General features: G+C 74.7%; 50 protein-coding genes, 3 pseudogenes and 1 riboswitch (1 of these 54 only partly in view). Of the genes and pseudogenes, 46 read left to right on the top strand and 7 right to left on the bottom strand.

The features are described from left to right. From aroC to aroQ, 4 genes and pseudogenes are all read left to right on the top strand, one after another. Window positions 1–33: the 3' end of a chorismate synthase gene (gene aroC / locus ACFFHU_RS21915; protein WP_377341735.1), read on the top strand. 1,146 nt of this gene lie to the left of the window's left edge; only the last 33 of its 1,179 coding nucleotides appear in the window; its start codon lies off the left edge, out of view; the stop codon is at window positions 31–33. Beyond that, on the top strand, window positions 33–575 hold the full coding sequence (locus tag ACFFHU_RS21920) for a shikimate kinase (protein ID WP_377341737.1): 543 nt from the start codon (window positions 33–35) through the stop codon (window positions 573–575). The genes aroC and ACFFHU_RS21920 overlap by 1 nt, the downstream gene beginning before the upstream one ends. 156 nt (window positions 576–731) lie before the next feature. Next, window positions 732–1,817, top strand: coding sequence for a 3-dehydroquinate synthase (gene aroB / locus ACFFHU_RS21925; protein ID WP_377341739.1), 1,086 nt, complete (start codon window positions 732–734; stop codon window positions 1,815–1,817). 178 nt (window positions 1,818–1,995) lie between these two features. Next, a pseudogene (gene aroQ / locus ACFFHU_RS21930) lies at window positions 1,996–2,439 on the top strand (type II 3-dehydroquinate dehydratase); the annotation flags it as partial. On the opposite strand, the gene ACFFHU_RS21935 reads toward aroQ, so the two are convergent. Next, on the bottom strand, window positions 2,368–3,675 hold the full coding sequence (locus ACFFHU_RS21935; protein WP_377341741.1) for a glycosyltransferase 87 family protein: 1,308 nt from the start codon (window positions 3,673–3,675) through the stop codon (window positions 2,368–2,370). The pseudogene aroQ and the gene ACFFHU_RS21935 overlap by 72 nt on opposite strands. Continuing rightward, entirely contained in the window at window positions 3,672–5,150 is a 1,479-nt protein-coding gene (gene mptB / locus ACFFHU_RS21940) for a polyprenol phosphomannose-dependent alpha 1,6 mannosyltransferase MptB (protein ID WP_377341743.1), read from the bottom strand. Before mptB ends, ACFFHU_RS21935 begins: the two co-directional genes overlap by 4 nt. 221 nt (window positions 5,151–5,371) lie before the next feature. On the opposite strand from mptB, the gene efp reads away from it, so the two are divergent. Further along, on the top strand, window positions 5,372–5,929 hold the full coding sequence (gene efp, locus ACFFHU_RS21945; protein WP_377341745.1) for an elongation factor P: 558 nt from the start codon (window positions 5,372–5,374) through the stop codon (window positions 5,927–5,929). 23 nt (window positions 5,930–5,952) lie between these two features. Next, window positions 5,953–6,363 carry a transcription antitermination factor NusB gene (nusB, locus tag ACFFHU_RS21950; protein WP_377341873.1) on the top strand — a complete coding sequence of 137 codons (411 nt, stop codon included), beginning with the start codon at window positions 5,953–5,955 and terminating at the stop codon, window positions 6,361–6,363. A 191-nt stretch (window positions 6,364–6,554) separates the two neighbouring features. Here the strand turns inward: nusB and bldD are convergent, their stop codons facing one another. Continuing rightward, a complete protein-coding gene (bldD, locus tag ACFFHU_RS21955; protein ID WP_095564825.1) occupies window positions 6,555–7,043 on the bottom strand; it encodes a transcriptional regulator BldD in 489 nt (162 codons plus the stop codon). A 303-nt stretch (window positions 7,044–7,346) separates the two neighbouring features. Here bldD and pyrR point away from each other — a divergent pair. From pyrR to ACFFHU_RS22055, 20 genes and pseudogenes are all read left to right on the top strand, one after another. Continuing rightward, window positions 7,347–7,910, top strand: a pseudogene (pyrR, locus tag ACFFHU_RS21960) (bifunctional pyr operon transcriptional regulator/uracil phosphoribosyltransferase PyrR); the annotation flags it as partial. A 149-nt stretch (window positions 7,911–8,059) separates the two neighbouring features. Beyond that, complete coding sequence (locus tag ACFFHU_RS21965; RefSeq protein ID WP_377341747.1) at window positions 8,060–9,031, top strand: aspartate carbamoyltransferase catalytic subunit; 972 nt, start codon at window positions 8,060–8,062, stop codon at window positions 9,029–9,031. Window positions 9,032–9,147: 116 nt separating this feature from the next. Beyond that, on the top strand, window positions 9,148–10,446 hold the full coding sequence (locus ACFFHU_RS21970) for a dihydroorotase (RefSeq protein WP_377341749.1): 1,299 nt from the start codon (window positions 9,148–9,150) through the stop codon (window positions 10,444–10,446). Window positions 10,447–10,564: 118 nt separating this feature from the next. Next, a complete protein-coding gene (carA, locus tag ACFFHU_RS21975) occupies window positions 10,565–11,743 on the top strand; it encodes a glutamine-hydrolyzing carbamoyl-phosphate synthase small subunit (protein WP_377341750.1) in 1,179 nt (392 codons plus the stop codon). Further along, the gene (carB, locus tag ACFFHU_RS21980; RefSeq protein ID WP_377341752.1) at window positions 11,730–15,101 is read left to right on the top strand and encodes a carbamoyl-phosphate synthase large subunit; all 3,372 of its coding nucleotides are present in this window, start codon (window positions 11,730–11,732) and stop codon (window positions 15,099–15,101) included. The genes carA and carB overlap by 14 nt, the downstream gene beginning before the upstream one ends. Then, window positions 15,098–16,156: a quinone-dependent dihydroorotate dehydrogenase gene (locus ACFFHU_RS21985; protein WP_377341754.1), complete on the top strand. Its 1,059-nt coding sequence runs from the start codon at window positions 15,098–15,100 to the stop codon at window positions 16,154–16,156. Before carB ends, ACFFHU_RS21985 begins: the two co-directional genes overlap by 4 nt. A 157-nt stretch (window positions 16,157–16,313) precedes the next feature. Further along, window positions 16,314–17,588, top strand: a complete 1,275-nt coding sequence (locus ACFFHU_RS21990; protein ID WP_377341755.1) for an adenosylmethionine--8-amino-7-oxononanoate transaminase — start codon at window positions 16,314–16,316, stop codon at window positions 17,586–17,588. Window positions 17,589–17,606: 18 nt separating this feature from the next. Further along, the gene (pyrF, locus tag ACFFHU_RS21995) at window positions 17,607–18,449 is read left to right on the top strand and encodes an orotidine-5'-phosphate decarboxylase (protein ID WP_377341756.1); all 843 of its coding nucleotides are present in this window, start codon (window positions 17,607–17,609) and stop codon (window positions 18,447–18,449) included. Between the two features lie 170 nt (window positions 18,450–18,619). Continuing rightward, a complete protein-coding gene (gene mihF, locus ACFFHU_RS22000) occupies window positions 18,620–18,937 on the top strand; it encodes an integration host factor, actinobacterial type (protein ID WP_377341757.1) in 318 nt (105 codons plus the stop codon). A 26-nt stretch (window positions 18,938–18,963) separates the two neighbouring features. Further along, window positions 18,964–19,572: a guanylate kinase gene (gene gmk, locus ACFFHU_RS22005; RefSeq protein WP_446686795.1), complete on the top strand. Its 609-nt coding sequence runs from the start codon at window positions 18,964–18,966 to the stop codon at window positions 19,570–19,572. A gap of 65 nt (window positions 19,573–19,637) precedes the next feature. Then, window positions 19,638–19,901 (top strand): DNA-directed RNA polymerase subunit omega, encoded by a 264-nt coding sequence (gene rpoZ, locus ACFFHU_RS22010; RefSeq protein ID WP_377341761.1) that lies wholly within the window; start codon window positions 19,638–19,640, stop codon window positions 19,899–19,901. Between the two features lie 5 nt (window positions 19,902–19,906). Beyond that, window positions 19,907–21,109 (top strand): bifunctional phosphopantothenoylcysteine decarboxylase/phosphopantothenate--cysteine ligase CoaBC, encoded by a 1,203-nt coding sequence (gene coaBC / locus ACFFHU_RS22015; protein ID WP_377341763.1) that lies wholly within the window; start codon window positions 19,907–19,909, stop codon window positions 21,107–21,109. Between the two features lie 111 nt (window positions 21,110–21,220). Then, window positions 21,221–22,414 (top strand): methionine adenosyltransferase, encoded by a 1,194-nt coding sequence (metK, locus tag ACFFHU_RS22020; protein ID WP_377341765.1) that lies wholly within the window; start codon window positions 21,221–21,223, stop codon window positions 22,412–22,414. Window positions 22,415–22,479: 65 nt separating this feature from the next. Next, window positions 22,480–24,738 (top strand): primosomal protein N', encoded by a 2,259-nt coding sequence (locus ACFFHU_RS22025; protein ID WP_377341768.1) that lies wholly within the window; start codon window positions 22,480–22,482, stop codon window positions 24,736–24,738. Window positions 24,739–25,581: 843 nt separating this feature from the next. Beyond that, window positions 25,582–28,998, top strand: coding sequence for a glycosyltransferase (locus ACFFHU_RS22030; RefSeq protein WP_377341770.1), 3,417 nt, complete (start codon window positions 25,582–25,584; stop codon window positions 28,996–28,998). 186 nt (window positions 28,999–29,184) lie between these two features. Beyond that, window positions 29,185–30,399 carry a cytochrome P450 gene (locus ACFFHU_RS22035; protein WP_377341773.1) on the top strand — a complete coding sequence of 405 codons (1,215 nt, stop codon included), beginning with the start codon at window positions 29,185–29,187 and terminating at the stop codon, window positions 30,397–30,399. 78 nt (window positions 30,400–30,477) lie between these two features. Further along, window positions 30,478–31,038 (top strand): peptide deformylase, encoded by a 561-nt coding sequence (def, locus tag ACFFHU_RS22040; RefSeq protein ID WP_377341775.1) that lies wholly within the window; start codon window positions 30,478–30,480, stop codon window positions 31,036–31,038. A gap of 4 nt (window positions 31,039–31,042) precedes the next feature. Further along, window positions 31,043–31,969: a methionyl-tRNA formyltransferase gene (gene fmt / locus ACFFHU_RS22045; protein WP_377341777.1), complete on the top strand. Its 927-nt coding sequence runs from the start codon at window positions 31,043–31,045 to the stop codon at window positions 31,967–31,969. Continuing rightward, window positions 31,924–33,432, top strand: coding sequence for an RsmB/NOP family class I SAM-dependent RNA methyltransferase (locus ACFFHU_RS22050; protein ID WP_377341875.1), 1,509 nt, complete (start codon window positions 31,924–31,926; stop codon window positions 33,430–33,432). The genes fmt and ACFFHU_RS22050 overlap by 46 nt, the downstream gene beginning before the upstream one ends. Before the next feature lie 79 nt (window positions 33,433–33,511). Then, entirely contained in the window at window positions 33,512–34,225 is a 714-nt protein-coding gene (locus tag ACFFHU_RS22055; RefSeq protein WP_377341779.1) for a hypothetical protein, read from the top strand. Window positions 34,226–34,244: 19 nt separating this feature from the next. Here the strand turns inward: ACFFHU_RS22055 and ACFFHU_RS22060 are convergent, their stop codons facing one another. Further along, the gene (locus ACFFHU_RS22060; protein WP_377341781.1) at window positions 34,245–35,129 is read right to left on the bottom strand and encodes a septum formation family protein; all 885 of its coding nucleotides are present in this window, start codon (window positions 35,127–35,129) and stop codon (window positions 34,245–34,247) included. A gap of 385 nt (window positions 35,130–35,514) precedes the next feature. Next, window positions 35,515–36,417: a septum formation family protein gene (locus tag ACFFHU_RS22065; RefSeq protein WP_377341783.1), complete on the bottom strand. Its 903-nt coding sequence runs from the start codon at window positions 36,415–36,417 to the stop codon at window positions 35,515–35,517. A 115-nt stretch (window positions 36,418–36,532) separates the two neighbouring features. Here ACFFHU_RS22065 and rpe point away from each other — a divergent pair, with 115 nt between their 5' ends. From rpe to ACFFHU_RS22150, 17 genes and pseudogenes are all read left to right on the top strand, one after another. Beyond that, entirely contained in the window at window positions 36,533–37,207 is a 675-nt protein-coding gene (gene rpe, locus ACFFHU_RS22070; RefSeq protein WP_377341785.1) for a ribulose-phosphate 3-epimerase, read from the top strand. 13 nt (window positions 37,208–37,220) lie between these two features. Beyond that, window positions 37,221–38,180: a GGDEF domain-containing response regulator gene (locus ACFFHU_RS22075; protein ID WP_377341787.1), complete on the top strand. Its 960-nt coding sequence runs from the start codon at window positions 37,221–37,223 to the stop codon at window positions 38,178–38,180. A 102-nt stretch (window positions 38,181–38,282) separates the two neighbouring features. Then, a riboswitch (FMN riboswitch) is annotated at window positions 38,283–38,458 on the top strand. Window positions 38,459–38,642: 184 nt separating this feature from the next. After that, window positions 38,643–39,704 carry a bifunctional diaminohydroxyphosphoribosylaminopyrimidine deaminase/5-amino-6-(5-phosphoribosylamino)uracil reductase RibD gene (gene ribD / locus ACFFHU_RS22080; protein ID WP_377341789.1) on the top strand — a complete coding sequence of 354 codons (1,062 nt, stop codon included), beginning with the start codon at window positions 38,643–38,645 and terminating at the stop codon, window positions 39,702–39,704. After that, window positions 39,704–40,315 carry a riboflavin synthase gene (locus ACFFHU_RS22085; RefSeq protein ID WP_377341790.1) on the top strand — a complete coding sequence of 204 codons (612 nt, stop codon included), beginning with the start codon at window positions 39,704–39,706 and terminating at the stop codon, window positions 40,313–40,315. Before ribD ends, ACFFHU_RS22085 begins: the two co-directional genes overlap by 1 nt. Next, on the top strand, window positions 40,315–41,013 hold the full coding sequence (gene pnuC, locus ACFFHU_RS22090) for a nicotinamide riboside transporter PnuC (RefSeq protein ID WP_377341876.1): 699 nt from the start codon (window positions 40,315–40,317) through the stop codon (window positions 41,011–41,013). The genes ACFFHU_RS22085 and pnuC overlap by 1 nt, the downstream gene beginning before the upstream one ends. A gap of 80 nt (window positions 41,014–41,093) precedes the next feature. Then, window positions 41,094–41,726 (top strand): annotated as a pseudogene (gene ribB, locus ACFFHU_RS22095) (3,4-dihydroxy-2-butanone-4-phosphate synthase); the annotation flags it as partial. Between the two features lie 62 nt (window positions 41,727–41,788). After that, a complete protein-coding gene (gene ribH / locus ACFFHU_RS22100) occupies window positions 41,789–42,289 on the top strand; it encodes a 6,7-dimethyl-8-ribityllumazine synthase (protein WP_377341792.1) in 501 nt (166 codons plus the stop codon). Window positions 42,290–42,315: 26 nt separating this feature from the next. Continuing rightward, window positions 42,316–42,579, top strand: coding sequence for a phosphoribosyl-ATP diphosphatase (locus ACFFHU_RS22105; protein WP_377341794.1), 264 nt, complete (start codon window positions 42,316–42,318; stop codon window positions 42,577–42,579). Window positions 42,580–42,625: 46 nt separating this feature from the next. Next, window positions 42,626–43,471 carry an ATP phosphoribosyltransferase gene (gene hisG, locus ACFFHU_RS22110; RefSeq protein ID WP_377341795.1) on the top strand — a complete coding sequence of 282 codons (846 nt, stop codon included), beginning with the start codon at window positions 42,626–42,628 and terminating at the stop codon, window positions 43,469–43,471. Between the two features lie 168 nt (window positions 43,472–43,639). After that, window positions 43,640–44,173 (top strand): PH domain-containing protein, encoded by a 534-nt coding sequence (locus ACFFHU_RS22115; RefSeq protein ID WP_377341797.1) that lies wholly within the window; start codon window positions 43,640–43,642, stop codon window positions 44,171–44,173. 318 nt (window positions 44,174–44,491) lie between these two features. Further along, a complete protein-coding gene (gene infC, locus ACFFHU_RS22120; RefSeq protein WP_377341877.1) occupies window positions 44,492–45,118 on the top strand; it encodes a translation initiation factor IF-3 in 627 nt (208 codons plus the stop codon). 19 nt (window positions 45,119–45,137) lie between these two features. Continuing rightward, complete coding sequence (rpmI, locus tag ACFFHU_RS22125) at window positions 45,138–45,332, top strand: 50S ribosomal protein L35 (RefSeq protein WP_377341799.1); 195 nt, start codon at window positions 45,138–45,140, stop codon at window positions 45,330–45,332. 33 nt (window positions 45,333–45,365) lie between these two features. After that, complete coding sequence (gene rplT, locus ACFFHU_RS22130) at window positions 45,366–45,758, top strand: 50S ribosomal protein L20 (protein ID WP_377341801.1); 393 nt, start codon at window positions 45,366–45,368, stop codon at window positions 45,756–45,758. 107 nt (window positions 45,759–45,865) lie between these two features. Then, a complete protein-coding gene (locus tag ACFFHU_RS22135; protein ID WP_377341803.1) occupies window positions 45,866–46,660 on the top strand; it encodes a TrmH family RNA methyltransferase in 795 nt (264 codons plus the stop codon). 266 nt (window positions 46,661–46,926) lie between these two features. Then, window positions 46,927–48,069: a phenylalanine--tRNA ligase subunit alpha gene (gene pheS, locus ACFFHU_RS22140; RefSeq protein WP_377341805.1), complete on the top strand. Its 1,143-nt coding sequence runs from the start codon at window positions 46,927–46,929 to the stop codon at window positions 48,067–48,069. Between the two features lie 25 nt (window positions 48,070–48,094). After that, window positions 48,095–50,674, top strand: a complete 2,580-nt coding sequence (gene pheT, locus ACFFHU_RS22145) for a phenylalanine--tRNA ligase subunit beta (protein WP_377341806.1) — start codon at window positions 48,095–48,097, stop codon at window positions 50,672–50,674. Between the two features lie 7 nt (window positions 50,675–50,681). After that, window positions 50,682–51,227, top strand: a complete 546-nt coding sequence (locus ACFFHU_RS22150; protein ID WP_377341808.1) for a S26 family signal peptidase — start codon at window positions 50,682–50,684, stop codon at window positions 51,225–51,227. A 151-nt stretch (window positions 51,228–51,378) separates the two neighbouring features. Here ACFFHU_RS22150 and ACFFHU_RS22155 read toward each other — a convergent pair whose 3' ends face one another. Beyond that, window positions 51,379–51,594: a hypothetical protein gene (locus ACFFHU_RS22155; RefSeq protein ID WP_377341810.1), complete on the bottom strand. Its 216-nt coding sequence runs from the start codon at window positions 51,592–51,594 to the stop codon at window positions 51,379–51,381. Window positions 51,595–51,748: 154 nt separating this feature from the next. Between ACFFHU_RS22155 and ACFFHU_RS22160 the strand changes: the two genes are divergently transcribed. From ACFFHU_RS22160 to ACFFHU_RS22170, 3 genes are read left to right on the top strand one after another with little or no spacing between them, the layout of a single operon-like run. Next, complete coding sequence (locus tag ACFFHU_RS22160) at window positions 51,749–52,306, top strand: MauE/DoxX family redox-associated membrane protein (RefSeq protein WP_377341812.1); 558 nt, start codon at window positions 51,749–51,751, stop codon at window positions 52,304–52,306. A 31-nt stretch (window positions 52,307–52,337) separates the two neighbouring features. Then, entirely contained in the window at window positions 52,338–52,874 is a 537-nt protein-coding gene (locus ACFFHU_RS22165) for a TlpA family protein disulfide reductase (protein WP_377341814.1), read from the top strand. After that, entirely contained in the window at window positions 52,871–54,751 is a 1,881-nt protein-coding gene (locus tag ACFFHU_RS22170) for an ABC transporter ATP-binding protein (protein ID WP_377341816.1), read from the top strand. Before ACFFHU_RS22165 ends, ACFFHU_RS22170 begins: the two co-directional genes overlap by 4 nt. Before the next feature lie 28 nt (window positions 54,752–54,779). Here ACFFHU_RS22170 and ACFFHU_RS22175 read toward each other — a convergent pair whose 3' ends face one another. After that, on the bottom strand, window positions 54,780–57,221 hold the full coding sequence (locus ACFFHU_RS22175) for an AfsR/SARP family transcriptional regulator (RefSeq protein WP_377341818.1): 2,442 nt from the start codon (window positions 57,219–57,221) through the stop codon (window positions 54,780–54,782). Window positions 57,222–57,318 lie beyond the last annotated feature (97 nt).

Here is a 57,318-nt window from a genome sequence, read left to right on the forward strand (position 1 = left end):
GCCGGCTACCTGGACAACCTGGTGATCCGCTGATGGCGCCGGTCTGCGTGCTGGTGGGCGCGCCGGGCGCCGGCAAGACCACCGTCGGGGAGCTGCTGGCCGCCGCGCTCGGCGTCGGGTTCCGGGACACCGACGCCGACATCGAGGGGCTGGCCGGCAAGCCGATCCCGGACATCTTCATCGACGAGGGCGAGGCGCACTTCCGCGACCTGGAACGCGCCGCGGTGGCCGCGGCGCTGGTCTCCTTCGACGGGGTGCTCGCGCTGGGCGGCGGGGCGGTGCTGGCCGACGAGACCCGCGGGCTGCTGGCCCGGCACACCGTGGTGCACCTGTCGGTGGGGCTGCCCGACGCGATCCGCCGGGTCGGCCTGGGCGTGGGCCGGCCGCTGCTGGCCATCAACCCCCGGGCCACCCTCAAATACCTGATGGACCAGCGCCGGCCGCTGTACGCCGAGGTGGCCGCGCACACCGTGGAGACCGACGGTCGTACGCCCGAGGAGGTGGCCGGGGACGTGCTGGCCGCGCTCGGCCGCCCGGTGGCCGGGGTCGACGGGACCGGAGGGTCGACGACATGAGCGAGCGGAGCGAGCGAATCATCGGGCTCTGTGCGGTGGAGCCTCGTGGCGGGTTCGAGCGCAGCGAGGAGCCGACATGAGCGAGCGGAGCGAGCGAATCATCGGGCTCTGTGCGGTGGAGCCTCGTGGCGGGTTCGAGCGCAGCGAGGAGCCGACATGAGCGTTGCCGGAGCGCTCACCCGGATCCCGGTCGGCGGAGAGCGGCCGTACCAGGTGCTGGTGGGCCGCGACCTGCTGGCGGCGGTGCCCGAGCTGCTGCCCGACGCCGGCCGGGTGGCGGTGCTGTACGCGCCGCCGCTGGCCGGAGTGGCGGCGCAGCTGGTCGAGCTGCTGGCCGCGGCCGGCCGTCGGCCGCTGCCGCTGGAGGTGCCGGACGCCGAGGCCGGCAAGTCGCTGGCGGTGGCCGCCGACTGCTGGGAGCGGCTCGGCTCGGCCGGTTTCACCCGCGGCGACGCGGTGCTGGGCCTCGGCGGCGGCGCCGTCACCGACCTGGCCGGCTTCGTGGCGGCCTGCTGGCTGCGCGGGGTGCGCTGGGCGGCCGTGCCCAGCTCGGTGCTCGGCATGGTGGACGCGGCCGTCGGCGGCAAGACCGGCATCAACACCGGGGCCGGCAAGAACCTGGTCGGCGCCTTCCACCCGCCGGCCGGGGTGCTGGCCGACCTGTCCCTGCTCGCGGACCTGCCGCCGGTCGAGCTGGCGGCCGGGCTGGCCGAGGTGGTCAAGTGCGGCTTCATCGCCGACCCGACCATCCTCGACCTGATCGAGCAGGACCCGGCCGCGGCCACCGACCCGGCCGGCGGGGTGCTGCGCGAGCTGGTGGAACGGGCCGTCCGGGTGAAGGCCGAGGTGGTCTCGGGGGACCTGCGCGAGGCCGGCCGCCGGGAGATCCTCAACTACGGGCACACCCTCGCGCACGCCATCGAGCGGGTCGAGGACTACCGGTGGCGGCACGGCCACGCCGTGGCGGTGGGCCTGGTGTACGCGGCCGAGCTGGCCCGGCTCGCCGGCCGGCTGGACCCGGCCACGGCCGACCGGCACCGCGCCATCCTCACCGCGCTGGACCTGCCGGTGACCTACGCCGCCGACGCCTGGCCGCGGCTGCTGCCGGTGATGCGGGTGGACAAGAAGGCCCGCGGCGACACCCTGCGGTTCGTGGTGCTGGACGGGCTGGCCCGGCCCGGCCTGCTGGCCGGCCCGGCCGAGGACCTGCTCCGCGACGCCTACCGCGCGGTGGGTCGGTGAGCGCGAGGAGCTGGCCGGTTTTGCCAGCCCCGCAGTCGCGAACGAAAGGTTGGCCCGTGAGCGCGAGGAGCTGGCCGGTTTTGCCAGCCCCGCAGTCGCGAACGAAAGGTTGGCCCGTGAGCGCGAGGAGCTGGCCGGTTTTGCCAGCCCCGCAGTCGCGAACGAAAGGCGGCTCAGCATGACGGAATGGAGCTCCGGGCCGAGCGCCCGGGTCGAGGTGCTGAACGGGCCCAACCTGGGCAGGCTGGGCACCCGCCAGGTGGTCATCTACGGCCGGACCACGTACGCGGACCTGGTCACGCTCTGCGAGCGTACCGGCGCCGGGCTGGGGCTGGACGTCACCGTCCGGCAGACCGACGCCGAGCACGAGATGCTGGGCTGGCTGCACGCGGCCACCGACGCCGGCTCGGCCGTGGTGCTCAACCCGGGCGCCTGGTCGCACTACTCTTACGCGCTCCGGGACGCCTGTGCCGAGCTGCGGGGGCCGCTGGTCGAGGTGCACATCTCCAACATCCACGCCCGGGAGCAGTTCCGGCACCACTCGGTGGTCTCAGCCGTGGCGACCGGGGTGATCTGCGGGCTGGGCGTGGACGGCTACCGGCTGGCCCTGCTGCACCTGGCCGGCCTGCGCTCCGGCGAGTCCGCCCCGGGGCAGGCCGGTCCGATCGCCGAGCGCCCGGCCGGTCCGATCACCGAGCGCCCGGCCGGCCCGGTCGCCGAGGGGCAGGCCGGCCAGTAGGGCCAGGGCGAGCCAGACGTACGCGTTGGCGCCGAGGAACCCGACGATGCCGTGCGCGCCGTTCCACCACAGCCAGACCAGGCTGCTGCAGAGGATCAGATAGCTCGCGCCGGCCGCGGCCAGCAGCGCGCGACGCCGGCCGCGGGGCTCGGCGCACCTGGCCGCGTCGGCGAGCCGGGCCAGCGCCGGGATCAGCCAGACCAGGTGGTGTACCCAGGTGACCGGGCTGATCAGGCAGCCCAGGACGCCGGTGAGCGCGAAGCCGCCGAACCGGTCGCCCACCGCGGTCGCCCGGCGGACCCGGCCGGCCCACAGCGCCAGCACGGCCAGCACGGCGACCAGCCACAGCGTGGCCGGGAGATCCGGACCGATCCGGGCCAGCACGCCGCGCAGCGACTGGTTGGACACGTACGCCAGGTCACCGACCCGCCCGGTGTCCCAGAGCGCCTCCGTCCAGAACACCCGGGACGTTCCGGGGGCCACCGCCATGGCCAGCAGGGTGGCGCCGAGGGCCGTACCGGTCGCGGCGGCGGCGGCCCGCCACTGCCGGCTGACCAGCAGGTAGCCGATGAAGACGGCGGGCGTCAACTTGATCGCCGCGGCCAGCCCGATCCCCACCCCGGCCAGGGGCTTTGACACGCGCCCTAGGGCCCGCCAGTCGGCGAGCACCAGCGCGAGCAGCACCAGGTTCACCTGGCCGAAGCTGACCGTGTCCCGGACCGGCTCGAGCACCGCGAACGCGCAGCCGGCCAGGCCGAAGGCGTACCAGCGGCGCCAGCCCGCCCGGCGGGCGACCGGGGCGAGCAGCCAGTGCAGGACGAGCGCGGCCGCGCCGGCGTTGACCAGCACGCTGGCGGCGACCGCCGGATGCCAGGCCAGCAGCGCGAGCGGGCTGAGGACCAGGGCCGCGAACGGCGGGTAGGTGAAGCCGTAGTGGGTTCCCGGGCGGACGTAGTCGTAGAGGGCGCCGCCGTCGCGCAGCCAGGAGGAGACGGCGCCGTGGTAGACGCCCACGTCGAACCAGCCCCGGTGGGCCGGCACGTAGGCCAGGAACAGCGCGGTGGCCGTGACGGCGCCGGCCAGCACCGCGACCCGGCGGGCGGTGCCGGAGCGGCTCATGCCGGCGCCCCCGCCCCGGCCGGCTCGGGCGGTCCCGTCGGTCGGGCCGGCCGACCCGGAAGCATCTGAAGAAGCGCCGCGCCGCCCGCGGGAAGGAGAGTCGCCGCGGCCAGGACGAGGCCGACCAGCGCGCCGAGGGCGATCTGGCCGATCTGGGCCGGGTGCGGGGCGAAGCCGTTCGGCATGATCACCACGGTGAGCCCGGCGCTGGCCGCGGCCGCCCAGGCGCGGGCCCGGCCGGCGGGAGCCGCCACGGCGAACGGCACCAGACCCCACAGCAGATACCAGGGCCGCAGCGCCGGACCGCACAGCACCACGGCGAGCAGCCCGAGACCGAGGGCGTGCACGGCGCCCAGCCGCCGCCGGTGCAGCCAGGCCGCGACCACCAGCGCCGCGCCGGCGACCAGACCCGCGGTACGCCACGCCGCCATGGCCTGGGCCGCCAGGTCGGACCCGAGCGTCTCCAGCAGCAGCCGGGTGATCCGGCCGAGCGCGCTGCTGAGCGACCAGTTGTGCGCCGAGACCGGCGTCTGCAACGCGCCGATCCAGCCGTACCCGGTGCCGGTCAGCGTGGTGACCAGCGCGGCCGTCCCGGCCGCGATCCCGACCGTCCCGGCCGCGGCCCGCGCCGGCCGCGCCGGACCGGCCAGCTCGCCGGCCCAGATCGGCACCAGGAACAGCAGGCCCAGCGCGGCGGGCGCCTTGACCAGCGCGGCCAGCGTCACCAGGACGGTGCCGAGGGCCGGCCGGCGGTACACCGCGGCGACGGCCAGGCCCGCCGCGGTGAGCGCGACCATCGGCCCGTCGTTGTGCGCCCCGCTCACCAGGTGCAGCAGCACGAGCGGGTTGAGCACGGCCAGCCGCAGCGCGCTGGCCGGCGCCACCCCGTACCGGCGGGCCAGCGCCGGCACGACCGCGGCCAGCAGCGCCACCGACGCCACGCTGACCAGGCGCAGGCCCAGCACGCCGAGCACCGGGTGCGGCCCGCACACCGACGCCACCGCCGTGGCCAGCGCCAGGAAGACCGGACCGTACGGGGTGGGCGTGTGCTGCCAGACGGCGGGGACCTCGGCCAGCAGGGGACCGCCGAGGGCGGCGGGCCCGGTCCGGTAGACGTCGAGCCCGGCCCGGACCATCGCGCCCTGCGCCAGGTAGCTGTAGACGTCCCGGCTGAACAGCGGCGGCGCCACCGACAGCGGGATCGCCCAGCAGAGCAGCGTGATCCGCAGATCCCGGGCGGTGGGCGCGGACCGCCCGAGGCCCCACCAGGCGGCGACCAGCAGGGCCAGCCCGGCGCCCACGGCCAGCACGCCCACCCCCGGGTAGCGGCGCAGCTCCACCACGGCGGCCAGCCCGGTGAGCGGGTCCCGGACCGGCAGCGCGCCGGCGACCGCGCCGCCGGCGCCGACCAGCACCGATCCGAGCGTGCCGATCAGGCGGGAGCGGGCATGATCGGGCAACCGGGGCTGGGGCACGGGCGCACGGTGTCAGAGCTGGATGTCCGGCGGCGAACGGCCGATTGACCATGGCCTTGCCGGCACGCGTCGCCGCCGCCGCGCCCGCCCGTGCCCGCCGCCGACCGGCCGGCGGCGCCGGGGAGTTGGCGGCGCTCGGGCGCCCGTACCCGAGCCGGCGGCGCGGCGCCGCCGCTGGGTAGACTGGGCGGGTCTGGACGTCAATAAGATCAAGGCAGGACATGGCCACCACCAACGACCTCAAGAACGGTCTGGTTCTCAACCTCGACGGCGAGCTGTGGACCGTCATCGAGTTCCAGCACGTCAAGCCCGGCAAGGGCGGTGCCTTCGTGCGCACCACGCTGAAGAACGTGATGTCCGGCAAGGTCGTCGACAAGACGTTCAACGCGGGCACCAAGGTCGAGACGGCCACCGTCGACAAGCGCACCATGCAATACCTGTACGCCGACGGCGAGGACTACGTGTTCATGGACCTGGACACGTTCGACCAGATCCCCGTGCAGGGCGGCACGGTCGGCGAGGCGGCCAACTACCTGCTGCCCGAGGCCGAGGCCACGGTGGCGCTGCACGAGGGCGTCCCGCTGTACATCGAGCTGCCCACCAGCGTGGTGCTGGAGGTCACCTACACCGAGCCCGGCCTGCAGGGCGACCGGTCCACCGGCGGCACCAAGCCGGCCACGGTCGAGACGGGCGCCACCGTGCCGGTGCCGCTGTTCATCACCACCGGCGAGAAGATCAAGGTCGACACCCGCGACGGCCGTTATCTCGGCCGCGCCTGATGGCCGAGGGGCCCAAGCAGCAGATGCCCGCCCGCCGCAAGGCGCGGAAGCGGGCGCTCGACGTCCTCTACGAGGCGGACCTGCGGGACCGGCCGCCGGTCGAGGTCCTGGCCGGCTACCTTGAGCGGATCGCCAAGCCCCACCCGGAGCACCTCGGGTACGCGGTGAGCCTGGTGGAGGGCGTGGCGCAGCACCTCGACCGGATCGACGAGATCATCGCCAGCTACGCGGAGGGGTGGACGCTGGACCGGATGCCGGTGATCGACCGGAATCTGGCCCGGATCGCCGTCTACGAGCTGCTGTACGTCGACGACATCGACGACCCGGTGGCGATCAGCGAGGCCGTCGAGCTGGCCAAGCAGATGTCGACCGATGACTCCCCCCGCTTCCTCAACGGGGTGCTCGGGCGGATCGCCGAGTACGCCACCCGCTGACGGCCGCAACATCCGGCCGCGACGTCCGGCGAACGCCGGCCGCGACCCGGCCGGCGTCGACCGCGACGTCCGGCGAACGCCGGCCGCGACCCGGCAGGCGCCGACCGCGACGTCCGGCGAACGCCGGCCGCGACCCGGCAGGCGCCGAAGGGCCCCGCGGTTGACCGCGGGGCCCTTCGGCGTTCGGTGCTTCAGGAGGCGAACAGCGCCCGCGGGTCGGCCACCAGCACGCCGTGCTCGGTCAGCCGCTCGATCAGGCCGGACGGCGAGGCGTCGTACACGATGGCCAGCGCGCGTAGGTCGTCGGCGCGGATCGAGAGGACCCGGCCGTTGTAGTCGCCCCGCTGCTGCTGGATGGCGCGGGCGTACCGGGCCACGTACGCGAGCTCCTCGGAGGCCTCGTCGTACAGCCGCTCCAGGTCGAGGACGATCTTGTTGGTCGGCTCGTGCCGGACGCCGCTGCCATCGGGCAGCAGCTCCGAGACGGGAACGCGGTAGAAGTCGGCCAGCTCGGCGAGCCGGGAGACGGTGACCGCCCGGTCGCCCCGCTCGTACGAGCCGACCACGACGGCCTTCCAGCGCCCGTTCGACTTCTCCTCCACGCCCTGCAGGGACAGGCCCTGCTGCTGACGGATGGAGCGCAGGCGTGCGCCCAACGACTTGGCGTACTCAGACGGCATTCGGTCACTCCCAGTGCTGGCTTGGGGGTTCATCCCAGCGATCGCTACGGAGCGTGACGGTACGGGGATTGCGACACGTGGTCAAGTGCTGGCTACCCGCTGGTTTCCGAGGAGCCCTCACGAATGGTTCATTTCACCCCGCTGACCTGGGGATCAGTGATTTCCGGCCGGTTCCGGACGGGCCCCACCGGAGCCCCGGGTCGGCGCTGGTAACGTGGCGGAAGCTGCGGCCTGACCCCGTGTCCAGGCCGTTCCCGACATCCTTTAACGACCCGTCCCGTGAGGCGGGGAAGGAGGTCCGCCGTGGCCTACCCACCGGCCGCCCGAGATCCACAAGCGTCACCACCGTCCGTGAAGGTGATCCTCGCGAGCGCCGACGTGGCGCGGGTGATCGATCGCATGGCGCATCAGATCCTCGAGAAGACCCAGGGCGCCGCCGACACGGTCCTGCTGGGCATCCCCACCCGGGGCGTGCCGCTGGCCCGCCGGCTGGCCGCCCGGATCGCCGCCTTCGAGCGGGTCGAGCTGCCCGTCGGGGTGCTCGACGTCACCCTCTACCGCGACGACCTGCGCCGACACGCCACCCGGGCGGTCGGCCCCACCGAGGTGCCGACCGGCGGGATCGACGGCAAGCGGGTGATCCTCGTCGACGACGTGCTCTTCTCCGGCCGTACCGTGCGGGCCGCCCTGGACGCCCTCAACGACCTGGGCCGGCCGGCCTCGGTCCAGCTGGCCGTGCTGGTCGACCGCGGCCACCGCGAGCTGCCGATCCGGGCCGACTACGTCGGCAAGAACATCCCCACCGCGCTGGCCGAGCGGGTGCGGGTGACGCTCGCCGAGGTGGAGGACCGGGACGAGGTCCGGCTGCTGCCGCCCGGTCCGGCCCCGGCCGATCCGGCGCGGGCCGGCTCCGCTTCGGCCGACCCGGCGCAGCCCGGGTCGGTCCGGGTCGGTTCCGCCGCGGCCGACCCGACGGCCGGGCGGACCGCTCCCGGGCGGGACGGAAGGCGGCCCCGATGATCCGGCACCTGCTCTCCGGCGCCGACCTGGACGCCGCCTCGGCGACCCTGATCCTGGACACCGCGGCCGAGATGGCCAGCGTGAGCGGCCGGGAGATCAAGAAGCTCCCGGCGCTGCGCGGCCGGACCGTGGTGAACCTCTTCTACGAGGACTCCACCCGCACCCGGATCTCCTTCGAGGCGGCCGCCAAGCGGCTCTCCGCCGACGTGATCAACTTTTCGGCCAAGGGGTCCAGCGTCTCCAAGGGGGAGAGCCTCAAGGACACCGCGCTCACCCTGCAGGCCATGGGCGCCGACGCCGTGGTGATCCGGCACCCCGCCTCGGGGGCCCCGCACCGGCTGGCCAACTGGGTCGACGGGAGCGTGGTCAACGCCGGCGACGGCACCCACGAGCACCCGACGCAGGCGCTGCTCGACGCGTACACGATGCGGGCCCGGCTGGGTCGGATCGCCGGCCTGCACGTGGTGATCGTGGGCGACGTGCTGCACAGCCGGGTGGCCCGGTCGAACGTCCAGCTGCTGGCCACGCTGGGCGCCAAGGTCACCCTGGTCGGTCCGCCCACGCTCATCCCGGTGGACTGGGCCAGCCGGGCCGGCGCCGGCACGCCGGCCGCGCCGCCGCCCGGCGAACCCGGCGGCGGCACGCCGGTGACCGACGTGTCGTACGACCTGGACAGCGTGCTGCCCACCGCCGACGTGGTGATGATGCTGCGGGTCCAGCGGGAGCGGATGGCCGCCTCCTACTTCCCGTCCGCCCGGGAGTACGCCCGGCGGTACGGGCTGGACGGGCCGCGGCTGCGCCGGCTGCCCGAGCACGCCGTGGTGATGCACCCCGGCCCGATGAACCGGGGCATGGAGATCTCCCCGGAGGTCGCCGACTCGCCCCGGTCCACCATCGTCGAACAGGTCGCCAACGGCGTGTCCGTGCGGATGGCCGTGCTGTATCTCTTGCTGGGGGGTAGCCGGTGAGCGCGAGGAGCGTAGCGAAGCGGAGCACCGCAGTCGCGAACGAAGGGCGGGCCCGGTGAGCGCGAGGAGCGTAGCGAAGCGGAGCACCGCAGTCGCGAACGAAGGGCAGACCCGTCATGAGTGACTCGTACCTGATCAAGGGTGTCAGCGTGGTCGGCGGCAAGCCGACCGACCTGCTGGTGCGCGACGGCGTCGTGGCCGAGGTCGGGCCCGGCCTGCGGGCCGCGGGCGCCGCGGTGGTCGACGGGGACGGCCTGGTGGCGCTGCCCGGCCTGGTCGACCTGCACACCCACCTGCGGGAACCCGGCCGGGAGGACGCCGAGACGGTCGAGTCCGGCTCTCGGGCGGCCGCGCTCGGCGGGTACACGGCGGTCTGCGCCATGGCCAACACGTCGCCGGTGGCCGACACGGCCGGCGTGGTCGAGCAGGTCTGGCGGCTCGGCCGGGAGGCCGGGCTGGTGGACGTGCAGCCGATCGGCGCGGTGACCGTGGGCCTGGCCGGGGAGCACCTGGCCGAGCTCGGCGCGATGGCCGACTCCACCGCCACCGTGCGGATGTTCTCCGACGACGGGCACTGCGTGGCCGATCCCCGGCTCATGCGCCGGGCGCTGGAGTACGTCAAGGCGTTCGGCGGGGTGATCGCGCAGCACGCCGAGGAGCCCCGGCTGACCGAGGGCGCACAGATGCACGAGGGCGAGGTGTCCACCCGGCTCGGCCTGACCGGCTGGCCGGCCGTGGCCGAGGAGGCCATCATCGCCCGCGACGTGCTGCTGGCCGAGCACGTGGGCAGCCGGCTGCACGTCTGCCACACCTCGACCGCCGGCAGCGTGGCGGTGCTGCGGCACGCCAAGGCCCGAGGGGTGGCGGTGACCGCCGAGGTGACCCCGCACCACCTGCTGCTCACCGATGAGCTGGTGGGTGGCGGCCCGGCCGGCGGGCCGTACGACCCGGTCTACAAGGTGAACCCGCCGCTGCGCACCGCGGCCGACGTGGCCGCGCTGCGCGCCGCGCTCGCCGAGGGCGTGATCGACGCGGTGGCCACCGACCACGCGCCGCACGCCGTCGAGGACAAGGAGTGCGAGTGGGCGTACGCCCGGCCGGGCATGCTGGGGCTGGAGACCGCGCTGTCGGTCGTACTCGACGTGCTCGGCCCGGAGTGGGACCTGATCGCCGAGCGGATGTCCCGGACGCCGGCCCGGATCGCCGGGCTGGCCGAACACGGCCACGACCCGGCGCCGGGCCGGCCGGCCACGTTCACCCTGGTCGACCCGGCCGCCCGGCGCCGGGTCGAGCCGTCCGAGCTGGCCAGCCGCAGCCGCAACACCCCGTACGCCGGGCTGGAGCTGCCGGGCCGGATCGTGGCCACGTTCCTGCGCGGCGAGCCGACGGTCCTCGACGGAAAGGCGGTCCGGTGAGCGCGAGGAGCTTGCCGGGGTTGCAAGCCCCGCAGTCGCGAACGGAAGGTGGCCCGGTGAGCGCGAGGAGCTTGCCGGGGTTGCAAGCCCCGCAGTCGCGAACGGAAGGTGAACACTGATGCGGAGGAAGTCCGCGATCCTGGTGCTGGAGGACGGCCGGACCTTCTCCGGCGAGGCGTACGGCAGCGTCGGAGAGACGTTCGGCGAGGCGGTCTTCACCACCGGGATGACCGGCTACCAGGAGACGCTCACCGACCCGTCGTACCACCGCCAGGTGGTGGTGCAGACGGCGCCGCACATCGGCAACACCGGCGTGAACGACGAGGACGACGAGTCGGGCCGGATCTGGGTGGCCGGCTATGTGGTGCGGGACCCGGCCCGGATCGGCTCGAACTGGCGCTCCACCGGCGGGCTGGAGGACCGGCTGGCCACCGAGGGTGTGGTCGGGATCTGCGGCGTGGACACCCGGGCGCTGACCCGGCACCTGCGCGCGCGGGGCGCCATGCGGGTCGGGGTGTCCAGCGTCGAGGACGATCCGGCGGCGCTGCTGGAACGGGTCCGCCGGTCGCCGCGGATGGTCGGCGCCGACCTGTCCGACCAGGTGACCACCGACCGGCCGTACACGGTCGAGGCGGTGGGCGAGCACCGGTACACGGTGGCGGCCATCGACCTGGGCATCAAGCGCAACGTGCCGCGCCGGCTGGCCGCGCGCGGCGTCACCACCCACGTGCTGCCGGCCGGCAGCTCCATGGCGGACGTCCTGGCCACCGGGGCCGACGCGGTGTTCTTCTCGCCCGGACCGGGCGACCCGGCCACCGCCGACCGCCCGGTGGCGCTGGCCCGGGAGGTGCTGACCCGCCGGATGCCACTGTTCGGGATCTGCTTCGGCAGCCAGATCCTCGGCCGGGCGCTGGGCTTCGGGACGTACAAGCTCGGCTACGGGCACCGGGGCATCAACCAGCCGGTGCTGGACCGGGCCACCGGCAAGGTCGAGGTGACCAGCCACAACCACGGCTTCGCGGTGGCCTGGCCGGGGGCCGACGCGGCCGCCGGGTCGGCCGCCGTCGTGCCCGACCAGGTGGTGGACACCGACTTCGGCGGCGTACGCGTCAGCCACGTCTGCCTGAACGACAACGTGGTCGAGGGCCTGCGCGCGGTGGACGTACCGGCGTTCACCGTGCAGTACCACCCGGAGGCGGCGGCCGGTCCGCACGACGCGGACTACCTTTTCGACCGCTTCGCCGAGTTGATCGAGGGCCGGACTTCCTCGGGGGGACGCGACAATGCCCAAGCGTGATGACCTGAAGCATGTCCTGGTGATCGGCTCGGGGCCGATCGTCATCGGGCAGGCCTGCGAGTTCGACTACTCCGGCACGCAGGCGTGCCGGGTGCTGCGCGCCGAGGGGCTGCGGGTGAGCCTGGTCAACTCCAACCCGGCCACCATCATGACCGACCCGGAGTACGCCGACGCCACCTACGTCGAGCCGATCACCCCGGAGTTCGTGGAGCTGGTGATCGCCAAGGAGCGGCCGGACGCGCTGCTGCCCACGCTGGGCGGCCAGACGGCGCTCAACACGGCCGTGGCGCTGCACGAGGCCGGCGTGCTCGACAAGTACGGCGTGGAGCTGATCGGCGCCGACATCGAGGCCATCCGCCGGGGCGAGGACCGGCAGCTGTTCAAGGAGATCGTGGTGCGGGCCGGCGCCCGGATCGGGGTGGCCGAGCCGGAGCGGCTGGTGCCGCGCTCCCGGGTCTGCCACTCGATGGACGAGGTCCGCGACACCGTGGGCGAGCTGGGGCTGCCCGTGGTGGTCCGGCCGTCGTTCACGATGGGCGGCCTGGGCTCCGGGATGGCGCACACCGACGCGGACCTGGACCGGATCGCCGGCACCGGCCTGGCGGCCAGCCCGGTGCACGAGGTGCTGATCGAGGAGAGCGTGCTCGGCTGGAAGGAGTACGAACTCGAGCTGATGCGCGACCGGCACGACAACGTGGTGGTGGTCTGCTCGATCGAGAACGTCGACCCGATGGGCGTGCACACCGGCGACAGCGTGACGGTGGCGCCGGCCATGACGCTCACCGACCGCGAGTACCAGCGGCTGCGCGACCTCGGCATCGCGGTGCTGCGCGAGGTCGGCGTGGACACCGGCGGCTGCAACATCCAGTTCGCCATCGACCCGGCCGACGGCCGGCTCGTGGTGATCGAGATGAACCCGCGGGTGTCCCGCTCGTCGGCGCTGGCGTCGAAGGCCACCGGCTTCCCGATCGCCAAGATCGCGGCGAAGCTGGCCATCGGGTACACCCTGGACGAGATCCCGAACGACATCACCCGGCAGACCCCCGCGGCGTTCGAGCCGGCGCTGGACTACGTGGTGGTGAAGATCCCGCGGTTCGCCTTCGAGAAGTTCCCGGGCGCCGACGCGGAGCTCACCACCACGATGAAGTCGGTGGGCGAGGCCATGGCCATCGGCCGCAACTTCACCGAGGCGCTGAACAAGGCCATGCGGTCGGTCGAGACGAAGGCGACCGGGTTCTGGACCGTACCGGATCCGGCCGGCGGGTCCGCGGGCACGGCGGCCGCTGCCCGGGCGGACGCCCTGGCCGCGCTGCGGGTGCCGCACGACGGCCGGCTCTACACCGTCGAGCGGGCGCTGCGGCTGGGCGCGAGCGTGGCCGAGGTGACCGAGGCGTCGGGCGGGATCGACCCGTGGTTCGTCGACCAGATCGCCGGGCTGGTGGAGCTGCGGGCCGAGATCGTGGACGCGCCCGTGCTCGACCGGGACCTGCTGCGCCGGGCCAAGCGCGCCGGCCTGTCCGACCGGCAGATCGCGGCCCTGCGGCCCGAACTGGCCGGCGAGGACGGCGTACGTACGCTGCGGCACCGGCTCGGGCTGCGCCCGGTCTACAAGACCGTGGACACCTGCGCGGCCGAGTTCGCCGCGACCACCCCGTACCACTACTCGGCGTACGACTCCGAGACCGAGGTGGAGCCGTCGGACCGGCCGAAGGTGCTGATCCTGGGCTCCGGCCCGAACCGGATCGGTCAGGGCATCGAGTTCGACTACTCCTGCGTGCACGCGGTCCTCGCGCTCCGGGCCGGCGGCTTCGAGACCGTCATGGTCAACTGCAACCCGGAGACGGTGTCGACCGACTACGACACCGCGGATCGGCTCTACTTCGAGCCGCTGACCTTCGAGGACGTGCTGGAGGTCTGGCAGGCCGAGGACGCCTCGGGTCGGGCGGCCGGCGGCCCGGGTGTGGTCGGCGTGGTGGTCCAGCTGGGCGGGCAGACCCCGCTGGGCCTGGCCCAGCGGCTCAATAACGCCGGGGTGCCGGTCGTCGGCACGTCGCCGGAGTCCATCCACCTGGCCGAGGACCGCGGCGCGTTCGGCGCGCTGCTGCACCGGTCCGGGCTGCGCGCGCCGGCGTACGGGACCGCCACCTCGTTCGACGACGCCAAGGCGATCGCCGACGAGATCGGCTATCCGGTGCTGGTGCGCCCGTCGTACGTGCTGGGCGGCCGCGGCATGGAGATCGTCTACGACGAGCCGACGCTGCGCGGGTACATCGGCCGGGCCACCGACATCTCGCCGGACCACCCGGTGCTGGTGGACCGGTTCCTGGACGACGCCATCGAGATCGACGTCGACGCGCTCTGCGACGCCGACGGCGAGATCTACCTCGGCGGGGTGATGGAGCACATCGAGGAGGCCGGGATCCACTCCGGCGACTCGTCCTGCGCGTTGCCGCCGATCACCCTGGCCGGGTCGCACCTGGCCGAGGTCCGCCGGTACACCGCGGCCATCGCCCGGGGGATCGGCGTACGCGGGCTGCTGAACGTCCAGTACGCGCTCAAGGACGACATGCTGTACGTGCTGGAGGCCAACCCGCGCGCCTCCCGTACCGTGCCGTTCGTCTCGAAGGCCACGGCCGTGCCGCTGGCCAAGGCGGCGGCCCGGATCATGCTCGGGGCCACCGTGGCCCGGCTGCGCGCCGAGGGGCTGCTGCCGGCCACCGGCGACGGGGGCACCCTGCCGGACGACGCCCCGATCGCGGTGAAGGAGGCCGTGCTGCCGTTCCAGCGGTTCCGGACGCCGGCCGGCAAGGGGGTCGACTCGCTGCTGGGCCCGGAGATGAAGTCCACCGGCGAGGTGATGGGCATCGACACCTCGTTCGGTATCGCCTTCGCCAAGTCGCAGGCGGCCGCGTACGGGTCGCTGCCGACCGGCGGGACGATCTTCGTCTCGGTGGCGAACCGCGACAAGCGCGGCATGATCTTCCCGGTGAAGCGGCTGGCCGACCTGGGCTTCGCGATCGTGGCCACCACCGGCACCGGCGAGGTGCTCCGCCGGCACGGCATCTCCTGCCAGCTCATCCGCAAGCACTACGAGGAGGCGGGGGAGGGCCCCGACGCGGTGTCGATGATCCTCGGCGGTGAGGTGGCCCTGGTGATCAACACTCCGCAGGGGTCGGGGGCGAGCGCCCGCAGCGACGGGTACGAGATCCGCAGCGCCGCGGTGACCGCGGACATCCCGTGCATCACCACGGTTCCCGGCGCCGCGGCCGCGGTGATGGGCATCGAGGCCCGGATCCGCGGCGACATGTCGGTCCGCCCGCTGCAGGAACTGCACGCCGCCCTCCGAGCCGCCCGGTGATCTTTGAGCGGGTGGTGCGGGCGGGGTTGTTCCGGCTCGGTGGGGGGGATGCCGAGGCGGCCCACGAGTGGACGCTGCGGCGGCTGGCCACGCTGTCGACCAACCGCCCGGCGCTGGCCGCGCTGCGGACCGCGTACGCCGTCCGGGCGCCGCGTACCGTCTTCGGGGTCGACTTCCCCAACCCGGTCGGGCTGGCCGCCGGGATGGACAAGGACGGGGTGGCCCTGCCGGCCTGGCCGGCGCTCGGGTTCGGCTTCGTCGAGGTCGGCACGGTCACCGCGCAGCCGCAGCCGGGCAACCCCCGACCGCGGCTGTTCCGGCTGCCGGACAGCGGCGCGGTGGTCAACCGGATGGGGTTCAACAACTCCGGTGCGGCCGCGCTGGCCGGCCGGCTGGCCGCGCTGGGCCGGCCGCTCGGCGTACCGCTGGGCATCTCGCTCGGGAAGTCCAAGGTGACGCCGCTGGACGGCGCCGTGGCCGACTACCTGGCGTCCTACCGCGCGCTGCGCGAGCACGGCGACTACTTCGCGGTGAACGTCAGCTCGCCCAACACCCCGGGACTGCGCGCGTTGCAGGACCGGGACCACCTGTCCGCGCTGCTTGGCGCGCTGGTGGGGGAGAAGCCGATCCTCGTGAAGATCGCGCCGGACCTCACCGAGCCGGCCATCGCCGAGCTGCTCGCGGTCTGCCTGGAGGGCGGCGCGGCCGGGGTGATCGCCACCAACACCACGGTCGGGCGGGCCGGGGTGGCACCGGCCGACCGCGCGGCCGCGGCCGAGACCGGCGGGCTCTCCGGGCGGCCGCTGGCCGACCGGGCCCGCGAGGTGGTCTCGTTCGTGCACCGCGAGACCGGCGGGGCGCTGCCGGTGATCGGGGTGGGCGGGCTGCTGAGCCCGGACGACGCGACGCGGATGTTCGACGCCGGGGCAAGCCTGGTGCAGCTCTACACCGGCTTCATCTACCGCGGGCCGGCGCTGGTCCGGGCGATCGCCCGGGCGGCGGCCCGCGGTGGCGGGCCGGCGCCGGCCGCCGGCGGTGCGGCGGCACCGACCTGACCCGCCGGCGCCCGGCCGGGCCGGCCGCCGGCCCGGGCCGCTGGCCCTGGGCCGCTGGCCCTGGGCCGCCGGCCTGGGCCGGAGGCGTTAACAAGGGGCCCTTCCTATACGAAAAACGATAGGAAGGGGCCCTTCCTTACCTGTGAGGAGGAGACCGGTGACGCCGGAGGAGATGCTGGCCACCGACCGGGCGCACGTCTGGCACCCGTACGCCCCGATGCCGTCCGGCACCCCGCCGTACCCGGTGGTGGCCGCCGAGGGCGTACGGCTGCGCCTGGCCGACGGGCGGGACCTCGTGGACGGCATGTCCTCCTGGTGGGCCGCCATCCACGGCTACCGGCACCCCGCGCTGGACCGGGCCGTGACCGAGCAGCTCGGCCGGATGAGCCACGTGATGTTCGGCGGCCTGACCCACGAGCCGGCCGTTCGGCTGGCCCGCAGCCTGGTCGAGCTGACGCCGCCGGGGCTGGAGCACGTCTTCCTCTGCGACTCGGGCTCGGTGAGCGTCGAGGTGGCGATCAAGATGAGCCTGCAGTACCAGCGCGGCCGCGGCCGGCCGGAGCGACGCCGGCTGGCCACCTGGCGGGGCGGCTACCACGGCGACACGTTCCATCCGATGAGCGTCTGCGATCCGGAGGGCGGCATGCACCACCTGTGGGGCGACGTGCTGCCCCGGCAGGTCTTCGTGGCCGAGCCGCCGGCCGGTTTCGACGCCCCGGTGGATCCCGGCTACGAGGCGGCGCTGGTCGAGGCCGTCGAGCGGCACGCCGGCGAGCTGGCCGCGGTGATCGTCGAGCCGGTCGTGCAGGGCGCGGGCGGGATGCGCTTCCACCATCCCCACTACTTAAAGGTGTTGCGCGAGATCACCAGCCGGCACGGGGTGCTACTCATTTTCGACGAGATCGCCACGGGTTTCGGTCGGACCGGCCGCTGGTTCGCGGCCGAGCACGCCGGGGTGACCCCGGACGTGATGTGCGTGGGCAAGGCGCTCACCGGCGGCTACCTGACGCTCGCCGCCGCGCTCTGCACCCCCGAGGTGGCCGAGGGCATCTCGGCCACCGGGGTGCTGGCGCACGGGCCCACGTTCATGGCCAACCCGCTCGCCTGCGCGGCCGCCAACGCCTCGATCGAGCTGCTGCGGGCGGGCCGCTGGGCCGAGGACGTACGGCGGATTTCGGCGGGGCTGCGCGCGGGCCTGGGGCCGCTGGCCGGCGCGCCCGGCGTACGGGATGTCCGGGTGCTCGGGGCGATCGGCGTGGTGCAGCTGGGCCACGAGGTGAACCTGCCGGCCGCCACTGCCGCGGCCGTCGACCGGGGCGTGTGGCTGCGGCCGTTCCGGGATCTCATCTACACGATGCCGCCGTACGTCACCGGTGACGAGGACCTGGCCCGGATCACCAGCGGCATCGCGGCCGCGGTGGCCGCGGGCTGACGAGAGGAGAGGACGGGCATGGAGACCTTCGGAGCCCGGTTGGTCGCGGCGATGGCCCGGCGGGGGCCGCTCTGCGTGGGGATCGATCCGCACCCGGCGCTGCTGGACCGGTGGGGGTTGCCGGACAGCGCGGAGGGGTTGGCGCGGTTCTGTGACGCCACGGTCACCGCGCTGGCCGGGCGGGTCGCGGTGGTAAAGCCGCAATCCGCCTTCTTCGAGCGTTTCGGGTCGCGCGGCGTGGCGATTCTTGAGTCAACTATCCGACAGTTTAAATCCTCCGAAACGCTTGTGCTTTTGGACGTGAAGCGCGGCGACATCGGCTCGACCGTCGCCGCGTACGCCTCGGCGTACCTTGATCCATCCAGCCCGTTGTATGTCGACGCGATCACCGCGAGTCCGTTCCTCGGAGTCGGCGCGCTGGCGCCGATGTTCGCCACGGCGGCCGCACACGGCGGCGGCGTCTTCGTGCTGGCGCTCACCTCCAACCCGGAGGGGCGGGCCGTCCAGCACGCCCGGGGCGCCGACGGGCGCACCGTGGCGCAGGCCGTCATCGACGAGATCTCCCTGCTCAATGGGGGTGCCGAGCCGCTCGGCAGCCTGGGCCTGGTGGTCGGCGCGACGGTCGGGCGGACCGGCCACGACCTGTCCCGGGTCAACGGTCCGCTGCTCGCCCCCGGGCTCGGCGCGCAGGGCGGCCGGGCCGCGGATCTGGCCACGGTCTTCGGCGACCGGCTGTCGGCGGTGCTGCCGTCGTACTCCCGGGAGGTCCTGTCGGCGGGACCGGAACCGGTCGCGCTGCGCGCCGCGGCCGAGCGGGCGCTGGCGGAGTGCCGCGCCGCGCTGGGCGGTGCTACTGAGTGACCGGTCGGTCACAAAATCATGATCTCCGCGCGCCCACGTTGCCGAAACCGTCGCTGACCGCTAGTTTTCCCCGCGCTGGGAACCACATACCCCTTTGGTTCACAGCCACACCATGTTTCACAGATGCGGCGACTCGACTGGCCGCCGCAATAGGGACCTGAGGAGAACTGGTGCCGCTCCCGTCATTGAGCCCCGAACAGCGCGCCGCAGCGCTGGAAAAGGCCGCGGAGATCCGCAAGGCCCGCGCTGAGCTGAAGGAGCAGCTCAAGCAGGGCAAGACCACCCTCGCCGCCGTCCTCGACCGGGCGGAGTCGGACGACGTCGTCGGCAAGCTGAAGGTTTCGGCCGTTCTGCAGGCCATGCCGGGCATCGGCAAGATCCGGGCCACCCAGATCATGGAGAAGCTCAAGATCGCCGACAGCCGGCGCCTTCGGGGCCTCGGCGAGCAGCAGCGCAAGGCACTGCTTGGGGAGTTCTCCGCGAACTAGTTCGGGGGACCGTGTAGAAACAAGCAGTGAGCATGGATGACGACGCGCGCCCGGCAGCTCGTCTCACGGTCCTTTCCGGCCCCTCCGGGGTCGGAAAGGACAGCGTGATCGAGCTGATCCGGGCGCGCTCGCCCTGGGTCTGGCTGTCGGTCTCGGTAACGACCCGCAAGATGCGGGACTACGAGGTCGACGGCGTCCACTACTACTTCGCCGACCGGGCCGAGTTCGAGCGGATGATCGCGGCCGGGCAGCTGCTCGAGTGGGCCGAGTTCGCCGGGAACCTCTACGGCACCCCGCGCGGCCCGGTCGAGGCGCACCTGCGGCGCGGGCAGCCGGTGCTGCTCAAGATCGACCTCCAGGGCGCCCGGCAGGTCCGGGCGGCCATGCCGGAGGCGCAGCTGGTGTTCCTCGCCCCGCCCAGCGTCGAGGAGCTCAAGCGGCGGCTGATCGGTCGCGGGACGGACGACGAGGAGACGATTCGCCGGCGGCTGGCGCACGCCGACGAGGAACTTGCGGCCGAGCCCGAATTCGACGTGACCGTCGTCAACGACTTCGTCGAGCGCGCCGCCGACGAACTGGTAGGCTTGCTCGGTTCTTCCTTTCTGACCCCCGCCCAGCCGCGTTCCGGCGGCTGACGTACGGCGGGTTGAGACGGCACCGCGTCCGCCGCGCGGTCGACAAGACACAGAGGTTGTTTTTCGTGGGATCCATTGCCAACCCCGAAGGCATCACCAACCCGCCGATCGATGAGCTGCTCGAGAAGACCTCCTCGAAGTACTCCCTGGTGATCTTCGCGGCCAAGCGCGCCCGCCAGGTCAACGCGTACTACAGCCAGCTCGGGGAGGGCCTGCTGGAATACGTCGGCCCGCTGGTCGAGACCACCCCGCAGGAGAAGCCGCTCTCCATCGCGATGCGCGAGATCAACTCCGGTCTGCTCACCGCCGAGCCGATCGACCAGCCGTAACGTCGATGCCCGGCCGCGTCGTCCTCGGCGTCGGCGGTGGCATCGCCGCCTACAAGGCATGTGAACTGCTCCGGCTCCTCACCGAGTCGGGCCATTCCGTGCGGGTGGTGCCCACCGCCGCGGCGCTGACCTTCGTCGGCGCGCCCACCTGGGCGGCGCTCTCCGGCCAGCCGGTCGCCCCCGACGTCTGGTCCGACGTGCACGAGGTGCCGCACGTCCGGCTCGGCAAGGAGGCCGACCTGGTGGTGGTGGCCCCGGCCACCGCCGACCTGCTGGCCCGGGCCGCGCACGGGCTCGCCGACGACCTGCTCACCAACACCCTGCTCACCGCGCGCTGCCCGATCGTGCTGGCCCCGGCCATGCACACCGAGATGTGGGAGCACCCGGCCACCGTCGAGAACGTGGCGACGCTGCGCCGCCGGGGCGTGCTGGTGATCGAGCCGGCGAGCGGCCGGCTCACCGGCGCGGACACCGGCAAGGGCCGGCTGCCCGATCCCGCCGAGATCTTCGCGGTGGCGCGCCGGGCGCTGGCCCGCGGCACGGTCGCGGCCGACCTGGCCGGCCGGCACGTGGTGGTCACGGCCGGCGGCACGCGGGAGCCGCTGGACCCGGTCCGCTTCCTGGGCAACCGGTCGTCCGGCAAGCAGGGGTACGCCTTCGCCCGCGCCGCGGTGGCCCGGGGCGCACGGGTGACGTTGATCTCAGCGAACGTGGCGCTCGCCGACCCGGCCGGCGCCGACCTGGTGCGGGTGGGCAGCACCGAGGAGCTGCGCAAGGCGACCCTCGAGGCGGCCGCCGACGCCGATGCGGTGGTGATGGCCGCCGCCCCGGCCGACTTCCGTCCGGCCACGTACGCCGGCGAGAAGATCAAGAAGTCGGACGACGGATCGGCGCCGACGATTGCGCTGGTCACCAATCCGGACATCGCGGCCGAACTCGGCGCGCGCCGCCGCCCCGGCCAGGTGCTGGTGGTGTTCGCCGCCGAGACGAGCAACGCCGAGGTCAACGCGCGGGCCAAGCTGACCCGCAAGCGGGCGGACCTCATCGTGGTGAACGTGGTGGGCGCCGACCGGGTGTTCGGGGCCGACACCAACGCGGCCACCGTGCTGGGCGCCGACGGCTCCCGGGTCGAGCTGCCCGAACAGGCCAAGGAGGACCTCGCCGACCGGGTGTGGGACCTGGTGGCGGCTCGATTGTCCAACACCTGACCCTCGAGCCGAACTTCCGACCGCTCTCCAGTCAGGCACGGTAGCCTGCGGCGAGAAGTCAGCGGCGGTGTCTAGACTGCCGCGCAACACCTGTCGACACTGAGGAGCACCGTGGCACGTCGCCTGTTTACCTCCGAGTCGGTCACCGAAGGCCACCCGGACAAGATTGCCGACCAGATCAGCGACGGCATTCTCGACGCGTTGCTCACCCAGGATCCGCGCAGCCGGGTCGCGGTGGAAACCCTGATCACCACCGGCCAGGTGCACGTCGCGGGCGAGGTGACCACCAAGGCGTACGCCGACATCCCGACGATCGTCCGGGAGACGATCCTCAACATCGGGTACGACTCGTCGAAGAAGGGGTTCGACGGCGCGTCCTGCGGCGTCAGCGTCTCAATCGGCGCGCAGTCGCCCGACATCGCGCAGGGCGTGGACAACGCGTTCGAGCTGCGGACCGGCTCGTCGGAGAGCGCGCTCGACGCGCAGGGCGCCGGCGACCAGGGCATGATGTTCGGTTTCGCCTGCTCGGAGACGCCCGAGCTGATGCCGCTGCCGATCGCCCTGGCCCACCGCCTGGCCCGGCGGCTGTCGGCCGCCCGCAAGGACGGCACGATCCCCTACCTGCGTCCGGACGGCAAGACCCAGGTCACCATCGAGTACGAGGGCCTGCGTCCGGTCCGGCTCAACACCGTCGTGGTCTCCAGCCAGCACGCCGCGGACATCTCGCTCGAGTCGCTGCTCACCCCGGACGTCCGGGAGCACGTGATCGGCCCCGAGTTGGAGGGGCTCGGGCTGGACACCGGCGACTACCGGCTGCTGGTCAACCCGACCGGGCGGTTCGAGATCGGCGGCCCGATGGGCGACGCCGGCCTCACCGGACGCAAGATCATCGTTGACACGTACGGCGGGTACGCCCGGCACGGCGGTGGCGCGTTCTCCGGCAAGGACCCGTCCAAGGTCGACCGTTCGGCGGCGTACGCGATGCGCTGGGTGGCCAAGAACGTGGTGGCCGCCGGCCTGGCCGAGCGGTGCGAGGCGCAGGTCGCGTACGCGATCGGCAAGGCGCACCCGGTCAGCCTCTTCGTCGAGACGTTCGGCACCGAGAACGTGCCGGTCGACCGGATCGAGCGGGCCATCGGCGAGGTGTTCGACCTGCGCCCGGCCGCCATCATCCGGGACCTCAACCTGATGCGCCCGATCTACCAGCAGACGGCCGCGTACGGCCACTTCGGGCGCGAGCTGCCCGACCTGACCTGGGAGGGGACCGACCGCGCCGCCGACCTGAAGTCGGCTGCGGGCGCCTGACCGGAACTCCGCACGGCGACCGGCAGCCCGCCGAGGGGCTGCCGGTCGCTCGCGTCTGCGTCGACGTGCCGCTGGCGCACCTCGACCGGCCGTTCGACTACCTGGTGCCGGCCGAGCTGGACGCCACGGCCCGGCCGGGCACCCGGGTGCGGGTCCGGTTCGCCGGCAAGCCGGTCGACGGGTGGCTGCTCGAGCGGGTGGCCGAGTCCCCGCACGGCGGCCGGCTGGCCTACCTGGACCGGGTGGTGTCGCCGGAGCCCGTGCTCGCTCCGGAGATCGCCCGGCTGGCACGGGCGGTGGCCGACCGCTACGCGGGCAGCCTGGCCGACGTCCTCCGGCTGGCGGTGCCGCCCCGGCACGCCCGGGTCGAACGCGAGCCGGCCCGCGCCGGCACGTCGGCGGCGGCTGCCGGCGAGGGCGCCGGGAGACCGGCGGCCGCCGGTCAGGGTGCCGGGACGCCGGCGGCGGTCGGTGACGGTGCCGCGGGGCCGGCGGCGGGTGAGGGTGCTGGGACCGTCCGGGTGGCGGCCGGGCGTGCCGGGACCGTCCAGGCCGCCGGCGGGGGTGCCGGGACCGTCCGGGGGGCGGGCGGGGGCGCCGGGACTGTCCAGGCCGCGGGCGCGGGTGCCGGGACCGTCCGGGTGGCGGGCGGCGCCGCGACCGGCGACGCCGTGGCGCCGCCGACCGTTGACGCTGCCGGTAACGCGGTGGCGCCCCCGGCCGGTGCCGGTGACGGCGCGGCACCGCCGGCCGCTGACGGCGCCGGTACGCCGGTGGACGAGGGTTGGCGGGCGTACCCGGCCGGGCCGGCGTTCCTGACCGCGCTGGCCGGCGGCCGGTCGCCGCGGGCCGTCTGGTCGGCGCTGGCCGGCGAGGACTGGCCGGCCCGGTACGCGGCCGCGCTGGCCGCCACCGCCGGATCCGGGCGGGGCGCGGTGGCGGTGGTGCCGGACGCCCGGGACCTGGACCGGCTCGACGCGGCGCTGACCGCGCGGCTCGGGCCCGGCCGGCACGTGGTGCTCTCCGCGGCGCTCGGCCCGGCCAAGCGGTACCGGGCCTTCCTCGCGGCCCGCCGCAGCGAGGCGCCGGTGGTGATCGGCACCCGGGCCGCGGCGTTCGCCCCGGTTGCCCGGCTCGGCCTGGTGGCCGTCTGGGACGACGGCGACGACCTGCACGGCGAGCCGCGGGCGCCGTATCCGCACGCCCGGGACGTGCTGCTGACCCGGGCCCAGCAGACCGGCGCCGGGGCGCTGGTCGGCGGGTTCGCCCGCACCGGCGAGGCGCAGCTGCTGGTGGAGACCGGCTGGGCGGTGCCGATCGAGGGGGACCGGGCCGGGCTGCGCGCCCGGACGCCCCGGGTGGTCCCGGTGGGCGACACCCCGCAGCTCGCCCGGGACCCGGCCGCGGAATCCGCCCGGCTGCCCAGCGTCGCCTGGGAGGCCGCCCGGTCCGCGCTGGCCGCCGCCGCGCCGGTGCTGGTGCAGGTGCCCAGGCGCGGCTACCTGCCGTCGGTCTCCTGCGCCGACTGCCGCGCCCCGGCCCGGTGCGCCAACTGCGCCGGCCCGCTGGCGCTGCGCTCCGCCCGGGCCGTGCCGGCGTGCCGCTGGTGCGGCCGGCCGGACGCCGCGTACACCTGCCCGCACTGCGATGGCCGCCGGCTGCGCGCCGCGGTCACCGGGTCCCGGCGTACGGCCGAGGAGCTCGGTCGGGCGTTTCCCGGCGCGACCGTGCGGACCTCCGGGCGGGAGGAGGTGCTGGCCGAGGTGCCGGCCGAGCCGGCGCTGGTGGTGGCCACCCCGGGCGCCGAGCCGGTGGCGGCCGGCGGGTACGGCGCGGTGCTCCTGCTGGACGCGTGGGCCCTGCTCACCCGGGCCGACCTGCGGGCCAGCGAGGAGACGCTGCGCCGGTGGATGGCGGCCGCGGCGCTGGCCCGGCCGGCCGGCGCGGGCGGCCGGGTGGTGGTGGTGGCCGACGGCGCCCTCGGGCCGGTGCAGGCGTTGCTGCGCTGGGACGCGCCCTGGTTCGCGGCCCGGGAAATGGCCGAGCGGCGCGAGCTCGGCTTCCCGCCGGCGGTCCGGATGGCCAGCGTGACCGGCCCGCCGGAGGCGGTGGCCGACCTGCTCGCCCTGGTGCGGCTGCCGGCCGGTGCCGAGCAGCTCGGTCCGGTGCCCGCCGGGGACGGCGCGGAGCGGATGCTGCTGCGGGTGGCCCGGTCCGGCGGGCCCGAGCTGGCCCGGGCGTTGCACGAGGCCGCCGGGGTACGCGCCGCGCGCAAGGCCAGCCAGCCGGTGCGGATCCAGGTCGACCCGCACGACCTGTTCTGATTGGAGCGCCGGCTGAGCCACGTTGCCGGGGCCTGCCGGGCGATGCTGGGCCAACCTTCCGGACGGGCGCGGCCGAGCGCACGGAGGGCAGGCTGACTGGTTGGATAGTCAGGATATCCGACCTGGAATCCTATTAGTAGCAAATTTGCATATCATGCTTTTTCCCGGGCCTTCCGCCTGGAACATAACGGTCATAAGCAGCTATTAGCTCATTAGCCTCGTGCGGGTGAGAACGCCACATGATCCCCCGGTCCTCCGGCCAAGCTCGCCGGCGCAGCCGGTGTTCGTTGACGTCACGGGACGCCGGCTGCGGTTGTTCAACCGGCTCGCGGTCATGCTGGTCCTGCTTGGACTCGGCTACTTTCCGCTGGTAGGGATGTCGGCGGCGGACGCGCGGACGTACCGCCTGGAACTCGGCTTCCCGGGCGCCGCGCCGGCGCCGCGGCCAACCGCCGGCGTCCCGGTCGATGCGTTGTCGAGCCCTCCGTCGAGCATCCCGCCGCCAAGGCCCGCAACCCGGCCGGGAGGCGGCGAGGTCAGCCACTCCAGGCGCCGGACGGTGACGGCGCCGAGCCAGGTGGCCCGCACGGCGGCGGCGCGCCGACAGCTCGGTGTCCGGCCGGCCCCGCGTCCGTCGGCGGTCCCATCGGTCACGGCGTCCGCCGGCCCGTCGGCCCCCGCGCCGTCGCCCACCGCGCCCCCGACGCCTGGCCCCACACCGTCGGCGACGGATCCCACCACCCCGGGGCCGGCGGGCTCTGGCGCGTCGACGACCGGGCCGTCGTCTGCCCCCGGCACCGTCCCGACGGCGCTCGCGAACGCGACGACGGGACGGTACGCCGGATGACCAGGATCGAGTCCACGACCTCCCGCGTGACGCCGCGGCCCCGCGTCCCACCCGGCGACAGCGGCCATCGTCGCCCCTGGCTCCGGGTGGCGGTCTGCGGTTCCGTCCTCGTGCTGGCCGGCCTGCTGCTCTTCGAGGCGTATGTGAGCTCGTCGTTCGCGCCCGATGTGCAGGCCGGGGTCGGCGACCAGGACGCGGTGCCAGCGGTGATCAGCTCCGGTGGCCCGATCATCGACGCCACCGGCGCCGAGCCGCGGTCCTTCCGGCTGCCGCCGAAGACGATCGCGCTCACCTTCGACGACGGGCCCGATCCCGTCTGGACTCCCCGGGTGCTCGATGTGCTGCGCCGGCACGGTGTTCCGGCGACCTTCTTCGTGATCGGCTCGGAGGTTGTTCGGCACCCCCGGCTCGCTCGCCGGATCGTGGCCGACGGCAACGAGGTCGGTGCGCACACGTTCACCCATCCGGACATCGCCCGGCTGCCGACGTGGCGTCGGAGCATCGAATACCGGCAGACCACCGCCGCCATCGCCTACGCGACCTCCACTCGCCCGACCCTGCTGCGCTTCCCGTATTCGTCAGAGCCGGATGCCATCGACAATGACCTGTATTCCGCGGTGCGCGAAGTCGGTCGGTTGGGCAATCTCACCGTGGTCAACGACACCGACAGCCAGGACTGGGCGCGGCCGGGTGTCAACGCGATCCTTGCGAATGCGGCGCCTCGCGACAACCGGGGCGCGGTGGTGCTCATGCACGACGCGGGTGGGGACCGGTCCCAAACCGTCGCCGCCCTGGACCGGTTCATCCCCATGATGCAGAGCCGGGGATACACCTTCACCACCGTCACGGGTGGACTCAACCGGGCGCTCGGGTCCACGACCCGCGCCCTCACCGGCAACCCGGCCGCCGGCAGGTACGAGCGGGTGAGCGGGCTCGCCCTGTTCTGGGCCGTGCGGATCGCCGATGCGTTCGTCGGGGTCCTCCGCCTGCTCTTCGCCTTCCTCGGCGCCCTCGTGGTGGCCCGTACGCTGTTGCTGCTCGTCCTGGCCCACCGGCTTGCCCGGCGGCGGCGGGCGCCGGACTGGACCTGGGGGCCGCCGGTGACCGAGCCGGTCTCGGTGGTCGTTCCCGCGTACAACGAGCGGGAGGGCATCGCCGCCACCCTGCGCAGCCTGGCGGCCAACGACCACCCGCTGGAGATCATCGTCGTCGATGACGGGTCGACCGACGGCACCGCGGACATCGCGGACGGCCTCGGGTTGCCGAACGTCCGGGTCGTCCGCAAGGCCAACGGGGGCAAGGCCAGCGCCCTCAACGCGGGCATCGCCCTCGCCCGGTACGAGCTGCTGGTGATGGTCGACGCCGACACGGTCTTCGAGCCCGACTCGATCCGCCGGCTGGTCCAGCCGTTCGCCGATGACCGGACCGGCGCGGTGGCCGGGAACGTGAAGGTCGGTAACCGGGCCAGCCTGCTCGGGCTGTGGCAGCACATCGAGTACGTCATCGGGTTCAACCTGGACCGGCGGCTCTACGACACGCTGGGTTGCATGCCCACGGTGCCCGGCGCCATCGGCGCGTTCCGCCGGCGTGCCGTGCTCGCGGCGGGCGGAATGACCGCGGACACCCTGGCCGAGGACACCGACATCACGATGGCGCTGCTGCGGGACGGCTGGCGGGTGGTGTACGAGCCGACGGCGCGAGCCTGGACCGAGGCCCCCGCCACGCTCACCGAACTCTGGCGGCAGCGGTACCGGTGGAGCTACGGCACCATGCAGGCGATGTGGAAGCACCGCCGGGCGTGGCGGGACAGCGGCGCGTCTGGTCGATTTGGTCGCGTCGGGCTGCCGTTCCTCGCTCTCTTCGGCGTGCTGCTGCCGATGCTCGCGCCGATCCTGGATCTGATGGCGGTCTACAGCGTGCTGCTGCTCGACTCGGTGGGCACCGCCGTCATCTGGCTGCTGATGCTCGGGATGCAGGTCGGTACGGCCTTCGTCGCGTTCCGCCTCGATCGGGAGGACCGCCGGGCGCTCTGGGCGGTCCCGCTCCAGCAGTTCGTCTATCGGCAACTGATGTACCTGGTGCTGATCCGGGCGGTCGTCAGCGCGATGACCGGCACCCACGTCCGCTGGCGCAAGCTGCAACGCCGTGGTTTGGCGCCCGTGACCGGGGCTCGCCCGGCCCGGCCGGCCGGCCCGGTCCTGTCGGGCCGCCCGGCCCCGGCGGCCGGCCCGGTCCTGCCGGCCCGCCCGGCCCCGGCGGCCGGCAGAGCACTGCCGGCCGGCCCCGGCCCGGCGGCCCGCCCAGCCGTCCGGGACCGGTGGTTCGACACGCTGCGGGCGCTGGCCCTGCTCCGGGTGTTCGTCTATCACATGTTTGGCTTCGGCTGGCTCAGCCTCGCGTTTCCGGCCATGGGGATCATGTTCGCGCTCGCCGGTTCGTTGATGGCGGGCTCGCTGGACCGGTCGCCGCGCCACGCCGTGGCTGGGCGGATCCGACGGCTGCTGCCGGCCCTGTGGGCGCTCGGCGCGCTGCTGGTGCCGCTCATGCTGTGGCGTGGCTGGCCCGACCGACCCGCCTGGCCGGCGCTGCTGACCTGGGTTGTGCCGGTGTTCCAGCCTCCCGGCTCGGAGTGGGCGCAGCCAGCCACCGAGGTGCTCTGGTACCTCGTCACCTATTTCTGGCTTGTCCTGCTCTCGCCGGCGTTGTTGTGGCTCTACCGCCGTCGTCCGCTGGCGACCGTGCTGCTGCCGATTGTCGTACTAGCCGGAATTGTCCTCGTTCCCGGACTCGTCAACCCCGATGGCGGCGCCGGCGCCGTCGTCACCGACCTGGCGACCTTCACCGCGTGCTGGGTCGTCGGCTTCGCGCACCGGGAGGGCGCGCTTCGGCGGTTGTCCGTGCGGCCCCTGATGGGCGGAGCACTGGTGGCCATGGGCGTGGGACTGGGCTGGGCGCTGACCCATCGCGGTGACAACGGGATCGACCTCAACGACATCCCGTTGGCCCAGGCATGCTGGTCGCTCGGGTTCGTGCTCCTGCTGTTGCGGGCCACGCCCAGCCTCGGCTGGCTTGCCCGGGCGCGCCCACTGGCCGGGCTGGTCGACGCCCTGAACCGCCGGGCGGTCACCATCTACCTCTGGCACAACATGGCTGTCGGCGTGAGCTTCGCGGTCGGCGACGCGCTGGGGCTCTGGCGGCTCGGGGAGACGGGGTACGTCCTCGTGGCGTTGGCCCTGCTGATGGTCCCGCTGCTGGGGCTCGGCTGGCTGGAGGACGTTGCCGCCCGCCGGCTGGCCCGGTTGCTGCCGACCCAGCCCCGCCGTCGGTCGGCGGCGGGAGCGGCGCAGCCCCTCGGACCGGGCCAACGCGCAGCGGACCGGGCGGGCCTGGAAGCGGGTACGAGATCGGGATGACCGGCGGTTGGCCGGTAGGGGGCCGAGCCGGCGCCACCTGGTTGGGCAGGTTGGCCGTGGAAGCGACCGGCGGCAGGGGGATGGCAACAACCATCGGACGGTCCGCGAATTGCTTGGTACCGATGGGTACCAAAATCGTGGCCGGCTCGGCATGATGAAGGTCCGTGCAGCCGGGAGGTGCGAGTCGTGGATCCCGCCGAGGCCGTCGGCCAGCTGATCTCACCTGAGGGGCGGGTCGACCCGTACCCGATCTATGCGGCGCTGCGCGAACACGGCCCGGTGGTGACCGCGGGGGAGGACTTCCTCGTGGTGACCGGGCACGCGGCCGCCGACGACCTGCTGCGCGACCCCCGGCTGGTGGTGCTGGACGACGCCCTGCGGGACCAGATGTGGCCCGAGTGGCGGGAGAGCCCCGCCGTGCTGTCCATCTCCCGGTCGATGCTGCGCAGCAACCCGCCGGACCACACCCGGATGCGGCGGCTCGCCGCCGGCACCTTCACGCCGCGGCGGATCGCCGGCATGCGCGGCGTGGTGGCCGCGCTGGCCGGGGAGCTGGTACGCGGGATGGCCGACCGCGGCCGGGACGGCACGCCGGTCGACTTCATGGCCGAGTTCGCGTACCCGTTGCCGGTCGGGGTGATCTGCGCGCTGCTCGGCGTGCCGGCGGCGGACCGGCCGTGGTTCCGGCAGCGGGCCGCGGACCTCACCGCGGTGCTCGAGCTGGACGTGAGCCCGCAGGACCGGGCGGCCGCCGACAAGGGCGCCACCGACCTGCTGGACTACTTCGCCGAGCTGGTCCGGGCCCGCCGGCGGAACCCGGCCGACGACCTCACCACGGCGCTGGTGCAGGCGCACGACGGCGACGGTGACCGGCTCAGCTCCGCGGAACTGCTGGCCAACCTCGTGGTGCTGCTGGTCGCCGGCTTCGAGACCACCACCAACCTGTTCGGCAACGGCCTCGCGGTGTTGCTCCGCGAGCCCGAGCACGCCGCGGCGCTGCGCGCGGATCCCGACCGGGCGCCCCGGTACGTGACCGAGATGCTCCGGTACGACTCACCGGTGCAGCTCACCTCCCGGGTGGCGAGCACGGCGCTGAGCTGCGGATCGACGCCCGTGCCGGCCGGCGCCGGGCTGCTCGTGCTGCTCGGCGCGGCCAACCGGGATCCCGCCCGGTTCACCCACCCGGAGCGGTTCGACCCGGACCGCGAGCACAACCACCCGCTCTCCTTCGGCGGCGGCCCGCACTACTGCCTGGGCGCCGCGCTCGCCCGGCTGGAGGCGGAGGTGGCCTTCCCGCTGCTGCTGCGCGAGCTGCCCGGGCTCGACCTGGCCGGTGAGCCGGTCCGGCGGACCCGGCTCACCCTGCGCGGCTACGCCGCCCTGCCGGTCCGGGTGGGCTGACGGGCCGCCGGGCAGTCGGCGGGGGTCCGTAGACTGGTATGGCATTCGCGCCCACCAGCGGTGAAGGAGCCTCCTCGCGTGACCGTCCAGCCCATCCGTCTCTTCGGCGACCCGGTGCTGCGCACCCCGGCCGAAGCCGTCGTCGACTTCGACGCCGAACTGCGCAGGCTCGTCGCCGACCTCACCGAGACGATGCGGGAGCAGGGCGGGGCCGGCCTGGCCGCGCCGCAGCTCGGGGTCGGGCTGCGGGTGTTCGCCTTCGACGTGGACGACGTGCTGGGACACCTGGTCAACCCGGTGCTGGAGTTCCCCGACGAACAGGAGCAGGACGGACCCGAGGGCTGCCTGTCCATTCCAGGGCTGTACTTCGACACCAAGCGCCGGCAGAACGTGGTGGCCAAGGGCTTCAACTCGTCGGGCGACCCGGTGCAGATCGTCGGCACCGGGCTGATGGCGCGGTGCGTGCAGCACGAGACCGACCACCTGGACGGGGTGCTGTTCATCGACCGGCTCGACCCGGCCGGCCGCAAGGAGGCCATGAAGGCCATCCGCCAGGCCGAGTGGTACGACGTGGGCGCGCCGCCGGTGGTCAAGGTCAGCCCGCACGGGTCGACCAGCCCCTTCGGTTTGGGCCGGTGAGCTGATGCGGCTCGCCTTCGCCGGCACGCCGGCCGTCGCCGTACCCGCCCTGGACGCCATCGCCGCCTCCGGGCACGAGCTGGTGGCCGTGGTCACCCGGCCGGACGCGCCGGCCGGCCGCGGCCGCGGGGTGCGCCGGTCGCCGGTGGGCAGCTGGGCCGACGAGCGGGGGATCGAGGCGCTCAGCCCCGACCGCCCCCGGGATCCGGAGTTCCTCGACCGGCTCGCCGCGCTCGGCGTCGACTGCGTGCCGGTGGTGGCGTACGGCGCCCTCGTCCCGCCGGCCGCGCTGGAGATCCCCCGGCACGGCTGGGTCAACCTGCACTTCTCCCTGCTGCCGGCGTGGCGCGGCGCCGCGCCCGTGCAGCACGCCGTGCTGCACGGCGACGAGATCACCGGGGCCAGCGTGTTCCAGCTGGAGAAGGGCCTCGACACCGGTCCGGTGTTCGGCACCCTGACCGACCAGATCCGGCCCACCGACACGGCCGGTGACCTGCTCGAGCGGCTGGCGCGCTCCGGAGCCGGCCTGCTGGTGGCGGTCCTCGACGCGATCGAGGCGGGCACGGCCCGGGCCGAGCCCCAGCCGCCGGACGGCGTCTCCGTGGCGCCGAAGCTCACCGTCGAGGACGCCCGGGTGCCCTGGTCCGACCCGGCGTTCGCGATCGACCGCCGGATCCGGGCCTGCACCCCGGCGCCGGGCGCCTGGACCACCTTCCGGGACGAGCGGATCAAGCTCGGTCCCGTGGCGCCGGTGGCCAACGGCCCCGAGCTGGCCCCCGGCGAGCTGCTGGCGGAGCGCGGCCGGGTGCTGGCCGGCACGGCGACCGGCCCGGTCGCGCTGGGTGAGGTGCGCGCGGCGGGCAAGCGGGCCATGCCGGCCAGCGACTGGGCGCGCGGCGTCCGGGTCGGCGCCGGCGAGGCGCTGGCGTGACGGGCGACCGGAACCGGGACGAGCGTCGCGGCGCGGGTCGGAGCGGAGGCGGGGACCAGCGCCGGGCCGCGGGTCGGGCCGGGCGGCGGCCGGGACCGACCGTGGACAGCGCGCGGCGGGCGGCGTACGACGCCGTGGCCGCGGTGCACCGGGACGACGCGTTCGCCAACCTGGTGCTGCCGGCGCTGCTCACCGAGCGCGGGTTGCACGGCCGGGACGCGGCGTTCGCCACCGAGCTGACCTACGGCACGCTCCGCGCGCTGGGCACCCTGGACGCCGTGCTGGCCTCGGCGTCCGGCCGGGAGGTCGAGCGGATCGACCCGCCGGCCCGGGACGCGCTGCGGCTTGGCGCGTACCAGCTGCTGCATACCCGGGTGCCGGCCCACGCCGCGGTCTCGGCCAGCGTGGACCTGGTGCATTCGGTGGCGCCGGGCGCGGCCGGCTTCGCCAACGCCGTGCTGCGCCGGGTGGCCGAGCGCGACCTGGACGCCTGGGTGGCCGAGCTGGCGCCGTCCGCCGACACCGACCCGGTCGGGCACCTGGCCGTGGCGTACAGCCATCCGCGCTGGATCGTCCGGGCGTTCCTGGACGCGCTGGACGGGGACGTCGGCGAGACCACCCGGCTGCTGATCGAGGACAACGAGCGGCCGCCGGTGCACCTGGCAGCTCGGCCGGGGCGGATCGACGCGGTCACCCTGGCCGACGAGACCGGCGGGGCGCCGGGCGCGTTCTCCCCGTACGCGGTCTACCTGCCCGGTGGCGCGCCCGGCGAGCTGCCGGCGGTGGCCCAGGGCCGGGCGCACGTACAGGACGAGGGCTCCCAGCTCGTCGCCGCGGCGCTGGTGGCCGCCCCGCTGGAGGGTCCGGACGTGCGCTGGCTCGACCTGTGCGCCGGTCCGGGCGGCAAGGCCGGCCTGCTCGGGGCGCTGGCCGCGCAGCGCGGCGCGGCGGTCACCGCCGTGGAGGTGGCCGAGCATCGGGCCCGGCTGGTGGAGCAGGCCGTCCGGGGCCTGCCGGTGACGGTACGCGCGGTCGACGGCCGTACCGTCGGCGCCGATCCGGACCTGCCGGCGGGTGGCTTCGACCGGGTGCTGGTGGACGCGCCGTGCACCGGGCTCGGCTCGCTGCGCCGGCGCCCGGAATCCCGGTGGCGCCGGCAGCCCTCGGATCTGCCGCCACTGACCCGGCTGCAGCGCGAGCTGCTCGGCGCCGCGCTCCGGGCGGTCCGTCCGGGCGGCGTGGTGGCCTACGTCACCTGCTCACCGCACACGGTGGAGACGCACGTCACGGTCACCGAGTCGGCCCGGCGATCCGACGTACCGGTCGACTTCGTCGACGCCCGGCCGCTGCTGCCGGCCGGCATGCCCGGACTCGGCGACGGCCCCACCGTGCAGTTGTGGCCGCACCGGCACGGCACGGACGCGATGTTCCTGGCGGTGCTGCGCCGCGAAGGGGCGGCCTGAGTTCCATTGTGACCGTTCGGCCGCCTCAGCCCGGCGGCATGATCAGCTAGGTTGTCACCCGGGACGACGGGGGACAGACATGAAACGACTGGCAGTGCTGCTCATCGGGCTCAGCATGGCGATCTGTGGGATCGCCGGGTTCTTCGACGACACGGTCGAGTGTGGCGGCCAGACGATGGAGTCCGGCGACAAGTGCGTGACATACCGGGACGGCACCTCGACGACCCGTACGGTGGCGGAGGAGCGGTCCTCGGGGCATTTCACCGATGGGCTGCTCGCGGCCATCGGCTCGGTGCTGGTGCTCGGCACGGGGATCACGTTCCTCGGCAAGGCCGTCCCGGAGGCGGACAGCGTGCGCAGCCGCGCCGAGCTGGCGCAGAGCCAGGGCTGGGACTTCGTCGAGCGGGACGCCTCGGCGCTGGACGGAATCCGCGGCTTGCCGCATTTCCACCGCGACACGGTGCCGTACAACGTGCTGCGCGGAACCATGGACGGGATGCGGTTCACCGTCTTCGACTACGAGACCTCGGTGATCAACGACAGGGAGCCAAATACGGCTTGGGTGGTCCGGCTTCCACCGTCCATCCCCGCCGGTTTTGCCGAGTGGGCGGGCCGCCAGGCGCCGCTGTGGAGCCGCCCGAACAACATGGTCTACCCGCTGGACACCGTTCTGGTGGACATCGGGTCCGGTGTGCACCGGTCCGTCGGTGACCAGGTGCTCCGGCAGGTCAAGGGTCTTGTCGAGATCGTCCACCGGTTCGAGCGGCACGCGGCGAAGCGGGCCGGCGGCTGACCGCCTTCCGCAACACCCGTCAGCCGGGCGGTAGCGCCGCCGCGCCCGCGTCGCGCAGTGAGCGGGTCAGGCTCCGGTCGGTGAGCAGGAAGCAGAGGACCCCCCGATCCCCGTCCCGCCACTCGGGCTCGTCGGGCGCCTTCCAGATCAGCCCGGTCCGCCGGGTCACCTCCCGGGTGGTCGCCCCGGCGAAGTGCGCGATGATCCCGCGGCAACGGTCCTGCACCAGGCCGGGGGACCGGGTGAGCCCGGTCCGGGTCTCGCGGTCGGGCGCCGTGTAGACCCCGGCGAACTCGGCGTCGTGCGGCTCGGCGCAGGGCACCGCGTCGAGCGCGGTCGGCGCCCCGTCGGCCCGCTGGCTCTGGAAGCAGGCGTGGGCCAGCGGCGAGCCCGGCCGCAGCGCGCCGGCGAGCCGGCTGCGGCGGGGACGCGGGATCCCGCTGTCACTGCCCATCGAGTACGTTTCGAACAGGTCGCAGCGGTACCACCGCGCGCCCCGGGACCAGGCCGCCCGGCTCGGCAGCAGCAGGTCCATGGCGAGCCGGCCGCCGTGCCAGTCGGCGCCGAGCAGCGCGTTGGCGGCGTGGTCGCAACGGGACCGGGCGGCACGCAGGCTCGGCGAGCCGACCGCCGGCGGCGCGGTGGCGGTGACGCCGGGGCCGGCCAGCGTGCCGGCCAGCACCGTCTCGGTGTCGTGCTTCTGCCCGCAGTCGACCTCGCGCTGCTGCTCGGCGTCCGCGTCCCCGCGCTCCGGGTGGCAGGTCCCGGCCCGCGGGACGAACGCCGCGGCCGGTGGCAGCGCGGCCCAGTCGTCGGTGAGGTCCCCGTCCACTCCGGCCGGCGCCTGGCAGGCGGTGCAGGCCAGTACGGCGGCGGCCAGCACGGCCGCCAGATACCGCCGCATCGCCAACCTCCCGCCGCGGATCCGGTCCGAGTGCAGGAGCATACGGTACGCCGAACCGGGTCGGTACCGACCACAGCGGACATTGCTCCGGCTCGGCTCCCGGCGGCTTCCGACCTTGTCGTCGTGCGTGGGGCTCGTGGGAGGGCGGCATCCCATCCGGTTGGGGCCGGCCCTGCGCGGCGGTGGAATTTTGCCAGCTCGGGGGGCTCCCGACCGACCGGGCTGGCGAGGGTGCCGCCGTCCGGATCGCGGGATCGGGCTGGTGCCGGTGATCCGGTCGGCCGCTCGCGGTGGGGTCGCCGGTCCGTGGGGACCGCTGGTCTGTGAGTGTCGCGCCCGGGGGCCGGGCCCCGGGCGTCGGCGTGCGGGCCGGCGGGGCGTCCGGTCAGGACACCGGCAGCAGGCCGGGGCCGCCGTCCCGGGCCGAGCGGGTCAGGTCCCGGTCGCTCATCCAGAGGAAGCACTGCACGCCCCGGTCGCCGCCGGCCCATGCCGTGGCGTCCGGATGGTAGTAGATGGAGCCCACCCGGACTCCGATGGCCGAGTCGTCGGGGAGCTTCGCGAACCGGGCCACCCTGCTCATGCAGGCCCGGTGCGTGGCGGCGTCGTCCCGCTGGAACGCCTCGAAGGTCGGCTCGGGCGCGCGGTAGACGCCGACGAACTCGGCCCGGTGCGGGCGGGTGCACGGCACCGGATCCATGAAGTTGATGTCATTGTTGATCATCTTGGGTTGGAAGCACCGGTGGGCCAGCGGCGACTCGCCGGCGAGCGCGCCGCGCAGGCTGCTGGTGCGGGCCACCGCCGTGTCGTCGTCGAGGCTGCGGGTCTCGGACAGGTCGCAGCGGTACCAGCGGGCGCCCACGCCCCAGGCCGCGGCCCGGGGCAGCATCAGCGTCAGGACCAGGCGTCCGGTGCGCCAGTCGCCGCCCAGCAGCCGGGCGGCGTCCCGGTCGCACGCGTCGTGCGCGGTGAGGATGGCCGCCGAGCCCGGCGGCGGGGGGGTGGATCGTTCCGCGTCGGCGCCGCCGAACCGGCCCACCCGGATGGTCTCGGCCCGGTGTTCCTGGTCGCATGCGATCGGCTGGTACGTCGCCACGGTGGCCTCCCCGGCCCGCACATGGCAGGTGCCGGGGTCGGGGGTCCAGATGGCCGGCCGGCCCACCGGCGCCCAGTCGTCGACGAGGTCGTTGTCCAGCCCGGTCGGCGCCGGTGTCGAGCAGCCGCCGAGGACGACCGCGAGCGCGGTGACCAGCGCCGGCGCCACCGCCCTGCCCAACCACCGTCGCACCGTGTCGTCCCTCCCCGCGGACCTCGACGTCGGAGCAGCCGATGTTACTAGTCGGTCGGTTCATCCCGGTCGGGTGGCCGAGCGCCGGATTGGACGACGTTCGTAGACTGGCGGCGTGGGCACACCGATCGTCGCACCCAGCATCCTCGCCGCCGACTTCGCCCGGCTGGCCGACGAGGCCAAGGCCGTGGAGTCCACGGCGGACTGGCTGCACGTGGACGTGATGGACAACCACTTCGTGCCCAACCTGACCATCGGGCTGCCCGTGGTGCAGAGCCTGCTGGCGGCCTCGTCGCTGCCGTTCGACGTGCACCTCATGATCACCGATCCGCGCCGCTGGGCGCCCGGGTACGCCGACGCGGGGGCCTACAACGTCACCTTCCACGCCGAGGCCTGCGACGACCCGGTGGCGCTGGCCAAGGAACTGCGCTCGGCGGGCGCGAAGGCCGGGCTGGCGATCGACCGGGACACCCCGATCGAGCCGTACCTGGACCTGCTGCCCAGCTTCGACACGCTGCTGATCATGACGATCAAGGCGGGCTTCGGCGGTCAGCGGTTCGTCCCGGACCTGCTCGACAAGGTGCGCACCGCGCGCCGGCACGCCTCCGCCGGGCACCTGGAGCTGCGAATCGAGGTGGACGGCGGGATCGGCGCCGACACGATCGAGCAGGCGGCGGAGGCCGGCGCGGACGCCTTCGTGGCGGGCACGGCGGTCTACGGCGCGGCGGATCCGGCGGCGGCCGTGACCGACCTGCGCCGCCGGGCGGCGCGCGCCGGCGCCGGCCGGTGAGGCGGGCCGGGCTGTGACCGTGGAGCCGCCGGAGCGACCGGACGTGATCCTGGTGGTCGACGACGACGAGGACATCGCCCGGTTTGTCGACTTCAACCTGCGGCTGCACGGTTTCGACGTGGTGCACGCGCACGACGGCCAGGAGGCGCTGGAGGTCATCGAGCGGCAGCGGCCGGACCTGGCCGTGGTGGATCTGATGATGCCCCGGATGGACGGCGTGGAGCTGACCCGGCGGCTGCGGGCAGATCCGATGACGGCGGTGCTGCCGGTGATCATGCTCACCGCGCGCGGGATGACCCAGGACAAGGTGGTGGGGCTGACCACCGGCGCCGACGACTACCTGGTCAAGCCGTTCGACACGGCCGAGCTGATCGCCCGGGTGATCTCCACGCTGCGCCGCAACAAGGAGTTCCGTGAGGTGTCGCCGCTGACCGGCCTGCCCGGCAACAGCCGGATCCGGCGGGAGATCACCGACCGGGTCCGCGGCGGCCTCGACTACGCCGTCGGGTACGTCGACATCGACCGGTTCAAGAGCGTCAACGACCGGTACGGCTTCGTCCGCGGCGACGAGTTCATCAGCGCGCTGGCCCGGAGCCTGCACCGCGCCGTGGTGTCGGTGAAGCTGCCCCCGGCGTTCCTCGGTCACGTGGGCGGCGACGACTTCGTCTTCGTCTGCGCGCCCGAGCAGGTGCGCCCGCTCACCGAGCGGGCCGTGGTGGACTTCGAGATGGCCGCCGACGAGCTGTACGACGAGCCCGACCGCGAGCGTGGATACGTCGAGCTGAAGGACCGCCGGGGGCAGGTGCAGCGGGCGGCCCTGGTCACCCTCTCCATCGGGGTGGCCCTGTCCAGCCAGCACCGGCGGATCACCGACCCGCTCGAGGCGATCGCCGTGGCGTCCGACATGAAGAGCGTGGCCAAGAGCCAGCCCGGGTCGTACGTGGCGGTGGACCGCCGCCGGGACCACGCCTGAGCGCGGCCGGTCCGCCGACGCGGCGCGGACGGCGGCTGTGAGGTGGATCGCTGTGGGGGCGCGGGGCCGCCCCGGACGTGTAAGACTTTGACCGTACCCACCACGCGCTGGCGGGACTCGGTGTAATTCCGAACCGGCGGTGATTCGCGGCTTGGCGGCCGCGACAGCCCGCTACCCGGTCGGCTTCGGCCGACCGGTGGACCCGGTGTGATTCCGGGGCCGACGGTTGGGGGCGGGCAGGTCCCGCGCCCAGACAGTCCGGATGGGAGACAGCGCGCGGGACGGAGGGGTCGCTGGTTCGTGCGCCGTGCGCGCCGCCGGTGGCTCCCCGGGGTCGGCCGTGCCGTCCGTCGGCCCTGCCGTCCCCGGATCTCCTGGTCGGCCGCGCCGACCCGCGGATCTCCGCCTCCGCCGGCAGCCTTTCCCCGCCCGCGCGCCCCGGCGAGCGGAAGCGAGGGCGGCATGCCGAGCGTTGCCATCGATGAGGCGATGCGCCGCGCCGTCCTGCTCGCCGCCCGCGGGCTCGGCACCACCAGCCCCAACCCCGTGGTCGGCTGCGTCCTGCTGGACAGCGCCGGCGAGCCGGTCGGGGAGGGCTTCCACGCGTACGCCGGCGGCCCGCACGCCGAGATCGTGGCGCTGGCCCAGGCGGGGGAGCGGGCCCGCGGCGGCACCGCGGTGGTCACGCTCGAGCCCTGCGACCACACCGGCCGGACCGGGCCGTGCTCCGGAGCGCTGATCCGGGCCGGGGTGGCCCGGGTGGTGATCGCCGTACCCGATCCGGACCCGGTGGCCGCCGGCGGCGCCGACACGCTGCGGGCCGCCGGGATCGAGGTGGTGACGGGGGTACGCGCCGCCGAGGCCGAGGCCGGGAACATCGCCTGGCTCACCGCGGTGCGCCGCGGCCGGCCCTACCTGACCTGGAAGTACGCCGCCACCCTGGACGGGCGGTCGGCGGCCGCGGACGGCACCAGCATGTGGATCACCTCCGAGCCGGCCCGGATGGACGTGCATGCCCTGCGCGGCGCCACCGACGCGGTGATCGTGGGCGTCGGCACCGTGCTGGCCGACAACCCCCGGTTGACCGCCCGCAACCTGCGGGACGGCTCGCTGGCGATCCACCAGCCGCTGCGGGTGGTGGTCGACAGCTCGGGGCGTACCCCCGCGGACGCCCTGGTCCGCGACGCCGCCGCCCCCAGCTGGATCGCGACCGCCGCGGACGTCGGGGCCGGCCCGGACGGCCGGGTGGACCTGTCCCGGCTGACCACCGAGCTCTACCGGCGCGGCGTCCGGTCGGCGCTGCTGGAGGGCGGCCCGGAGCTGGCCGGCGGCTTCCTGCGCGCCGGCCTGGTGGATCGGGTGGTCGGCTATCTGGCGCCCCGGCTGCTGGGCGCCGGGCCGGCGGCGCTGGGCGACGCCGGCGTGACCACGCTGACCGACGCCATCGACCTGGACCTGGCCGACATCGACCGGGTCGGCACCGACCTGCGGATCACCGCCACCGTGCGGCAGAGGGAGGCGTGATGTTCACCGGCATCGTGGAGGAAATCGGCACCGTCGTCCGGCTGGCGGAGACGGGCGGCGACTCCGCCCTGGTGGCCGTGCGGGGCCCGGTGGTGACCGCGGACGCCCGGCACGGCGACTCGATCTCCTGCAACGGCGTCTGCCTCACCGTGGTGGCCGTGGACGGCGACGTCTTCACCGCCGACGTGATGGGGGAGACGCTGCGCCGCACCGCGCTCGGCGCGCTGCGGCCGGACGACCCGGTCAACCTGGAGCGGGCCGCCACCCTCGGCAGCCGGCTCGGCGGGCACCTCGTGCAGGGTCACGTCGACGGGGTCGGCTCGGTGCTGTCCCGGGAGCCGGCGCAGCAGTGGGAGACGGTTCGCTTCGCGCTGCCGGCCGGCCTGGGCCGCTACCTCGCGGAGAAGGGCTCGATCACGGTCGACGGGGTCTCGCTCACGGTGGCGGCCGTCGGACCCGACTGGTTCTCGGTGGGCCTGATCCCGACCACCCTGGCCAGCACCACCCTCGGCGCCCGGGGCGTCGGTGACCCGGTGAACCTCGAGGTCGATGTGATCGCCAAGTACGTCGAGCGGCTGCTCGGCGAGCGTTCCGAGCGCAGGGAGGCATGATGGGGTTCCTTGGCTGGTTGCTGGACGCCCGGCTGGAGATCGCCGGCTCGGCGGTGCTCTGGCGCGAGGTGGTCGGCAACGTCTTCGGGCTCGGCTCGGCGCTGCTGGGCATGCGCCGCCGGACGTGGGCCTGGCCGGTCGGCATGATCGGCAACGCCCTGCTGTTCACGGTGTTCCTCGGCGGCGTGTTCGCCACGCCGTACCAGGTCGACCTGTACGGCCAGGCGGGCCGGCAGGTGTTCTTCTTCGCGGTCAGCCTGTACGGGTGGTGGCGGTGGACCCGGGCTCGCCGGCTCGGCGCCGCGCCCGACGGCGCGGCGGTGGCGCCGCGCTGGGCCAGCGGCCGGGAGCGGCTGCTGCTGCTCGGCGCCGCGGTGCTGGCCATGGTCGTGTTCTACCTGGCCCTGCGCGCCCTGGGCTCGTGGGGCCCGCTGGCCGACGCCTGGATCCTCACCGGCAGCCTGCTGGCCACCTACGGCATGGCGCGCGGCTACGTCGAGTTCTGGCTGATCTGGATCGCCGTCGACGCGGTGGGCGTGCCGCTGCTGCTGGCGGGCGGCTTCTATCCGTCGGCGGCCATGTACGCGGTGTACGGCCTGTTCTGCGTGTGGGGGCTGGTGAGCTGGTGGCGCACCTCCCTGCAGCTGCGGCGCTCGCCCGCCGAGGGCCGGCCCGGCTACGCGGAGGCGGTGGCATGACCGGGCGGGGCGCGCGGGTCGGCGCCGATCCCACGGGGGGCGAACGCGACGACGCCGTTTCCGGCGACGCGGCCGGGCCGGTGGCGCGGGCGGTGGCCGAGATCGCCGCCGGCCGGGCGGTCGTGGTGGTCGACGACGAGGACCGGGAGAACGAGGGCGACCTGGTCTTCGCGGCCGACCTGGTGACCCCGGAACTGGTCGCCTTCACCATGGTCGAGTGCCGCGGGCTGCTCTGCGTGCCGATGGAGAGCGCGGCGCTGGACCGGCTGCGGGTGACCGACATGGTGGCGCACAACACCGAGCGGCACGGCACCGCGTTCACCGTCTCGGTGGACGCCCGGACGGGGGTGAGCACCGGGATCAGCGCCGCCGACCGGGCCCGCACCATCGGCCTGCTGGCGGCGCCGGACACCGGGCCCGACGATCTGGTCCGGCCCGGCCACGTGTTCCCGCTGCGGGCCCGGCCCGGCGGCGTGCTGAGCCGAGCCGGTCACACCGAGGCGGCCGTCGACCTGGCCCGGTTGGCCGGGCTGAGCCCCACCGGGGTGATCTGCGAGATCGTCAACGACGACGGCACGATGGCCCGGCTGCCGGAGCTGGAGGCGTTCGCCGACAAGCACGGGTTGGCGCTGGTCACGATCGCCGAGCTGATCTCCCACCGGCGCCGGACCGAGGGGCGGGTGGCCGGGGTCCGGCTGTCGGCCCGGCACGGGCGGCGTCCGGCGGATCAGCTGCCGGGCGAGTTGGACGACACGACCGAGGGATGGGGATAGTCATGGCGGGTTTCGGGGAGCCGGGCGCCGATCCGGTGGACGCCACCGGGCTGGTGGTGGGCGTGGTGGCCGCGCGCTGGCACGGTGAACTCACCGACCACATGGTGGACCGGGCGGTCGAGGCGGCGCGCGCGTGCGATGCCCGGGACGTGGTGGTGGCCCGGGTGGCCGGCTCGGTGGAGCTGCCGGTGGTGGCCCAGGCGCTCGCCCCGCGCTGCGACGCCGTCGTGGCGCTCGGCGTGGTGGTCCGCGGCTCCACCGCCCACTTCGACCTTGTCTGCCGCTCGGTCACCGACGGCCTCACCCGGGTGTCGCTGGACACCGGCAAGCCGGTGGCGCACGGCGTGCTCACCGTGGAGACCCTGGACCAGGCCCGGGACCGGGCCGGGCTGCCCGGGTCCGCCGAGGACAAGGGCTGGGCCGCCACGGTCGCGGCGCTGGACGCGGCGCTGGCGATCCGCCGGCTGGCGGACGCGGCCCGGCCGGTCGGGTTCGGGCACTGATCGGCCGGCTGCGAGAATCGGTACCCGTGAAGACGTTCGAGGAGCTGTTCGCCGAGCTGCAGGCCAAGGCCGCGGCCCGGGAGCCCGGCTCGGCCACCGTGGCCGCACTGGACCGCGGCGTGCACGCCATCGGGAAGAAGGTCGTGGAAGAGGCGGCCGAGTCCTGGATGGCGGCCGAGCACGAGGGGCCGGAGCGGACGGCCGAGGAGATCTCCCAGCTGCTCTACCAGGCGCAGGTGCTGATGTTGGCCACCGGCCTGCGGCTGGAGGACGTCTACCGACATCTGTGAGTGCCGCCGAAGCCCGCCTCGACGACCCGCGAAGGAGCACTCACCGATGTTGCGCATCGCCGTACCGAACAAGGGAACCTTGGCCGAGTCCGCCGCGCAGATGCTGCGCGAGGCCGGCTACCGGCAACGCACCGACAGCAGGGACCTGGTCTGTCGGGACGACCCGAACGGGGTCGAATTCTTCTACCTGCGTCCCCGGGACATCGCCACGTACGTCGGCTCCGGCGACCTCGACCTGGGCATCACCGGCCGGGATCTGCTGGTCGACGCCGGCAGCTCGGCCGAGGAGATCCTCGACCTGGACTTCGGCGCGGCCACCTTCCGGTTCGCGGCCCGGCCGGAGACGCTCTCGTCGGTCGCCGAGCTGGACGGCCGCCGGGTGGCCACCGCGTACCCCGGGGTGGTGCACCGCTACCTGGCCGAGCACGACCTCAAGGCCGAGGTGATCCGGCTGGACGGCGCGGTGGAGAACGCCGTCCGGCTCGGCGTGGCCGACGTGATCGCCGACGTGGTCTCCACCGGGGCCACGCTGCGGCAGGCCGGGCTGGTGGTGGTGGGCGACCCGCTGCTGCGCTCGTCGGCCGTGCTGGTGCGCCGGGCCGGCGCGCCGGCCAACGCCCAGGTGGACCAGTTCGACCGGCGGCTGCACGGGGTGCTGGTGGCCCGTCGCTACGTGATGCTGGCCTACGACGTCCGCGCCGACCTGCTCGAGCGGGCCAGCGCGCTCACCCCCGGCATCGAGTCGCCGACCATCTCGCCGCTGCACCGCGAGGGCTGGGTGGCGGTGCAGGCCATGGTCCGGCGGGACGAGGTGCACCGGATCATGGACGAGCTGTACGACCTGGGCGCCCGGGCCATCCTGGTCACCAACATCCACGCCTGCCGCCTCTGACTCCCCTCCCCCTCCCTGCGACTCAAGCCCCGCCTGTCGATCATGCAGTCGTGGTGGTGACGAAAGGGTCAACGCCGCAGAAGACACCCACCACAACTTCATGATCGACGCCGGAGCCGGGTCCGTGGACCGCGCGACGCCGGTGGCCGGGGCGGGTGGCAGACTGGGGTGGTGAGCGAACCCGATGTCGTCCGGCTGCGGCCGTGGCGCGCCCGGCTGGTCTGCTGGATCTGCGCGGCCGCGGTGCTGGTGGTCTTCACCGCGGTGGCCACCTCGCTGCACGGCAGCACCGGTGAGGGCAGCGCTACCTTCCAACGCGGCGACCAGCTCTCGATGGTCGGGCTGGGCATCCTCGCGGCGGCCGGGATCCTGCTGTTCACCCGGCCCAGGGTCGAGGCCGACGCGCGGGGGGTCCGGGTCCGGAACATTCTCGGCTCGTACGACCTGCCGTGGGAGGAGGTCCGGGCGGTGCGGTTCGGCCGCGGCTCGCCCTGGGCCACGCTGGAGCTGTCCGACGACGAGTCGGTGCCGATGATCGCGGTGCAGGCCGCCGACAAGGAGCGAGCGGTGGCCGGGGTCCGGGCGCTGCGCGCGCTGCACGAGCGGCACGCCGCCGCCGGGCGGGAGTGGGCCGCCGCCGACCCCACCGCCACGGGGGAGCGGGCGGGCCCGGCCGGGGAGCGGGCCGGTTCGGCCGGTTGATTCGCCGCTTCCCGGCGCGACCTGCTACGATTGCGTGGTCGACCATGCTGTCGGCTGCCCGCATGTCGGGTGGCCAACCCGCTCCGGCGGGACGGGCAGCACCGAAGCGGAGCGCCTGCTCCCACCCTGTCGCCCGTGCGGCGGCCGGGTCCGGTCAGCCGGCTCGGGCCGTGTGCCCGCGGCCGGTGGCGTGATTCGTCGCGCCCGACCGGTCGAGCGGGCCCCGGCATGCGCCGGGGCCTTCTGCTTTCCGGGTCGGCTCCCGCCCGGGAGCCGCCGGGGTCGCACCCGCACGCTAAACGGACTTTAGGAGGGCCCATCAGCGTCGAACCACGCGTCAACGATCAGATCCGGGCACGGGAGGTCCGTCTGGTCGGCCCCGAGGGTGAGCAGGTGGGCATCGTCCCGCTCGAGCGCGCCCTGCAGCTGGCCGCGGACGTCGATCTGGACCTGGTCGAGGTGGCGCCGATGGCGCGCCCGCCGGTGTGCAAGCTCATGGACTTTGGCAAGTTCAAGTACGAGAGCGCACTCAAGGCGCGCGAAGCGCGGCGTAACCAGCAGCAGACCGTCATCAAGGAAATGAAGCTCCGGCCGAAGATCGACCCGCACGACTACGAGACCAAGAAGGGTCACGTGGTCCGGTTCCTCAAGGCGGGCGACAAGGTCAAGGTGACGATCATGTTCCGTGGTCGCGAGCAGAGCCGCCCGGAGCTGGGTTACCGGCTCCTGCGCCGGCTCGAGTCGGAGATCTCGGAGCTCGGGTACGTGGAGGCCGCTCCCAAGCAGGACGGCCGTAACATGATCATGGTTTTGGCTCCGCACCGCGCCATCAAGACCGCCGCAGTCGCGCGCGGGGCTGGTGGCGGAGCGCGCGAGCGCGAGGCGGGCGCCGCCGAGGCGCCCTCGGCCGAGGCGGCCGAACCCGTCGGCGGAGCCGGCGAGTAACAGGGGAGAGACGTTCCACATGCCGAAGATGAAGAGTCACACGGGTATGGGCAAGCGCGTCCGGCTGACCGGTCGCGGCAAGGTGGTGTCCCAGCAGGCTGGGATGCGGCACAACCTTGAGAAGAAGTCCTCCACCCGGACCCGGCGGCTGGCCGGCACCGTCGAGGTGGCCAAGGCTGACCTCAAGCGAATCAAGAAGCTGCTGGGCCGCTGACGCGCGCCACCTGACACGTAAGAAGGAGTTGAGATGGCACGCGTCAAGCGGGCTGTGAACGCCCAGAAGAAGCGTCGTACCCTGCTGGAGACCGCCAGCGGCTACCGCGGTCAGCGTTCCCGGCTGTACCGCAAGGCCAAGGAGCAGGTGCTGCACTCGATGCAGTACTCCTACCGGGACCGTCGCGACCGCAAGGGCGACTTCCGGCAGCTGTGGATCACCCGGATCAACGCGGGGGCCCGCGCCAACGGGATGACCTACAACCGGCTGATCCAGGGCCTCCGGCTGGCCGGGGTCGAGGTGGACCGCAAGATCCTCGCCGACCTGGCCGTCAACGACGCCACCGCGTTCGCCGCGATCGTCGAGGTCGCCCGCGCCGCCGTGGTGGCCGAGGGCACCGGCGGCGCCTCGGCCCAGGCCGCCTGAGAAGATCGGCAGCACGCCCTCTCCGGCCCGGCCGGGGAGGGCGTCTCGCTGTCCGCGCACGAAGCTGTCCGCGCACGAAGCTGTCCGCGTACGAACGGGAGCCGCAGATGTTCACGCCCCGTACCCCGCGGGTGGTGGCCGCCCGCCGGCTGCACCGCCGGCGGGACCGGGACGCCGCCGGCCGGTTCCTGGCCGAGGGCCCGCAGGCGGTCCGCGAGGCGCTGACCGGGCCCGCCGGCGTGCTCGAGCTGTTCGGCACCCCGGTGGCCCTCGACCGGTACGCCGAACTCGCTGCGGCGGCCACCGCGGCCGGCGTACCCGTGTCGCCGGTGACCGACGAGGCGCTGGCCGCGCTCGCCGAGACCGTTGCCCCGCAGGGCCTCGTCGCGGTCTGCGCGCAGCTGGACGTGCCGCTGGCCGCGGCGCTGGCCGGGCCGCCCCGGCTGGTCGCCGTGCTGGCCGGCATCCGGGACCCGGGCAACGCCGGCACCGTGCTGCGCACCGCCGACGCGGCGGGGGCGCGCGCCGTGGTGTTCGCGGGCGAGACCGTCGATCCGTACAACGGCAAGTGCGTCCGCTCGTCGGCCGGCAGCCTCTTCCACGTGGACCTGGTGCGCGCGCCGGACCCGGCCGGGGTGGTGGCGGCGGCCCGCGCGGCCGGGCTGCGGGTGCTGGCGGCCACCGGGCACGGCGACACCGACCTGGACGAGCTGGCCGACGCGGGCGGGCTGGCGGCGCCCACCGCCTGGCTCTTCGGATCCGAGGCGCACGGCCTGCCGGCCGAGCTGGCGGCCGCGGCCGACGCGCGGGTCCGGGTGCCGCTGCACGGTCGCGCCGAGAGCCTCAACCTGGCTGCGGCGGCGGCCGTCTGCCTGTACGCTTCCGCGAGAGCCTTGCGCTGAAGCCGACGGCGTGGCCGCGGCAGGATGAGGCGGCAGGCACGACAGGCGACAGGCATGACGAAGCGACAGGCATGACGAAGGAGCCCCCGGCGATGACCGACGCGACCCGGCGTTCGTTTAGCCGGCCCGCCGGTGTCGGCGGGCGGCGGGCCTGATCGTCCCCTCCGCTCCACTCCCACCGGCGGGCAGCGGCGCAGCCGCGCGTCCGTAGACTCGTTTGGCCGCCCGTCGAGGCGGCCACCGCCGCGAGGGAGCGCCCGTACGCCATGACCTACCGCAACGACCCGTACGACCCGAAGCAGGTCGCCCTGCTCGACCCGGCCGCGCTGGCCGAGGCCGTGGACGCCGCCCGCCGCGCGTTCGCGGCCGCCGCCGATCCCGACGAGCTGACCGGACTCCGCCCGGCGCACCTCGGTGACCGGGCGCCCGTGTCGCTGGCCCGCCGGGAGATCGGCGCGCTGCCGCCGGCCGCCAAGGCCGAGGCGGGCAAGCGGGTGAACGAGGCCCGCCGGACCATCGAGGCCGGGTTCGCCGAGCGGCGCGCCGAGCTGGACCGGGCCGAGGCGGCCCGGGTGCTGGTGGCCGAGCGGGTGGACGTGACGCTGCCGTACGACCGGTGCCCGCGCGGCGCCCGGCACCCGATGACGCTGCTGATGGAGCAGATCGGCGACCTGTTCGTGGGAATGGGCTACGAGATCGCCGAGGGTCCCGAGGCGGAGCTGGAATGGGCAAACTTCGACGCCCTGAACATCCCGCCCGATCACCCGGCCCGGGGCCTGATGGACACCGTCCACCTGGCCGCCCCCGGAACGACGGGCGCCCCCGGAACGACGGCCGCCCCCGGAACGACGGGCGCCCCTGGAACGACGGGCGGCGCCGAGGGCTCGGGGCTGGTGCTGCGGACGCACACCTCCTCGGTGCAGGTGCGCACCATGCTGACCCGGCAGCCGCCGATCTACATCATCTGCCCGGGCCGGGTCTACCGCACCGACGAGCTGGACGCCACGCACAGCCCGGTGTTCCACCAGGTCGAGGGCCTGGTGGTGGACCGCGGCATCACGATGGCGCACCTGCGGGGCACCCTGGAGCACTTCGCCCGGATGATGTTCGGCGCCGACGCCCGGGTGCGCTGGCGGCCGCACTACTTCCCGTTCACCGAGCCGTCGGCCGAGTTCGACGTCTGGTTCCCGCAGCACCGCGCCGGCCCGCGCTGGGTCGAGTGGGGCGGCTGCGGCATGGTCAACCCGCGGGTGCTGCGGGCCTGCGGTGTCGACCCGGAGGTCTACTCGGGCTTCGCGTTCGGCATGGGCATCGACCGGACGCTCATGCTGCGGCACGGGATCAGCGAGATTCGGGACACCTTCGAGGGCGACGTGCGGTTCAGCCGCGCCCTCGGTGTCGAGGCCTGAGCCGAAGCGGACAACGGGAGAACTGATGCGCGTTTCACTGTCCTGGCTCCGCGAGCACGTCGCGCTGCCCGCCGAGCTGAGCCTGGCCGAGCTGGACGACGCCCTGGTGCGGCTCGGCCTGGAGCCGGAGTCCATCGTGGACCTGCGGGAGACCGTGACCGGACCGCTGGTGGTCGGCGAGGTCCTGGAGATCGAGGAGCTGACCGGCTTCAAGAAGCCGATCCGGTTCTGCCGGGTCGACGTCGGCGCCGCCAACGGCACCGGCGAGCCGCAGGAGATCGTCTGCGGCGCCCGGAACTTCGCGGTGGGCGACCGGGTGGTGGTGATCCTGCCCGGCGGCGTGCTGCCGGGGAACTTCGCCATCGGCGCCCGCAAGACGTACGGGCGCAACTCCAACGGCATGATCTGCTCGGCCCGCGAGCTGGGCCTCGGCGACGACCACTCCGGCATCATCGTGCTGCCGCCCGACACGCCGGGCAAGCCCGGCGACGACGCCCGCCCGCTGGTCGGGCTGGACGACGTGATCGTCGAGGTCGAGGTCAGCCCGGACCGGGGGTACGCGCTGAGCGTCCGGGGCATCGCCCGGGAGCTGTCGCACTCGCTCGGCGTGCCGTTCACCGATCCCGGCCTGGTCCCGGCGCCCGGCGGCACGGCCGAGCCGGCGTACCCGATCGAGGTCCGCGACACCGTCGGCTGCGACCGGTTCGCGGCGCGGCTGGTCCGCGGCGTCGATCCGGCCGCGCGGACGCCGGACTGGATGGCCCGCCGGCTCACCGTGGCCGGCATCCGGACCATCTCGCTGCCGGTGGACATCACCAACTACCTCATGGTCGAGCTGGGCCAGCCCATGCACGCCTTCGACGCGCAGCGGCTGGCCGGCGCGCTGGTGGTGCGGCGCGCCGTGTCCGGCGAGCGGATCACCACGCTGGACGGCGTCGACCGCGCGCTGGACCCGGAGGACCTGGTCATCTGCGACGCCGGGCTGCCCGGTTCGGTGGCCGGGGAGGGCGCCGGGGTGCCGGTGTCGCTGGCCGCCGTGATGGGCGGCGAGACCTCCGAGGTGGCGGAGACGACCACGGAGGTGCTGTTCGAGGCCGCGCACTGGGATCCGGTCACGGTCAGCCGCACCGCGCGCCGGCACCGGCTGTTCAGCGAGGCAGCGAAGCGCTGGGAGCGGGGCGTGGACCCGGCCCTGCCGCTGGTGGCGTTGGAGCGGGCGGTCGAGCTGCTCACCACGTACGGCGGCGGCGCCGCGACGGCCGGCATCACCGACCACAACCATGTGCGGCCGCGCACGCCCATCATCCTGGACGCCGGCCTGCCCACCCGGCGGGTCGGCGTGGAGTACCCGCCGGCCCGGGTGGCGGCGCTGCTCGAGGAGGTCGGTTGCCAGGTGGCGGCCGGCGCCGACCGGATGGTCGAGGATCCCGGCGCGGTGGGCCAGGCGGGGGCCGGCGGCACAGCCCTCGCGGTCACCCCGCCGACCTGGCGGCCCGACCTGACCGACCCGGCCGACCTGGTCGAGGAGGTGGCACGGCTCGACGGGTACGACAAGATCCCGGCCGTGCTGCCGCCCGCGCCGCCCGGTCGCGGCCTGACGCCCGAGCAGCGGCGCCGCCGGGCCGTCGCGCGAGCGCTGGCCGAGCACGGGTACGTCGAGGTGGCGCCGTGGCCGTTCGCCGCGCCGGAGCTGGCCGACCAGTTCGGGCTGGCCGCCGACGATCCGCGGCGGAACGCGATCCGGCTGGCCAACCCGCTGGCCGACACCGAGCCGCTGCTGCGGACCTCGCTGCTCGGGCCGCTGCTGCAGGTGCTCCGCCGCAATCTCGGCCGGGGCTTCCGCGATCTCGCGCTGTACGAGATCGGCCCGGTGTTCCTGTCCCGCCCCGGCGCCGGCGCGCCGCCGGCCATGGGCGTGGACCGCCGACCCACCGAGGCCGAGTTCGCGGCCGCCGACGCGGTGGTGCCGGACCAGCCCCGGCACGTGGCCGTCGTGCTGGCCGGCGAGGTCGACCCGGCCGGTTGGTGGGGTCCGGGCCGCCCGGCCGGCTGGGCCGACGCGGTGCAGGCCGGCCGGATCGTGCTGGCCGCCGCGGGCATCCCGGCGGACCGGGTGACGGTGCGGGCCGCCGAGCGGGTGCCGTGGCACCCCGGCCGCTGTGCCGAGCTGCGGGTGGACGACACCGTGGTGGGGTACGCGGGCGAGCTGCATCCGGCCGTGCTGGCCACGCTGGAGCTGCCCCGCCGTACCAGCGCGATGGAGCTGGACCTGGACGCGGTGCCGCCGGCCCCGGTGCGGGCCGCGCCCCGGGTGTCCGGCTTCCCGCCCGCGCTGATCGACGTGGCGCTGGTGGTGGACGACGCGGTGCCCGCGGACGACGTGCGGCAGGCCCTCGTGGACGGCGCGGGCGAGTTGCTGGAGTCGATCGGGCTGTTCGACGTCTACGCCTCGGAGCAGCTCGGCGCCGGCCGGCGGTCGCTGGCGTACAACCTCACCTTCCGGGCGCCGGACCGGACGCTGACCGCCGAGGAGGCGGTGGCGGCCCGGGACGCGGCCGTGGCCGAGGCCGCCCGCCGGCACGGCGCCACCCTCCGCGGCGCGTAGCCCTCGGATGCGGATCTGGCTGATCGTGGCGGCCGTCGTCGTGGCGGCGGCCGCCGCGGGGCTGGGCTGGCTCCGCCGGCACCTGGTCCGGGTCTCGGTGGTGGGCCGCAGCATGGAGCCGACCCTGCGGGCCGGGGATCGGGTGCTGGCCCGCCGGGTGCCGTTGACCGCGGTGCGCCCCGGCGACGTGGTCGTGGTGCGCGCCCCGGCCCGGATGGCCGGTCCGGCCGGGCCCGGCGGCCCGGGCGGCGACGCCGCGCCAGCGGCCGCCGTCGGGCCCGGGCGGCCGGCGCGGCGCGGCGGATCCGGCCCGGACCCGGCGCAGCGGCCCGCCCGGGGCCTGCTGATCAAGCGGGCGTACGCGGTGCCCGGTGATCCGGTGCCGGTGGACCGGGTGCCGGCGCTGCGCGGCGGCGCGGACCGGGTCCCGGCCGGCAGCCTCGTGGTGCTGGGCGACAACCCGCCGTTCAGCTACGACTCCCGGGAGTGCGGCTACATCCCGGCCGCCGACGTGATCGGGGTGGTGATCCGGCCGCGCCTGCCCGGCCCGTGACCGGCGCGGCCTACCCGCCGACGCGGCCGTCCATCCGGGGTTTCCCGGGCGCGCCGCGGTGTGTTGGCGCGGGCCTGCTGCGGGCGGTGGGCGCGCGGGCCTGCTGCGGGTGGTGGGCGCGCCGCTAACCGCGCGACGCGCCCGGTCCCGCTCAGCAGAGCGACACCACGCTGGCCGCTCCCGCGAAGCAGTTGTAGCCGCACGAGCCGCAGGTGTAGCCGCAGCTGGCCGTGTAGTGGCACCGCTTGAAGTAGCAGGTCCCACAGGTGGCGCACCACGGGTCCGGCGGGCAGCCCGCCGCCGCGGTCACCTTGGGCACGAACATGCCGAGCATGCGCTCGCCCAGGGCCTCCAGTCGACTGAACATCGTTCACCTCCCTCGTCGTCGGTCGAAGCCGCACCGTATGACGCACAGATACAGCACGGATACACCCGGTCAGCGCCCGCGATCGCCGGCGATGTATGTCCGCTGTACCTCCGGCTCCTAGCGTTGGCCCGGCGTCGAGGCGAGGAGGCGGATCATGCGGTACGTCGAACTGACCGGCCGGCTGCTGCTCGCCCTGGTGTTCCTCGCGGCGGTCGTCGGCAAGCTGCGGAGCCGGGCCGCCTTCGCCGGCTTCGTCGGGTCGGTCGAGGCGTTCGGGCTGCTGCCCCGGCGCCGGGTCCGGCCCGTCGCCGGGCTGGCCGTCGCCGTCGAGGCCGCGGTGGTGCCGCTGCTCGCCGTGCCGGCCGCGGCGCCCGCCGGCTACGCCGCGGCGGCCGCCCTGCTCGCGGTGCTCACCGGGGCCATCCTCGCCGCCCTCCGCCGGGGGCGCCGGCCGGCCTGCCACTGCTTCGGTACGGCCGGCGCGCCGATCGGTCCCCGGCATGTCGTCCGCAACGTGCTGCTGTTCCTGGTGGCCGCCGCGGGGCTGGCGGCGTCCCCGATGGCGGGCGCCGGCCCACCGGCCGGGGCCGCCGGACGGCTGCTGGCGCTGGCCGCCGCGGCGCCGCTGGCCGCCCTGGTGGTCCGGCTGGACGACCTCGCCGCCCTGTTCGCCCCGGCGCCGTCCGCGCCCGCCCGGCCGCCGTACCGCTGATCCGCACCACCGTCCTGTGAAGGAGAGACCCATGCTGCTCGCCGTCGCCGTCGTCCTCGTCGGCGCCCTCGGACTGGTCAACCTCGTCCTCATGCTCGGCGTCATCCGGCGGTTGCGCGAGCACACCGAGCTGCTCAGCGGCCGCCAGGAGCCGGCGCCGCAGGCGATGCTCGAACCCGGCTCCATCCCGGGTGACTTCACCTCCACCACCGTGGACGGGCGGGTCCTCGGCCGGGGCGACCTGCCGCCGATGACCCTGGTGGCGTTCGTCTCCCCGGCCTGCGACATGTGTGAGGCGCAGATTCCCGACCTGCTGGACCGGGCGCGCAGCATGCCGGGCGGTCCGGACCACGTCTGGGTCGTGGTGGTCGGCAAGGGCGCCGAGACGACGCCGTACGCCGACCGGTTCGCCGGGGTGGCCACGGTCTTCATCGAGCCGGGCTCGGGTCCGCTGCCGCTCGCCTTCGGCATCAAGGGCTTCCCGGCGTTCGGGCTGGTCGACGAGCACGGGATCGTGGCGGCCAACACGTTCGGGATCGCCCGGTTGGACCTCCCGGTGGCTCGATGAGTCCGGCGGCGCCCGCCGGTCGCCGGAGGCGCGCCGCCCGCGCCCTGCGGTCGGCCCGGGCGGCGTTCGGGCTGGCCGTCCGGGCCGCGCCCGGAGCGACCGCCGCGGACGTGGTCAGCACGGTCCTGCTCGGGCTCACCCCGGTGCTGACGGCCTGGCTGACCAAGCTGGTGATCGACCGGTTGACCACCGGCGGGCTGTCCGCGCGCGAGGTGGTGACGCTCGGCGTCGGGCTCACCCTGCTCGGCTCGACCGCGGCGGCGCTGCCGCACCTGCGCCGGTACCTCGAGGCCGAGCGGACCCGGGCGGTCTCCCGGCTGGTCCGCCAGCGCCTGTACGCGGCGGTGCAGCGCTTCGTGGGGTTGGCCCGGCTGGAGGACCCGGCGTTCCAGGACCGGCTCCAAGTGGCCCAGCAGACCGGCCACATCGGACCGGGTCAGCTCGCCGGCAACACGTTGGCGGCGTTGCAGAGCCTCATCGGGATGACCGGCTTCCTTGGCGTCCTCGTGGCCATGAGCCCCCCGACGGCCGTGCTGGTGCTGCTGGCCGCGGTGCCCACGCTGGTGATCCAGCTCCGGCTCAACCGGCGCCGGGTGGCCATGATGGTGAACCTCGAGCACTTCCAGCGGCGGGACATGTTTTTCGCGCAGCTCCTGGTCGGCATCCCGGCCGCCAAGGAGGTCCGGCTGTTCGGCCTCGGCCGGTACTTCGGCGACCGGATGCTGGCCGAGCTGCGCGGGATGCACGCCCAGGAGCACCGGCTGGACCGGCGGGAGATGCGCGCCCAGGCGACGCTGGGGCTGCTCGGCGCGGTGGCGGCGGGCACCGGAATCATCTACACGGTCGGCATCGCCCGGTCGGGGTCCGCCACGGCCGGCGACGTGGCCTTGTTCCTGGCCGCCGTGCCGGGGGTGCAGAGCGCGCTGGCCGGCATCGTCGGCCAGCTCGGCACCATGCACCAGGCCCTGCTGATGTTCGCGCACTACCAGGCGGTGGTGGAGGCCGAGCCGGACCTGCCCCGGCCCGCCGCGCCCGCGCCCACCCCCGCGCTGCGCAGCCGGATCGAGCTGCGGGACGTCTGGTTCCGCTATTCGCCGGAGCACCCGTGGGTGTTGCGCGGCGTCGATCTGGACCTGCCGTACGGCTCGACGGTGGCGCTGGTCGGGCTGAACGGCGCCGGCAAGAGCACGCTGGTGAAGCTGCTCTGCCGGTTCTACGACCCGGAGCGCGGATCGATCCGGTGGGAGGGCACGGACCTGCGGGACCTCGACCCGGCCGCGCTGCGGGAGCGGATCGGCGTGGTGTTCCAGGACTTCATGGCGTACGACCTGACCGCGGCCGAGAACATCGGGGTGGGCGACCTCGGCTCGGCCGGCGACCGGGACCGGCTGCGCGCGGCGGCCCGGGCGGCGGGCGCCGACGAGGTGCTGGACCGGTTGCCCCGTGGCTACGACACCCTGCTTACCAGGGTGTTCCACGACGGCGACGACGGTTGCGCCGGGGTGGTGCTGTCCGGCGGCCAGTGGCAGCGGGTGGCGCTGGCCCGGGCGTTCCTGCGGGCGAACCGCGACCTGTTGATCCTGGACGAACCCAGCTCGGGCCTGGACGCCGAGGCGGAGCACGACCTGCACCGCCGGCTGCGCGACCTGCGTACGGGCGCCACCAGCCTGCTCATCTCACACCGGCTCAACGCGGTTCGGGAGGCCGACCTGATCGTCGTGCTCGACGAGGGCCGGGTGGTCGAGCGGGGCAACCATGCCGAGCTGCTGGCCCGCGGCGGCCGCTACGCCCGCCTCTTCGCCCTGCAGTCCCGCGGCTATCGCGACCCCGGCCCGGAGGAAAGCAAGGGCCCCCTGTTATCGCTCTCCGATATATAAGGCCCTTCCTAACCGCGAATCCGGGCGCTCAGGCCACCGCCGTGCCGTGCGGTTCGCCGGGCATCCGGGCGGCGGCGAGGGCCAGCGCGCCCGGGTCGGCGGCCCGGCGGTGCTCGTCGCGCCGCCGGGGCCGGCTCGGCAGCAGCCGCCGTAGCCGGTCGGCGTAGCCGGCCGTGTCGGCCAGGATCGCCGCCTGCCGGATGAGGCCGGCCAGGTTGTCCCGCTCCCCGTCGAGCCACGCGGCGGCCTCGGCCGGGCAGCGGAACCGGGGGCCGGGGTCGGTGCCCGCGGCGCGCCACGTCGCCGCCTCGCGGTCCAGCGGCAGCCCGAGCAGCCGGGCCGCCCGGATGGCCCCCGCGAGGTACGCGGCCAGCACCCGGCGCACGGCCGCGGCCCGCGTCTCTGCGGGCTCCTCGACCGCCAGTTCGGCGGCGTACAGCCAGAGCAACGGGGACAGCCCGAAGCGGCCGACGCCGACGGGTTCCAGCAGGTGGGCGTCGGCCAGGTGGTCCAGGGCCGCCGAGGCGGCCTCGCGGTCGACATCCAGCAGCGCCGCCGCCGCGTCCGGGCCGACATGGTGGAGGCGGACGAGGCCGAGCTGGCGGAAGGCGGTGGCCGCCGGACCGAGCCGGCGGTAGCTGGCCGCGAACCGGGGACGCAGCCCGGACTCGTCCAGCCGGTGCCGCTCGTCGGCGAACCTGGCCACGGCGCCGGCCACCGACCGCTGCGGCTGGGCCATCCGGTCGCCGACGACCCGCAGCGCCGCCGGCAGGCCCTCACACAGCCCGGCCACCGCCGCGGCCGTCCGGTCGTCCAGCCGCCGCGGTCGGACCGCCGCGCGGAGCAGCGCCGCGGCCGCCTGCGCCGGCAGCGGCCCGAGTCGCAGCCGTACGCCGTCCGGCGTGCCCAGTCGGGCCCGGCTGGTGGTGAGCATGCCGCACCCCCCGCGCGCCGGCAGCAGGCCGGCCACCTGCGCCTCGGTGCCGACATTGTCCAGCAGCAGCAGGACCCGCCGGCCGAACAGCAGCGACCGGACCCGCGCCCGGGCCTCGGCGTCGCCGCCCGGGACGGGTCGGGCCGGGTCGCCGAGCGAGCGCAGCAGCCGGCCGGTGACCTCGGCCGGATCCGGATCGTACGGGGTGTCCGAGCCGCCGAGGTCCAGGTGCACCTGTCCGTCCGGGAAGGCGTCGAGACAGGCGGACGCCACCCGGCCGGCCAGGGCGGACTTGCCGACGCCCGGCGCGCCGTGGATGTTTACCGCCACGGGGTGCCCGGAGCCGGCGGTGAGCGCGGCGCGTACCCGCCGCAGCTCCTCCGTGCGCCCCCGGAACATGCCGGGCTGCCGCGGCAGTTCGTGCGGCACCGTGCCGCCGGGGCCGGGCGGTCCGGGCGCGTCGGGCAGGCCGAGCGGTCCCGCCGCTGGTTCCGGTGGGCCGGGCGCGCCCGCCGGGCAGGGCAGTCCGACTGGGTCCGGCGGGTCGGGGGTTCCGGCTTGGCGCGCCGGGCAGGGCCGTCCCGCTGGGCCAGCCGGGTCCGGGGTCCCGGCTGGACCCGGCGGGCCGGACGTCCGGTCGGTGACCGGGTCCGGGGCGCCGAGGCCCGGCGCCGCCCCGATGGGCCGGCCGGGTGCGCTGGCCGCGCGCGTCCCGCCGGCGGCCGGGCCGGGACGCGCCGCGCGGCCGGCGGATGGTGGGGCTGACGGCTCCGGTCGGGGCGGCAGCAGGGCCGGATCCCGGCGCAGCACCGCCCGGTGCAGCCGGGCCAGTTCGGCGCCGGGGCAGACGCCCAGGTCGGCCGCGAGAATGGCCCGCGCCTCGGCGAACGTCTCCAGCGCGCCGGCCGGGTCACCCATCCGGTAGCGGGCCAGCATGAGCTGGGCCCAGGCCCGTTCCCGAAGCGGATTCTCGGTCAGGTGCCGGCGCAGCCGGTCCACCAGGTCGGCGCCGTCGTCGACGCCCCGGGCGAGCCGGCAGGCGAAGGCCGCCTCGGTCGCGCAGATCCGCCGCTCCCGCATCCGGTCCAGGGCCGCGGTGAGCAGGGGGCCGGCCGCCGGGAGGGGCGGCGGCGCCGGCGCCCAGAGCGCCAGAGCGTGGTCCAGCAGCCGTCCGGCCGTCGTGGGGTCGCCGGCCGCCAGCGCCACCTCGCCGTGGGTGGCCAGCAGCTCGAACCGGGTGGCGTCGAGCTCGCCCTCGCCGACCCGCAGCAGGTACCCGCCGGCCGTGCCGACCAGCCGGTCGGGCTCGCCGAGGGCGGCCCGGAGCTGGCTGGCGTGGCTGCGCAGGTTAGCCACCGCGGAGGTCGGGGGCCGCCCGTCCCAGAGCTCGTCCACCAGCCGATCGGTGGGCACCACCCGGTTGTCCTGGACGAGCAGGGTGAGCAGGAGCGCGCTGGGCCGGCCGGCAGGAAGCCGGAGCGGGTCGCCGTCCCGGAGCGCCTGGAACCGACCCAGGATCTGAAAGGCGAGCCCCATTGCGCCCTCCGCCGTGCGTCCCCCACACGCGCGCGCCGCCCGCGGCGCCGCGCCGCGCCGTCCGCGATCATTATGCCAGTCGATGTAACGGACGGGT

This window comes from Plantactinospora siamensis (assembly GCF_042434095.1).
Lineage (GTDB): Bacteria > Actinomycetota > Actinomycetes > Mycobacteriales > Micromonosporaceae > KBS50.

Coding starts and splice junctions, on each gene's coding strand:
- ribH (WP_377341792.1), top strand. CDS start 41,789: ATGGCGGGTTTCGGGGAGCCGGGCGCCGATCCGGTGGACGCCACCGGG.
- ACFFHU_RS22160 (WP_377341812.1), top strand. CDS start 51,749: ATGCGGTACGTCGAACTGACCGGCCGGCTGCTGCTCGCCCTGGTGTTC.
- ACFFHU_RS22030 (WP_377341770.1), top strand. CDS start 25,582: ATGACCAGGATCGAGTCCACGACCTCCCGCGTGACGCCGCGGCCCCGC.
- ACFFHU_RS22135 (WP_377341803.1), top strand. CDS start 45,866: ATGTTCACGCCCCGTACCCCGCGGGTGGTGGCCGCCCGCCGGCTGCAC.
- coaBC (WP_377341763.1), top strand. CDS start 19,907: ATGCCCGGCCGCGTCGTCCTCGGCGTCGGCGGTGGCATCGCCGCCTAC.
- pheT (WP_377341806.1), top strand. CDS start 48,095: ATGCGCGTTTCACTGTCCTGGCTCCGCGAGCACGTCGCGCTGCCCGCC.
- ACFFHU_RS21970 (WP_377341749.1), top strand. CDS start 9,148: ATGAGTGACTCGTACCTGATCAAGGGTGTCAGCGTGGTCGGCGGCAAG.
- ACFFHU_RS22170 (WP_377341816.1), top strand. CDS start 52,871: ATGAGTCCGGCGGCGCCCGCCGGTCGCCGGAGGCGCGCCGCCCGCGCC.
- ACFFHU_RS21935 (WP_377341741.1), bottom strand. CDS start 3,675: ATGAGCCGCTCCGGCACCGCCCGCCGGGTCGCGGTGCTGGCCGGCGCC.
- ACFFHU_RS21920 (WP_377341737.1), top strand. CDS start 33: ATGGCGCCGGTCTGCGTGCTGGTGGGCGCGCCGGGCGCCGGCAAGACC.
- nusB (WP_377341873.1), top strand. CDS start 5,953: ATGCCCGCCCGCCGCAAGGCGCGGAAGCGGGCGCTCGACGTCCTCTAC.
- ACFFHU_RS22060 (WP_377341781.1), bottom strand. CDS start 35,129: ATGCGGCGGTATCTGGCGGCCGTGCTGGCCGCCGCCGTACTGGCCTGC.
- efp (WP_377341745.1), top strand. CDS start 5,372: ATGGCCACCACCAACGACCTCAAGAACGGTCTGGTTCTCAACCTCGAC.
- carB (WP_377341752.1), top strand. CDS start 11,730: ATGCCCAAGCGTGATGACCTGAAGCATGTCCTGGTGATCGGCTCGGGG.
- ACFFHU_RS22150 (WP_377341808.1), top strand. CDS start 50,682: ATGCGGATCTGGCTGATCGTGGCGGCCGTCGTCGTGGCGGCGGCCGCC.
- bldD (WP_095564825.1), bottom strand. CDS start 7,043: ATGCCGTCTGAGTACGCCAAGTCGTTGGGCGCACGCCTGCGCTCCATC.
- ACFFHU_RS22155 (WP_377341810.1), bottom strand. CDS start 51,594: ATGTTCAGTCGACTGGAGGCCCTGGGCGAGCGCATGCTCGGCATGTTC.
- hisG (WP_377341795.1), top strand. CDS start 42,626: ATGTTGCGCATCGCCGTACCGAACAAGGGAACCTTGGCCGAGTCCGCC.
- pyrF (WP_377341756.1), top strand. CDS start 17,607: ATGGAGACCTTCGGAGCCCGGTTGGTCGCGGCGATGGCCCGGCGGGGG.
- carA (WP_377341750.1), top strand. CDS start 10,565: ATGCGGAGGAAGTCCGCGATCCTGGTGCTGGAGGACGGCCGGACCTTC.
- ACFFHU_RS22085 (WP_377341790.1), top strand. CDS start 39,704: ATGTTCACCGGCATCGTGGAGGAAATCGGCACCGTCGTCCGGCTGGCG.
- rpmI (WP_377341799.1), top strand. CDS start 45,138: ATGCCGAAGATGAAGAGTCACACGGGTATGGGCAAGCGCGTCCGGCTG.
- ACFFHU_RS22175 (WP_377341818.1), bottom strand. CDS start 57,221: ATGGGGCTCGCCTTTCAGATCCTGGGTCGGTTCCAGGCGCTCCGGGAC.
- ACFFHU_RS21965 (WP_377341747.1), top strand. CDS start 8,060: ATGATCCGGCACCTGCTCTCCGGCGCCGACCTGGACGCCGCCTCGGCG.
- aroB (WP_377341739.1), top strand. CDS start 732: ATGAGCGTTGCCGGAGCGCTCACCCGGATCCCGGTCGGCGGAGAGCGG.
- rplT (WP_377341801.1), top strand. CDS start 45,366: ATGGCACGCGTCAAGCGGGCTGTGAACGCCCAGAAGAAGCGTCGTACC.
- pnuC (WP_377341876.1), top strand. CDS start 40,315: ATGGGGTTCCTTGGCTGGTTGCTGGACGCCCGGCTGGAGATCGCCGGC.
- ribD (WP_377341789.1), top strand. CDS start 38,643: ATGCCGAGCGTTGCCATCGATGAGGCGATGCGCCGCGCCGTCCTGCTC.
- ACFFHU_RS22165 (WP_377341814.1), top strand. CDS start 52,338: ATGCTGCTCGCCGTCGCCGTCGTCCTCGTCGGCGCCCTCGGACTGGTC.
- ACFFHU_RS22055 (WP_377341779.1), top strand. CDS start 33,512: ATGAAACGACTGGCAGTGCTGCTCATCGGGCTCAGCATGGCGATCTGT.
- fmt (WP_377341777.1), top strand. CDS start 31,043: ATGCGGCTCGCCTTCGCCGGCACGCCGGCCGTCGCCGTACCCGCCCTG.
- pheS (WP_377341805.1), top strand. CDS start 46,927: ATGACCTACCGCAACGACCCGTACGACCCGAAGCAGGTCGCCCTGCTC.